This is a genomic window from Bradyrhizobium jicamae (genome assembly GCF_018130695.1).
Classification (GTDB): Bacteria; Pseudomonadota; Alphaproteobacteria; order Rhizobiales; family Xanthobacteraceae; genus Bradyrhizobium; species Bradyrhizobium jicamae_B.
This window is the reverse complement of sequence record NZ_JAFCJX010000029.1, coordinates 1-57671: the sequence shown is the minus strand read 5'-3', so window position 1 is coordinate 57671 and position 57671 is coordinate 1. Positions and strand designations below refer to the sequence as shown.

The following is a 57671-nucleotide window of genomic DNA, read 5'->3' as shown; positions in this document are numbered from 1 at the left end:
GCCGCCAGCGCCACCGAACAGGCTTCGACCAACGTATCGGCGGTGGCGGGAGCGGCCGAGGAATTGTCGGCCTCCGTGCAGGAGATCGGCCGCCAGGTGCGGCAATCCGCCGGCGCCGTCGAGCAGGCCGGCCAGCGCACCGACAAGTCGATCAGCGAGATCGAGGGACTTGCCGCCGCCACCCAGCGGATCGACGGCGTGCTCAACCTGATCCAGGCGATCGCCGAGCAGACCAACCTGCTGGCGCTCAACGCCACCATCGAGGCGGCGCGCGCCGGCGATGCCGGCCGCGGCTTTGCCGTGGTCGCCCATGAGGTCAAGGCGCTGGCCGGACAGACCGCGAAGGCGACCGCCGAGATCAGCGAGAATGTCAGCCTCATTCAGGCCTCGACCCGCACCTCGGTCGACGCGGTGCGCGAGATCGGCAATGCCGTGCGCGAGATCAACGACGTCACCTCCAACATCGCCAGCGCCGTCGGCGAGCAGGATTCCGCAACCCGCGAGATCTCCGTGAATGCGCAGATGGCCGCGCAGGGCAACGAGACGCTGGTCTCGCATATCGGCTCGCTGCGCGACGACATGGGCCAGACCAGCACGGCCGCGGAATCGGTGCTGTCGGCGTCGAACGAGCTGACCGCAACCGCCGAGACGCTGTCGCGCGAGGTCGAGCAGTTCTTCCGCAATCTCCGCGGGGAAGCGGCGTAGAGGCTGCGCTCTCTCCCCGTCGTCCTGGCGAAAGCCAGGACGACGTCGCGTAGCGAGGCGCGCACCGGCGCAATACACACGTTCACAGCTTCGGCTGCAGCGTCGCGTCGGCGGGACGGATCACGCAGCGGAAGCCGAGATCGCTGGTGGAGGCGTCGACCGCGGCGGCCCGGCGCGCGGCCGGGCGATAGCGGCGGCAGTAGTTCGGCGCGGAGAGATGTGAGCCGCCCTTGATGACCTTGCGCGGCATGGCGGGCTCCGGCTGCGCCGGATCGCAACTCGCCTGCTCGCGGCCGCCGCGCGGATTGTGCGGAATGCGGGTCAGCCGCGTTGCATCCGACGGGGGATGGGGCGACCACCAGTCGGAGGTCCATTCCCAGACATTGCCGATCATGTCGTGCACGCCAAAACCGTTCGGCGGGAAGGCACGCACCGGCGAGGTCCGGTCGTAGCCGTCCTCGCAGAGATTCTGCAGCGGGAAATTACCCTGCCAGGTGTTGGCCATGTGGACGCCGCCGGGCGCCAGCGCATTGCCCCAGGCATATTCCTCGTCTTCAAGGCCGCCGCGCGCGGCAAACTCCCACTCGGCCTCGGTCGGCAGATCCTTGCCGGCCCAGCGGGCATAGGCCTGTGCGTCGGACCAGGCGACGTGCACGACCGGATGGCTGCCCAGCACGTTGATGTTGGTGCGCGGTCCCTGCGGATGCCGCCAGTTGGCGCCCGGCACGAAGGTCCACCACTGGCTCTCGTCGCGCAGGCTGCGCAGACGTTGCGGCGGCATGAACAGCTGCGAGCCGGCGTGGCGCATCTGCGGCAACGTGTCCGGAAGCAGTGTCGGATCGGGTGGAACCTCTGCCAGCGTGATGTGGCCGGTGGCCTGGACGAATTCACGAAACTGAACATTGGTGACCGGCGTGCGGTCGATCCAGAAGCCGTCCACCGCCACGCGATGCGCAGGCGCTTCCTCGGCGTGATGGTGATCCGACCCCATCCGGAAAGTGCCGCCGGGAATCCAGACCATGTCCTCGGTCTGCGATTCATCCAGCTTCGGTTCGAGATACTCGCTATCGCGCAACATCGCAGCGCATCCGCTGATGCATCAAACTCCGCGCTGCCAGCCCATGCAGCACCGACTGATCCGCCCCCTGCCTCCCGTACGCACGCATCCATCACCGCAGCCGCTCGCACGGCGCGCAGTCTGTTTTGCCTGACGTGATCGCGAAGTTGAATCCCCTTGGAATGAAACGATAAAGCAACTCGCATTGCCTGTGATGTGCAGAATGTGCCAATCTCTGCGACAATGCGCCGAGGCTTAACGGAGGATGTTGCAAATCCAACAATCCGATACCGTTTGGATGCGCCGCCTTATCGGAAAATCAGTGACAAATCCGCGCATCTTTCTTGCAACATGATCCTGCCATTCGAATCAGGATCACTCTGCTCAAGTTGTCTTGGGCAGTCTCGGGCAACGAATTGCACTGACGTCTCGTTCTCAATGAAATTGACTGGTCGCGTTCCGTTGCGGGTTTAAGTGATGGGTGGACACCTCTTCGTTGGCAGCAGCGAGCTCAACGGTTTCGAAGGGCTGCATCAGGCCGTCAAAGGATCGCATGTCGACGTGATGCAGCTCGGGCGGGGACGGCTGCGCGGCACCCTGTCTCATGTCGGCATCGGCGATTTCTCGCTCAGCATCGGCGCCTTCAATGTCGGGGTGCGCACCCAGCGCATCTCGACCGACGACAAGCTGATCGTCGGCATGCTGCTCAGCGCCGAGGACCGCGTCACGCATTGGGCCTTCGACATGCACCCCGCCGACGTGCTGGTGATCCCGCCGGAAGTCGAGCATGACGGCGTCTTCCACGGACCCTCGTCCTACGCCGCGATCCGCTTCGACCTCTCTGAATTGCCGACCGTGTTCGGCGGCGAGCCGCGGCTGGTCGATCCCGGCAATTGGCGCGAGAAGAACTATTTTCGCGCCGACACCGCGATCGGCATGCTGGCGGCCGAGCGGCTGCCGCAGATCGTCGCGCATCTCGGTCGGCTGCAGGGCGCGCTGTCGGAGGGCGCCGCGGATTTCTGGAAGCGGACGATCGTCGACTGCGTAACGGCGAACATCCTGACCTCGCTGCCGCCGGACGACCTCGGCCATTTGCCTTCGTCGATGAAGCTGGTGCGCGACGTCGAGGAGTATCTCGAAACCGCCGGCAGCCGGCCGGTGCATGTCTCGGAGATCTGCTCCAACTTCCGCCTGTCGCGTCGCACCCTGCACCGCGCCTTCCACGAGGTGTTCGGCATGGGGCCGGTGACGTTCCTGCGCCACAAGCGGCTGTGCGCGATCTATGCGACCTTGCGGGAGAGCGCGCCGGGCGAGACCACCGTCTCCGAGGTCGCGATCCAGCAGGGCTTCATCGAGCTCGGCCGCTTCTCGCATTATTACCGCACGATGTTCGGCGAATACCCGTCGCAGACGCTGGGCTTGCCGGCGAGAGCTTAGGTTAACGATCGCTGAATCCCTCCGCGCAAATTGCCGGCGGTTTGCCGCGGCTTTCTCAATCCGCTTGCGGTACGAGGTTCCTCCAAGGCGCAGGGGGCGCAAGAGATTGGGGGAAGAGGCAATGGACGGGCTGGTGCCACGGCCGAGGGCGGTGCCGACAAAGCGGCTGCTCGCGCTCGGATTCGGCCTCATCCTGTGCTTCTGCTCGATCTGCGCCTCCATCCTGTGGGAGATGGCGCAGAAGGATTTCCAGCACGCCAAGGATGGCGCCACCAACCTCGTGGCCAGCATTTCCAGCGAGATCGAGCGCAATATCGAGCTGTACGATCTGTCGCTGCAGGCCGTCGCCGACGGCGTCAAGCTGCCCGAGATCAACCGCATCAGCCCGGAGCTGCGCCAGGTCGTGCTGTTCGACCGTGCGGCAACCGCCAAGGATCTCGGCTCGATCCTGGTGCTCGACCCCGCCGGCAACGTCACTGAGGACTCCAGGACGCTGATCCCGCGCAGTGCGAATTTCGCCGACCGCGATTTCTTCCAGATCCATCGTGTCAGGCCCGATATCGGACTGTTCATCAGCCCGCCCTGGGTGACGTCGGAGGGCGAATATCTGATCAGCCTCTCCCGGCGTATCAGCAATGACGACGGCTCGTTTGCCGGCGTCGTCGCCGGCAGCATGCGGCTCAGCTATTTCCACAATCTGTTCCGCAAGCTGAATTTCGGTCCGAAGGATTCGATCACACTGTTCAATACCGACGGCACGATGATCATGCGCGCACCGTTCCAGATCGAGCGGATCGGCCAGAGCATCAGGGAGTCGCAGGCGTTCAGGCAGTTCCCGGCGAAGACCGCCGGCTCCTACACCTCACGATCGGTCGTCGACGGGATCACCCGCCTCTACGTCTACCAGCAGATCGGACATCATCCGCTGCTGCTCGCCGAGGGCGTCGCACTGGATGCTATTTATGCCGACTGGTGGCAGCAGCTGTGGTCGATCGGGCTCGTGGTGACGGCGCTGTGTGCCTTCTCGATCGTGCTGATGTTCTATCTGCTCGGGGCCGTGAAACGGCGCGCCGTGGCCGAAGCGCAACTCGCGCGGCTCGCCAGCACCGACGCCCTGACCGGCCTCGCCAATCGTCGCAGGCTCGACGCCACACTCGCCACCGAATGGCGGCGCGGCCGGCGTGCCAAGGCGCCGGTCTCGCTGCTGATGATCGACGTCGATCACTTCAAGGCGTTCAACGATACCCACGGACACCAGGCCGGCGACGAGGTGCTGGCGACGCTGGCGCAATGCATCGCCGCCTGCACCAAGCGCGCCACCGATCTCGGGGCGCGCTATGGCGGCGAGGAATTCTCCGTGCTGCTGCCCGGCATCAACGTGTCAGGTGCAAGCGAGCTGGCGGAGCGGATCCGCGAGCGGCTGACGGCTGCCCGACAAACCCAGCGCGAATTGCCGACCGTCAGCATCGGCCTCGCCTGCATGACGCCCACCGCCGGCCAGACCTCGCGCGATCTCGTCGCCGCCGCCGATCTCGCGCTGTATGAAGCCAAGCGCGCCGGGCGTGATCGCGTCATCGTCAGCTCCGCCGAACAAACCGCGCCGGCCGCGCGCCGCGCGGCCTAGACTAAAGGTCCCTACTCCACCAGCAGGACATCCACGGCCACAGCGAGCTTCTGCTTGCGCGCGCCGACGATGACGCCGTCGACCGGAGAGACGTCGGAGAAGTCGCGGCCCACGGCGAGGATGATGTGGTCGTTGGCGACCACGAGATCATTGGTCGGATCGAAACCGATCCAGCCGAGTTCGGCGCCGCACCACACCGAGACCCAAGCGTGCGTCGCATCCGCGCCCTGCAGCCGCGGCTGGCCCGGCGGCGGAATGGTGCGCAAATAGCCGGAGACATAGGCCGCGGGCAGGCCGAGACCACGCAGCCCCGCGATCATCACATGGGCAAAATCCTGGCACACGCCGTGGCGCTTCTCGAACACTTCCTTCAGCGGCGTCGAGATCACGGTGGCCTTGGGATCGTATTTGAACTCGGTGCGTATCCGCCGCATCAGGTCCGCGGCACCCGCGATGATGCCGCCGCCCGGCGGAAAGCTCGCGGCGGCATACGCCGTCACCGGCCGCAGCACAGGCACCAGCGAAGAGGCGAAGACGTAGCCAACCGGCGAGGTCGGCCCCAAGCTCGTTGCCTCGACCGCGACGTCACGCACGCTCTCCCAGGACGGGCTCACCGCATCGCGCGCCGGCGGATGGCGATCCAGCGAGACGCGGGCCCGAGAATCGATCCGCAAGGTACGATGCGCGGTCTCGATCAGGATGCTCTGCGTCAAGGTGCCGAAGAAATCGCGCCTGGTCGCGCGCTCGGCCGGCTTCGGGCGGATCTCGACATTGTGGGAGATCAGCGTCTGGCCGCCGTCGCTCAGCGGCTCGAGCCGCAGCGAGCAGCGTGCGAAGCTGACCTGGGTTTCGTAGCTGTAGGTCGTGACGTGACGGATGTCGTAGATCACGCGAGGCCTGTCAGCTTCTCCGGCCGGCTGGCATTCGGCCCGTGCGGGAAATAATGCAGCCCGATGGCGTCGGCGAGGTTGAGCAGGTCCTGCTCCAGCGCAAACAGCTTTTTCACATCGAGGGTTGCGGCCTCCGCCGTGGTCAGCATCGCCTCCAGCGCCACCGCCAGCCGCTGCGGCCGCTCGATCAGGCCGTGCTCCTTCAGGCTCGGCAGCGCCGCGATGTGCTCGTTGAGCGCCGCGACCTGGAAGGCGACCGAGCGCGGATTGTAGGGATCGAGAATGGCAAGGTCGCGCACCGGCGCCAGCAGCGGCTGCAGCAGATAGCGCGAGCGGTAGGTGATCTGGCAATCGACCAGCGTGAGCAGCGCGTCGAGATCCTCGTCGCCGGCCTCGTCATAGGCGAACTGGCGGGTGAAGCGCGTGGTGTTGATGGCGCGCTCGGCGCGGCGGCCCATCTCGAGGAAGCGCCAGCCGGCGGCGCGGTTCATGTTCTCTTGCGCGAGGCCCGCGAAGCTCGCGAGCTCCTGCAAAGTGAGTTCGGCGGCACTGACCACGCCGTCATCGTCATGCACCTCAACGGCCAAACGATCCGCCATCTCGGTGATGACCTGCCAGGCATCCGGCGACAGCCGCTCGCGCAGGCCCGTCGCGGTGCGCTGCGCCGAGCGCACCAGCGACAATGCGGAGCCGAATTTCTCCTCGCTCTGCAGCGCCTCGAGCGCGACCTTCTGCGGGTTGGCGCGTGCGGTCTGCGAGGTCGCGCCCCAGGCAACCAGCATGCGCTGGATCCGTTCGGCCGAATGCAGCGCCGGCGTGCTTCCAGTGGAGTTGCCACGGGTCGGATCGCGCTGCGGCGTGCCGAGCGCGCGGATCAGCCGCATCGTGGCCTCGGCGCGCTCCAGATAACGGCCGAGCCAGAACAGATTGTCGGCGGCGCGGCTGGGCAGCACGCCGGCGATGCGGCGGATGCGGACGGTGTCGACCGCCGGCAGCAACGTCGAGGTCGCGACCGCCTTGTCGGAGACGATCCAGACGTCGGCCGAACTGGCGCCGTCGCCCATCGACACCGCGCGCGCGTCGGCTTGCTCGGCGATCCGGCAGAAGCCGCCGGGCAGAATGGTCCAGCCGTTCGGCGTTGCCGCCGCAAACACCCGCAGCACGAAGGGACGCGGCGTGATCCGGCCGTTCTCCCAGGTCGGCGTGGTCGAGAGCCGCACCAGCTCCTGGCCGACATAATCGATGCCGCGGTTGGCGATGGCGTCCTTGAGGCGGTCGCGATCGGCGGCGGACAATTCGCCGGGCAGCACCGGAGCATTGCCGGGAAAGCCCGGCACGCCACGGCCATAGGCGCCTTCAATGGCGAATTCGTCGAGCCGCGACAGCACCTGCTCGCGCGCCGATTTCTGGCCACACCACCAGGTCGCGATGTGCGGCATCATCAGGTCTTCGCTGAGCAACCGCCGGCACAGATTGGGCAGGAAGCCGAGCAGCGCGCGCGCCTCCATCACGCCGGAACCCGGCATGTTGGCGACCACGACGCCGCTCTTGCGCAGGACGTCGACGAGGCCGGGCACGCCGAGATAGGAGGAGGCGTCGAGCTCGAGCGGATCGAGCATGTTGGAATCGACGCGCCGCAGCAGCACGTCGAGCCGCTTCAGCCCGGCGACGGTGCGGATATGGACGCGATCGCCGCTGACGGCGAGGTCGTCGCCCTCGACCAGGAGGAAGCCGAGATAGCGCGCCAGCGTCGCATGCTCGAAATAGGTCTCGTTGAAGGAGCCCGGCGTCAAAAGACCGATACGCGGCTCGTCGCGGTCGGCGCTGGCGCGGAGCGAATCGCGGAACGCCTCGAAGAACGGCGCGACGCGCTCGACATTCATCGACTTGTAGAGATTGGAGAAGGCGCGCGACAGCACCAGGCGGTTCTCCAGCGCGTAGCCCGCGCCCGACGGCGCCTGGGTGCGGTCGCTGAGCACCCACCAGCGGCCATCGGGGCCGCGGCCGATATCGGCGGCGTAGAGATGCAGATGGCGGCCGCCCGGCGGTCTGACGCCGCTGAGCGCGCGCAGATACTCATTGCTGCCGGCGATCGCGGCGGCAGGAATCGCTCCATTCGCAACCAGCTTGCCCTCACCATAGAGATCGGCGAGCACCATCTCGAACAGCTGCGCGCGCTGGGCGATGCCGGCGGAGAGCTGCCGCCAGTCGGCGGCGTCGATGATCAGCGGCAGATGGCTGAGCGGCCAGATTCGATCAGAAGTGTCGCCGGGGGCGCGGTAGGTGACGCCGGCCTCCCGCAAGTGACGGTCGGCGGAGGCGAATCGCCGCTCGATATCGGCGGGCGACAGCGCGGCGAAGGCATCGAAGAAGCGGGTCCAGACCGGGCGCGGCGCGCCGTCCTGCCCGATATATTCGTCGGGACTGCCGGGCAGGCGGGCATAGTCGCGCATCCACTGCGCCATCCGGCGCTGTCCGGGGCGGGCCCTGCTCTCCTGATTGCTGCTTTGGCCACCCTGTTCGGTCATTGCACTTCCCCGCGCGCATTAGTGCAGGAGCGGGGTGCGCAAGTCGAGGGTCAACGGAAACTCAATTGTGCGTTCCTCCGGCGGCGGCGCGATCTTGCCGGGCGTGTGGCCGTGGTCCTGGAAGCGGGCCAGCCGCCGCGCCTCGGCTTCGTAGGAATTGACCGGTTTGGTCTCGTAATTGCGGCCGCCGGGATGGGCGACGTGATAGACGCAGCCGCCGAGCGAGCGGCCGTTCCAGGTGTCGATCAGGTCAAAGGTCAGCGGCGCATGGACCGGAATGGTCGGATGCAGCCCTGAGGCGGGCTGCCAGGCCTTGAACCGGACGCCGGCCACCGCCTCGCCGGAACGCCCGGTCTCGGTCATCGGCATCCGCCGGCCATTGCAGGTGACGACATGGCGCCCCTCGACGAAGCCGGTCGCCTTGACCTGCAGCCGCTCCACCGACGAATCGACATAGCGCACGGTGCCGCCGGCCGAGCCCTCCTCGCCCAGCACATGCCAGGGCTCCAGCGCCTGGCGCAGCTCGAGGCCGACGCCGCCGTGATGGACGCGGCCGAAGGCGGGGAAGCGGAATTCGAGCTGGGCCTGATACCATTCCGGCTCGAAGTCGTAGCCGGACTGCTTCAGCTCGGCGAGCACGCCGAGAAAATCCTCCCAGAGGAAATGCGGCAGCATGAAGCGGTCATGCAGCGCGGTGCCCCAGCGCACGAACTTGCCCTGCTGCGGCTCGCGCCACAGCTTTGCGATCAGCGCGCGGATCAGGAGCTGCTGCGCCAGCGACATCCTGGGATCCGGCGGCATTTCGAGCGCGCGGAATTCGACCAGGCCAAGCCGGCCGGTCGGCCCGTCGGGCGAATAGAGCTTGTCGATGCAGATCTCGGCGCGATGGGTGTTGCCGGTGATGTCGACCAGGATGTGCCGGAACAGCCGGTCCACCAGCCACAGCGGCGCCTCGACATGAGCCGGCGGCACATGCGCGAGCGCGATCTCGAGCTCATAGAGCCCGTCATGCCGGGCTTCATCGATGCGCGGCGCCTGGCTGGTCGGACCGATGAACATGCCGGAGAACAGATAGGACAGCGACGGATGCCGCTGCCAGTACAGCACGAGGCTCTTCAACAGATCAGGCCGGCGCAGGAATGGCGAGTCCTCCGGCGCGCTGCCGCCGACCACGACATGGTTGCCGCCGCCGGTGCCGGTGTGGCGGCCGTCGATCAGGAAGCGGTTGGCGCCGAGCCGTGTCTTCGCCGCGTCCTCGTAAAGTCCAAAGGTGATGTCGACTGCCTCGCGCCAGCTCTGCGCCGGCTGGATATTGATCTCGATCACGCCGGGATCGGGCGTCACCTTGATCACCTCGATGCGCGGATCATACGGCGGCGCGTAGCCTTCGACATGCACGGCGAGCTGCGTTTCCTCGGCGGTCGCTTCGATCGCGGCGATCAGCGCGAGATAATCGTCGACCTTCTCGACCGGCGGCATGAAGGCGCAGAGCACGCCGTCGCGCACCTCGATCGACATCGCGGTGCGCACCGGCAGCGGCTCGGGAATCTCCTTCAGCGCCAGCGCGAGTTCAGTGTCGACGTCGGCGAGCCCTTCGCGCGGTGCCATCGGGTCCTTCTCGACGACGTAAGGAAAATCCTCCGGCGGCACATGTTCGAGCGAGGCAATCGGCAGCCGCAGGCCGAGCGGGGAATCGCCGGGAAACAGGAACAGATGGCTGCGGCGGATCTTCCAGCGCTCGCTGCGCCAGCGCGCAGGAATGCGGTCGCCGAGCGGATTCCAGCGCTGGATCGGCAGCACGAAGCCTTTTGGAGTCGTCAGGCCCTCGTCGAACACCCGCGCCAACCGCGAGCGTTCTTCGGCGTCGGTGAGTTTCGAATTGGCCGGCGTCACGTTCGCCGGCAGGCCCGCCTCGCGCTGGATCCAGAACGCGGGATCCTCGTAAGCCGGCATCACATAGTCGGCGCTGAGGCCGAGCTTCTTCGCCGTGCCGACGGCGAAACGCTCGGCGTCCGCGACTGCAGCCTTGCGCGGATTCTCGACTGACGCGATCAGGTCGGCGTTGTTCCAGATCGGCTTGCCGTCCTTGCGCCAATAGAGCCCGAATGCCCAGCGCGGCAGCGTTTCGCCGGGATACCATTTACCCTGCCCGTAATGCAGCAGGCCGCCCGGCGCGAAGCGCGTGCGCAGCTTGCGGATGAGATCGTCGGCGAGCGCACGCTTGGTCGGACCGACGGCCGCGATATTCCATTCCGGCGCCTCCAGATCGTCGACAGACACGAAGGTCGGCTCACCGCCCATGGTGAGCCGCACGTCGTCGGCCTTCAGATCGGCATCGACCTGCTCGCCGAGCGCATCGAGCCGCGACCAGGACTCGTCGGAGAATGGCCGCGTAATTCGCGGCGCCTCGCGGATCCGCTTGACGCTCATCTCGAAGGCGAAGTCGGTTTTTGCAGAGCCTGCGGTGCCTGTGACGGGTGCTGCGGAGCGATAATGCGGCGTGGCGCAGACCGGGATATGCCCCTCGCCCGTCAGCATGCCCGAGGTGACGTCGAAGCCGATCCACCCCGCGCCGGGCAGATAGACCTCGGCCCAGGCGTGCAGATCGGTGAAATCGCTCTCGACCTCGCGCGGCCCTTCGATCGGATCGATGTCCGGGCGGATCTGGATCAAATAGCCGGAGACGAAACGCGCCGCGAGCCCGAGATGGCGCAGCATCTGGATGAACAGCCACGCCGAGTCACGGCACGAGCCGGAGCCGGCCGCGAGCGTCTCCTCCGGCGTCTGGATGCCGGGCTCCATGCGGATCAGATAGCTGATCCTCTTCTGCAGCGCGGCGTTGAGCTCCACCAGGAAATTGACCGTGCTGTCCGCCTGCCGCGGGATGTCCTTCAGATAGGCCTCGAGCAGCGGGCCCGGCGCGTCCGTCTCCAGATAGGGCGCGAGCTCGGTCTTCAGGTCGTCGGGATACGCGAACGGAAAGCTGTTGGCATAGGGTTCGACGAAGAAATCGAACGGATTGATCACGGTCATCTGCGCCGTGAAATCGACCTCGATCTTCAGCTCGGTCGCCTTCTCCGGGAAGACATAGCGCGCCAGCCAGTTGCCCTGCGGGTCCTGCTGCCAGTTCACGAAGTGATTTGAGGGCGTGACCTTGAGCGAATAGCTCAGGATCGGCGTGCGCGTATGCGGCGCCGGACGCAGCCGAATGGTCTGGGGCCCGAGATCGATCGGTCGGTCGTATTTGTAGTGGGTGACGTGATGCAGTGCGACGAAGATCGACACGGAAAAGGGACTCCAGCAGCTTTTTTGAGCAGAACATTGCTGCCGGATTGGATCAAGCATTAACAACGGGCACGGGATGCCTATGGTGCGGGCGAATGGCGCGTAGGGAATGGCGAATAAACCGCCCTACTCGCCACTCCCTGCTCGCTATTCGCCGATCTCACATCGTCGCCCCAAGCACCCAGGGTGCGAACTCGGCGCCGCCGAAGTCGAAGCTCTCGCTCTTGGTCGGCTGGCCCGACGCGGTCTTGAGGATCAGGTCGAAGATGCGCTGGCCGCATTCCTGCACGGTCTCCTCGCCGTCGAGGATGGTGCCGCAATTGACGTCCATGTCGTCTTCCATCCGCTTGTACATCGGCGAATTGGTCGCGAGCTTGATCGACGGCGCCGGCTTGCAGCCGAACACGCTGCCGCGGCCGGTGGTGAAGCAGACCAGATTGGCGCCGCCCGCCACCTGCCCGGTCGCCGCGACCGGGTCGTAGCCGGGCGTGTCCATGAACACGAAGCCTTTCTTGGTGACGGGCTCGGCGTAGTGCAGGACGTCGACGAGGTTGGTGCTGCCGGCCTTCGCCATCGCGCCCAGCGACTTTTCCAGGATCGTGGTGAGACCACCGGCCTTGTTGCCCGGGCTCGGATTGGCGTTCATCTCGGCGCCTTCGCGCTGGGTGTACTCTTCCCACCAGCGCATCAGGCCGACCAGCTTTTCGCCGACCTCGCGGCTGACCGCGCGGCGCGTCAAGAGATGCTCGGCGCCGTAAGTCTCCGGCGTCTCCGACAGGATCACGGTGCCGCCATGACGCACGAGCAGATCGCTCGCCGCGCCCAGCGCCGGATTGGCCGACACGCCGGAGTAACCGTCGGAGCCGCCGCATTGCAGCGCGACCGTCAATTCGCTCGCCGGCACAGGCTCCCGCTTCACCTTGTTGGCATCGGTCAGCGCTTCCTTCACGAAGGCGACGCCGGCTTCCACGGTCTTGCGGGTGCCGCCGACCTCCTGGATGTCCATCGCGCGCAGCCGTCCCGCGAGCTTCTGCTCGGCCATCAACCCGCCGATCTGGTTCACCTCGCAGCCGAGGCCGAGCACGATCACGTTGGAGAAGTTGACGTGGCGCGCATAGCCGCCGAGCGTGCGGCGAAGCAGCGCCAGCGGCTCGTCCTGCGTCATGCCGCAGCCGGTCTTGTGGGTCAGCGCGACGACGCCGTCGACGTTGGGATAGTCGGCGAGCGGATTGTCGCCGGTGAAGGGATTCTTCTTGAACATGTCGGCGACGATGCCGGCGACATGGGCGCTGCAATTCACCGAGGTGAGGATGCCGATATAGTTGCGCGTCGCGACGCGGCCGTCGGCGCGGCGGATGCCCTCGAAGGTCGCGGGCAGATCGAAGTTCGGCACCGGCTTGACGTCGACGCCATAGGCGTAGTCCTTGGCGAAATCGCCCATGCCGCAGTTCTGCGTATGCACATGCTGGCCCGGCGCGATCGGCGCGGTGGCAAAGCCGATGATCTGCCCGTAGCGGCGGATCGGCTCACCTTGCGCGATCGGCTTGATCGCCACCTTGTGGCCGGCCGGAATGCGGTCGACGGTGGTGACGCCATCGGCCACCACAAGCCCGGGCGGCAAACTCGAACGCGCGATCAGGACGCTGTCGTCGGGATGCAGGCGGATGACGGGTGTCGCTGCGGCCATGGTGAGTCTCCTGGATTCTTGACTTCACCTCTCCCCGCCCTTTGCGGGGAGAGGTCGAATTCTCGCAAAGCGAGAATTCGGGTGAGGGGCGAGGCACAATGCCAACTACAAAGACGGTGCTCACCGGATAGAGGCCCCTCACCCCAACCCTCTCCCCGCGAAGAGCGGGGCGAGGGGGGAGGATAGATTACGCCTTGCCCGCGGAATCCTTCCGCGTCGCGTTGACCTGCATCTTCGCGTAGGTCGACATCAGGCCGACCTCGTTCGACAGCGTCACGAGCTTGAAGCCCATGTTGATCGCACGAACCGCGCCTTCGGCGCCGGAGCAGTGGATGCCAGGGTTGAGGTTGCGCTTGGCGCACTCCTTGATGATCTTCTCGTAGATCTTGAGGATCTCCGGCTCGTCGCGGTCGAGCTTCGGCACCAGGCCGTAGGAGAAGCCGAGATCGGACGGACCGATATAGACGCCGTCGATGCCCTCGACGTCGAGGATCGCTTCCATGTTCTCGACCGCCGTCCTGGTCTCCATCATCGGCAGCAGCACGATCTCGTCGTTGGCGGTCTGCTGATAGGTGCCGGCCGAGCCGTACATGCCGGCGCGGATCGGGCCGTTGGAGCGCACGCCCTTCGGCGGGTACTTCGCGTAGGACACCAGGTTCTTGGCTTCCTGCGGCGTATTCACCATCGGGCAGATCACGCCATAGGCGCCACCATCGAGCACCTTGCCGACGATGCCCGGCTCGTTCCAGGGCACGCGGACCATCGGCGTCACCGGATGGGCGTGCATCGCCTGGAAGCACGTCACCATCGACTGGTAATCCTGCACGCCGTGCTGCATGTCGACGGTGACGCTGTCGAAGCCGCATTGCGCGATCACTTCAGCCGAAAACCCGGAGGGGATGGCGAGCCACCCATTCACGACGGCCTTGCCCGACGCCCAGACCTGTTTGACCTTGTTTGGCATTGATCGCGTTTCCTTTTGCGTTTCTTGGAGGACGAGTTTCTAGCTGGTCGCCCGCTGGATGGAGACTTCACTGACGCCGACTTCGCGTGCGGTGTTCACTATCGCCGCCCAGGTGTCGTCAGGCAAGGGGATGCCGTTTTTGGTGCGCTCGGCGCGGGTTTTCCGCTCGGGATCGCCGGGAATCAGCACTTTTTCGATGCCTGCAATCGGCTTGGTCTCGCGGATGAAGTCCGTGTAGCGCGTGATCTCGCCGTCGAAGAAATGCGCGGGATCGACGACCTTCGGATCGATGTAGAAGGCCAGCATGCCGTTGGCGAAGCGCCGATCGCCCGCGGTCGCGCCGGTGCCGGTCAGCGCGCCGCCGAGCAGCTCGCAGATGAAGGCAAGGCCCGAGCCCTTGTGATCGCCGAAGGCACGGATCGCGCCTGTTCCCTTGGTGTGGTCGCGCGGCCCGTCCGGCGTATACGGCCCGTAGAGCACGTGCGGATCCTGGCTCAGCGTGCCGTCGGCATCGACCAGCGCGCCGGTCGGCAGCTTCTTGCCGCCGCGGCTGGCAACCAGGCACTTGCCTTCGGCGACAACAGACGTTGCGAAGTCGAGCACGATCGGGTCCTGCCCTTCGCGCGGGATGCCGACGCAGTAAGGCGCTGTCGACAGCCGCTTCTCGACGCCACCATAGGGCGCGACCAGCAGCGAGCCCGCGGCATTGACGAAATGCACCGACACCAGCCCCTCGGCGGCCGCCATCTCGGCCCAGTCGCCGACGCGGCCGATGTGGCCGGCGTTGCGCAGCGCGATCGCAGATAATCCCGCCTTCTTGCACTTTTCGATGCCGAGCTTCACCGCAACGGGTGTGACAGTTTGTCCGTAGCCGAACTTGCCATCGACCACCGCCAGCGCCGGCGTGTCGACCACGACCTCAGCCGTCTGGTTCGGCACCACTGAGCCCATCTTCTTCCAGCGGATATACACGGGCACGCGGATCACGCCGTGGCTGTCATGGCCGGTGAGATTCGCGGTCGTCAGGTAAGTCGCAATCCGCTTCGCCTCTTCGGGTGAGGATTCCGAATGCGAAAACACCTCGGCGACGAAATTGATGAGGTTATCGACCTTGATCGTGACCATGGATGGACGGCTCGCTCCCGTTGTCAAAAAATTTGGCGGCACAGTAGCAACGCAAGCCATGCGTGCCGCCCACGGCATCATGCAAATTTGTGATCACTCATTCGCATCCAGCTCGGCATCGTCGCCCGATGCCATGTCGGAGAGATCGCCTTCGAGCGCCGTGAGCATCTCCTGCAGTTCCGCCAGCCGCCGCGCGCCGAAGCGTTTTGTGATCGCGGCATAGATCGCTTCCGAGGTCGGCGCCACCGCCTCGATCAGCTTCAACCCCTTGGCGGAGATCGAGACCACGGCGCGGCGCAGGTCGGTCTCTGCCGCCTTGCGCTCGATCAGCTGCCGCGCCTCGAGATCGCGCAGGATGCGCGACAGGCTCGGGCCGAGCAGAAAGGCGAGCCGCGCCAGTTCCGTGACCTCGATCTCGTCGACCGAGGAGAGCGCACGCAGGATCCGCCATTGCTGCTCGGTCAGCCCGTGATTGCGCAGTGACGGGCGGAACTGGCGCATCACGGCTTCGCGGGCGCGCAGCAGCGACATCGGTAGCGAGCGCGAGAACTCGCGCATCGGCGCGCGGCGGGAAGGCCCCGCTTCCGTTTGGCCTGGACGCGATCCGTCCAAAGATCTTTTGCGCACCATCTTCAGTCCGCAAACTTTCGCACTGCAGCATGCATCGATTCAGTTTGCCGAAAAGAACTTAACATGTTAATCATCTCCCGGCACCCACAATTTCGCTGAGCTCCATGGCCCTCTCCCGCGACGATATCCGCTCCGCCGCCGAACGGCTCGACAATGCGGAAAAGACCCGCAAGCAGATCCGCCAGCTCTCACTGGAATATCCGCACATCACGCTAGAGGATGCCTACGCGATTCAGAAGGCCTGGGTCGAGATGAAGGTGGCGCAGGGCCGCATCATCAAGGGCCACAAGATCGGCCTGACCTCGAAAGCGATGCAGAGCGCGCTCAACATCGACGAGCCGGATTCCGGCATCCTGCTCGACGACATGTTCTTTGCCGACGGCGGGCTGGTGCCGACCGACCGCTTCATCGGCACGCGCGTCGAGGCCGAGCTCGCCTTCGTGATGAAGCACCGCCTGAGCGGCCCCGACTGCACGCTGTTCGACGTGCTGAACGCGACAGACTTCGTGGTGCCGGCGCTGGAAATCCTCGACACGCGGGTGGAACGCGTCGACCCGCAGACCAAGGCGACGCGCAAGATCTTCGACACCATCGCCGACAATGCCGCCAATGCCGGCATCGTGCTGGGCGGCCGTCCCATTCGTCCGCTCGACGCCGATCTGCGCTGGATCGGCGCGCTGTGCTTCCGGAATGGCCAACTGGAAGAGACCGGGCTTGCCGCCGGCGTGCTCAACCATCCCGCGACCGCGGTGGCCTGGCTCGCCAACAAGATCGCACCCAACGGGCTTGCGCTCGAGCCCGGCCAGGTGGTGCTGGCAGGCTCCTTCATCCGCCCGATCGAGACCCGCAAAGGCGACACGATTCAGGCCGACTATGGGCCTTACGGTTCCGTGAGCTGCTACTTCGCCTGACGCTTTTCAAGCAGGAGACCGGCCATGCCGCATTTCACACTCGAATACTCCGCCAATCTCGACGGCCTCGTCGACATCGGCGCAACCTGCGAGCTGGTTCGCAAGGCGGCGGTCGAGACCGGCATCTTCCCGCTCGGCGGCATCCGCGTCCGCGCCATCAAATGCGAGCATTATGCGATCGCCGACGGGCGCAAGATTTACGGCTTCCTCGACATGGTGCTGCGGCTCGGGGAGGGGCGCGATCTCGCCACCCGCAAGACAGCCGGCGAGCACATCTTCAAGGCGCTGTCGGCGCATCTCGATCCCGTGTTCGTCAAATCGAAGTTCGCCCTGTCGTTCGACATGCAGATCAACGACAAGGACACCAGCTGGAAACGCAACAACATCCACGAGGCGCTGAAAGTGGAGACGGTCAATGGATAAATCCACCTCATCATCGGACGTGTTCCAGGCCAACCGCGACCGTGCCGGCCCCCTGCTCGCCAGGGTGAAGGCGGAGGGCATCAGCCACATGATCGGCGGCAAGGCTGTCGCGTCGGCGTCCGGGCAGACGTTCGAGACGAAATCGCCGGTCGATGGATCAGTGCTGGCCACCGTCGCCCGCGGCAATGCCGAGGACATCGATCGTGCGGCCAAGGCGGCGAGCGCGGCGTTCAAGGCCTGGCGCGACATGCCGGCGGCGAAGCGGCGCAAGCTGCTGCACAGCGTGGCCGATGCGATCGAGGATCATGCCGACGACATCGCGGTGCTCGAATGCATTGACACCGGTCAGGCGCATCGCTTCATGGCCAAGGCCGCGATCCGCGCCGCCGAGAATTTTCGCTTCTTCGCCGACAAATGCGCCGAAGCGCGCGACGGCCTCAGCACGCCGAGCGAGGAGCACTGGAACATCTCGACCCGCGTCCCGATCGGCCCGGTCGGCGTGATCACGCCGTGGAACACGCCGTTCATGCTCTCGACCTGGAAGATCGCCCCTGCCCTCGCCGCCGGCTGCACGGTCGTGCACAAGCCGGCCGAATGGTCGCCGGTCACCGCCGACATGCTGGTGAAGCTCGCGAAGCAGGCCGGCCTGCCCGACGGCGTGCTCAACACCGTGCACGGCTTTGGCGAAGAGGCCGGCAAGGCGCTGACCGAGCATCCCCTGATCAAGGCGATCGGCTTCGTCGGCGAAAGCTCGACGGGCTCGGCGATCATGGCGCAGGGCGCGCCGACGCTGAAGCGCGTGCATTTCGAGCTCGGCGGCAAGAACCCGGTGATCGTGTTCGACGACGCCGATCTCGACCGCGCGCTCGATGCGGTCGTATTCATGATCTACTCGCTGAACGGCGAGCGCTGCACGTCGTCGAGCCGGCTGCTGGTGCAACAGAGCATCGCCGACAAGTTTGTTGAAAAACTCACCGCGCGCGTCAGGGCGCTGAAGGTCGGCCATCCCCTCGATCCCGCAACCGAGATCGGGCCGCTGATCCATGAGCGGCATCTCGCAAAAGTCTGCAGCTATTTTGACGTTGCGAAGAAGGACGGCGCGACGATTGCGGTCGGCGGCAAGCCGCATGACGGGCCCGGCGGCGGCCACTACGTGCAGCCGACGCTGGTGACCGGTGCGAGCGCCGAGATGCGCGTGGCGCAGGAAGAGGTGTTCGGCCCGTTCCTGACCGTGATCCCGTTCAAGGACGAGCTGGATGCGATCGAGATCGCCAACGGCGTGCAGTATGGCCTGACCGGCTATGTCTGGACCGGTGACATGGGCCGCGCGCTGCGCGTCGCCGACGCGCTGGAAGCCGGCATGATCTGGCTCAACTCGGAAAACGTCCGCCATCTGCCGACGCCGTTCGGCGGCATGAAATCGTCGGGCATCGGCCGCGACGGCGGCAACTATTCGTTCGACTTCTACATGGAAACCAAGCACGTCTCGCTCGCCCGCGGGACCCACAAGATTCAGAAGCTCGGCCACCCCTCATCCTGAGGAGCGGGCGCCAGCCCGCGTCTCGAAGGACGAGGCCACCGGCCGGGCCTCGTGGTTCGAGACGGCGCTGACGCGCCTGCTCACCATGAGGGTCAACAAACCTTGAGGAAACGTCCATGCCCGTTCCGAAGCACATCTTCGATCCGCCCTTCAACATCATCCGCTGCAGCCATGCGGTGCTCGATGTCACCGATCTGAACAAGAGCGCCGCGTTCTACGAGAACACGGTCGGCCTCCATGTCGAGGACCGCGACGACAAGGCCGTGTATCTCCGCGCCAGCGAGGAGCATCAGCACCACTCGGTGGTGCTGCGCAAGGCGGAGAAGGCCGCCTGCAACCGGCTCGGCTTCAAGGTCGGCAACGACGGCGATCTCGACAAGGCCGCGTCGTTCTTCTCCGAGAACGGCGTCACCTATGCCTTCGTCGACCAGCCGTTCCAGGGCCGCACGCTGCAGTTCACCGATCCCTTCGGCTACCAGATCGAGCTCTACGCGACGATGGAGAAGCGCCCGCATCTGTTGCGTCGCTACGATCTCTACAAGGGTTGTCATCCGCAGCGGCTCGACCATTTCAACGTCTTCGCCGCCGAGGTGCAGGACACCGTCGACTTCTACGCCCGGCTCGGCTTCCGCCTCACCGAATATGCCGAGGAGGACGGCGAGAACGGCCGCATCGCGGCGGCCTGGATGCATCGCAAGGGCAATGTCCACGACTTCGCGATCACCAACGGCCGCGGCCCGCGCCTGCATCACATCGCCTATTGGGTGCCGACCGCGATGAACATCGTGCATCTCTGCGACGTGATGGCCTCGCAGGGCTTCGTCGCCAATATCGAGCGCGGCCCGGGCCGCCATGGCATCTCGAACGCGTTCTTCCTCTACATCCGCGACCCCGATGGCCACCGCATCGAACTCTATACCAGCGATTACTTCACCGGCGATCACGACCACGAGCCGCTGCGCTGGTCGCTACGCGATCCGCGCCGCCAGACCCTGTGGGGCGCGCCCGCCCCGCGCTCCTGGTTCGAGGAGGGCTCGCCCTTTGCAGGCCAGGCCGTGCGCGAGCCGCGCTTCGTCGCCAACGTGCTGGTCGCGGATTAAAGCGTGCCAGCCATGTCAGCACCTCGCCTCGCCACCTACTCCGTGAACGGCACCACGCGCTATGGCGCGGTGACCGACGCCGGCGCCGTCGACCTCTCGTCTCGCTTCGCCAGGGATTATCCGACCCTGCGCGAGGCGATTGCGGCCGGCGCACTCGCAAAACTCGCCGAAGACGCCGCGAAGCGGTCGCCCGATCACGGGCTCGACGCGATCACCTTCCAGCCGCCGATTCCGGCGCCGGAGAAGATCATCTGCATCGGCGTCAACTATCCCGACCGCAATGCCGAATACAAGGACGGCTCCGACGCCCCGAAATATCCGAGCATGTTCCTGCGCGTGCCGCGCTCCTTCACCGGGCACAACACGCCGCTGGTGCGCCCGCGCGCTTCGCCGCAGCTGGACTATGAAGGCGAGCTGACGCTCGTGATCGGCAAGTCCGGCCGGCACATTCCTGAAAGCAGCGCGCTCGATCACATCGCCGCGCTCACGCTGTGCAACGAGGGCACCATCCGCGACTGGGTGCGTCACGCCAAATTCAACGTCACGCAGGGCAAGAATTTCGATTCCACCGGCAGTATCGGGCCCTGGATCGTGCCCTACACCGATGAGGCGCAGATCGCCGATATCCGCCTCACCACGCGCATCAACGGCGAAACGCGGCAGGACGATCGCACCTCGCGATTGATCTTTGGCTTCCGCTACCTCATCAACTACATCTCGACCTTCACGACGCTGGTGCCGGGCGACGTCATCGTCACGGGCACGCCGACCGGTGCCGGCGCGCGGTTCGATCCGCCGCGCTACCTCAAGCCGGGCGATGTGATCGAGGTGGAAGCCGAGGGCGTCGGCGTGTTGTGCAACAGCGTCGTCGACGAAGCCAACTAACCTCTTCAACCGAGTGGACAGTGCCATGACCTCAACATCCGGCGGCGAAGCGATCGTCAACGGCCTCGTCGCGCACGGCGTCGACACCGTGTTCGGCCTGCCCGGCGCGCAGATCTACGGCTTGTTCGATGCCTTCCACCAGGCGCAGCTCAAGGTGATCGGTGCGCGGCACGAGCAGGCCTGCGGCTATATGGCGTTCGGCTATGCCCGCTCCTCGGGCAAGCCCGGCGTGTTCAGCGTGGTGCCCGGCCCCGGCGTACTCAACGCCTCCGCTGCGATGCTGACTGCATTCGGCTGCAACGAGCCGGTGCTGTGCCTGACCGGCCAGGTGCCGACGCAATTTCTCGGCAGGGGCCGCGGCCATCTGCACGAGATGCCGGACCAGCTCGCCACCCTGCGCACCTTCCTGAAATGGGCGGAGCGGATCGAGTACCCTGATGTCGCGCCCGCGATGGTGTCGCGCGCGTTCCAGGAGATGCTGTCGGGCCGCCGCGGCCCGGTCTCGCTGGAGATGCCCTGGGACATCTTCACCCAGCGCGCGCAGGTCGCCGCCGCAAAGCCGTTCGAGCTGCTGCCGTCGCCGCTGCCCGATCCTGATCGGATCAAGGCCGCCGCCGACCTGATCAAGGCCAGCAAGGCGCCAATGATCTTCGTCGGTAGCGGCGCGATCGAGGCGCGCGACGAGATTCTCGAGCTCGCCGAGATGATCGATGCGCCCGTGGTCGCGTTCCGCAGCGGCCGCGGCATCGTCTCCAACGCGCATGAGCTCGGCCTGACCATGGCGGCCGCCTACAAGCTATGGCCGAAGACGGACCTGATGATCGGCATCGGCACGCGGCTCGAGCTGCCGACGATGTCGCGCTGGCCCTATCGGCCCGACGGCCTGAAATGCGTGCGCATCGATATCGATCCCGTCGAGATGCGCCGCTGGCCAGCCGATGCCGCCGTGATCGCGGACTCAAAGACTGGCACCGCCGACCTCGCCGCCGCCGTGCGCAAAGCCGGCTACACCAAAACCAGCGGCCGACGCGCTGCGATCCGCGAGGCGACGGCGGCGGCCGAGCACGAGATCCAGCGCATCCAGCCGCAGATGGCTTACCTGAAGATCCTGCGCGAGATTCTGCCGGCGAACGCGATCGTCACCGACGAGCTGTCGCAGGTCGGCTTCGCCTCCTGGTACGGGTTTCCGATCTACGAGCCGCGAACCTTCATCACTTCGGGCTATCAGGGCACGCTCGGCTCTGGCTTTCCGACCGCGCTCGGCGCCAAGGTCGCCAACCCCAACACACCGGTGGTCGCGATCACCGGCGACGGCGGATTCATGTTCGGCGTGCAGGAGCTCGCAACCGCCGTGCAGTTCCGGATCGGCGTGGTGACGCTGGTGTTCAACAACAATGCCTACGGCAACGTCCGCCGCGACCAGCGCGAACGCTTCGACGGCCGCGTGGTGGCGTCCGATCTCGTCAATCCGGACTTCGTCAAGCTCGCAGAATCCTTCGGCGCCGGCGCGGCGCGCGTCACCTCGCCCGATCACTTCCGCCTCGCGCTGGAGAAGGCCCTGGCCGACGGCGGCCCTTACGTGATCTCAGTGGAAGTGCCGACGGATTCCGAAGTCTCGCCCTGGGCGTTCATCCATCCCGCGAAGAACAACTAGACCACCTTCACGCCGCGCTGCAGCCGGTTCGCCGCGATTACCAGCAGCCCGGCGCCGGCGACCGACCAGCAGGCGACTGGCGCCCAGTGCAACAGCGGCGCGTAGTCCGGCATCTTCTGCAGGCCGCCGGCAACCGCGGCCATCCGCGCGAAGGTGGCGAGCGCCAGCGCGGAGAACACGAGACCGGTAACCTTGCCTTCGGCGCCGGTCTCGCCGATTGCCAGCGCCGCCGACACCGCGCTCATCAGCATGCAGCCCCAGGCCGCGCCGGCCAGGAATTGCGCCGCGATCAGGATGTTGAGGCTGCCGGCCATCTCCGCGGCGACGACGGCGATCGCGCCGAGCAGGCCCGCCGCGCCCATCACGATCAGCCCGCCGCGATGCTTGACGATCAGGCTCGCCGGAAACATCGCGATGTTGAAGCCGATCCAGAACACCGGCATCAGCCATTGCAGGCCGTCAGGCTTGACGAAGCGCAGATAGAACGGCCCGCTGTTGATGCTGAAATGCAGCTGGTACCCCAGCGACAGGATCACCATCGCGGCGATGAAGATCATCGGCACGACGCCGAGCGCTTTCGGCGGTGCGTGCTGCTTCGGCTGCGGCTCCTCCTGCACCAATCCGCGCTCGACGCTGGAGAGCGCCAGCGTCGTCAGCAGCAGCACCACGCCCGACAGCAGGAAGGGAATCCGTGCATCATGATCGCGCAGCACGACGCCGAGATAGGGCGCGGCCGCGCCGGCCAGGCCGTAGCCTAGCATCGCCAGCGCGGCGAGGAACGGCACCTGCGGCCGTGCGCGATGTTTTGCCAGCAGCGTCAGCGGTGGCGCGCGCAATGCCGACGACGTCACCGCCCAGACCACGATCAGGACGATGAACCAGACCTGCGCGCCCGGCCCCGTGCCGGCGACATAAGGCAGCGCGATGAAGGCAGCGCAGGAGATCGCGGTGAGGCAGCCGACGAAGATACCGAGCCGGCCGACGATGGGCGCAATCTTGTCCGCGGCAATCCCCATCACGGTATCAGTGATGGTGAAGATGGCCTGATCCAGCATCAGAATCAGGATCACCGTCGCCGGCGCGATCCCGACCTCTGCGCACAGCTTTGGCAGATAGATCACGTAGGTGGTCCAGCCCAGCGTGAACACGAGCTGCAGCACGGCGAGATAGACGCCGGTGCGGTTGGCGGCGGGGCTGGCCTCGGACTTAAGCGCAGTCGCGGTCATGGCGGCGAGCTTAAACCAGTCGCGCCCATTGCGGGAGTGGCCTCAAGCCATCAGCACCCGGCGAAACGTCAGGTTGATGCGCTGGCGGCCGAGCAGGCCGTGCTCGCCCTCCGCCAGCGGCGCGACACCATGGTAGAACAGCCGCGACGGCCCGCCCCACACCGCGACATCGCCATGCGCGAGGCGATAGCGGCGGGTCGGATCATTGCGTTTCAAGCCACCGAACAGGAAGATCGCTGATAGCCCGAGCGAGACCGAGACAATGGGGGCTGCGAAATCCAGCTCGTCCTTGTCCTGGTGCAGCGACAGCTTGGCGCCAGGCACGTAGCGGTTGATCAGGCAGGCCTCCGGCGCGAAGTTGCTGAAGCCGGCTTCAGCCGCCGCATCGGCGGCAAGCTGGCGCAGCACGGGCGGCATCTCCGGCCAGGGTTGGCCGGACTCGGGATCGACGGCGTCGTAGCGATAGCCGCTCGGATCAGACACCCAGCCGACGCGGCCGCAATTGGTCATCGCCACCGACATCCGGTGACCGCCCGGCGTGATCAGATGGCGGAATGGCGCCCGCTTGACGATCGCGCGCAGCGCCGGGATCAGCTCCGCTTCGAACGGCCGCGCAAAGCTGCGCAGCAGCACCGCGCCCTCCGCCATCGTCTCGCGCGACGGGCCGATATCGCCGACGGTCTCGAACAGATCAGAGGTCACGCCAGTCCGCACTCACTTCGCGTCATGAAAGATCACACCGACGGTGTGGCGATGGCCAGAGCGGATCCGGCTGACGCCATGGCGCAGATTAACCCGATAGACGCCGCGCGTCCCCTGCACGGGCCGGTGATGCACAGCAAACGCCACCGCATCGCCCTGCTCAAGCGGCACCACCTCCGGCCGCGACTGCATGCGCGGCCGCTGCTCGGTCAGCACGAACTCGCCGCCGGAAAAATCGCGCCCCGGCTGCGACAGCAGGATCGCGACCTGCAGCGGAAACACATGCTCGCCATAGAGATCCTGATGCAGGCAATTGTAGTCGCCCTCGCCATACTGCAAGAGCAAGGGCGTCGGGCGCATCTGCCCGGCGTCGTGGCAGCGCTTCAGGAACGCGGCATGCGAGGCGGGATAGAGGATGTCGATTCCCATCGCCTGATTCCAGCGATTGGCAACGCCGGTCAGCCGTGCATACAGCGCCGGCCGCAGCTCCGCGATCAGGTCCGGCAGCGGATAGGAGAAGTACTTGTACTCGCCGCGGCCAAAACCGTGGCGGCCCATCACGACCTTGCTGCGGAAGCGGCTGTCGTCGGGATAGAGCGATGCAAGCACGTCGCATTCCGCGGGCGAGAGAAGTCCTTTCAGGACGGCGCAGCCCTGCGCATCGAGATCGGCGGTGATGTGGTCCCAGTCGAGCGCGTCGACGCGGGAAGCGGTGTCGGGGGTTGCCGCGCGGGCGGCGGATTTGGCTGTTGCTGTCATGGGCGAATTCTTGCTCCGGAGCGCGTCCGGCGCCACCCGATTTCCGAGTTGCGTCGCTGCCATTTCTGGCGGAAACGGACCAAATTCCGACTTGTTCCGACCTCAGCCTGCTCTCGGACTGCAGGTCACCTGATCGTTAATGCGAAAGTTTGCCATCATTGCCGCCAAGTCGGTCCTGGCCGTCGTGTCATTGGCAGGCGTTGCCCTGCTTGCCTTTTCGGCCTGGCTGATCTGGCACTACGAGCATGGCATTGGACTTCCGACCGAAGCTCAGATCGCCGCGATTTCACCGGCCGGCCCTGCGTGCACAGCCGATCCGAAGCGCAACTATGTTGCCCTAACCGAGATTCCACCCCTGCTTCGCAACGCCGCGATCGCCTCCGAGCAACCCGACTTCTACGACGCCTGGTCGTTGAATCCGATGGTTGAGATTGTACTCGCCATAGGCACCGGCCGCAGACCCCGACCGGGCGGCATAACGCAATCTGTCGGACACTGCCTGCAGTTTCTCTCTCCGGAGGGGCGCCGGCAGATCGACCCTATCGCTTCTCTCCTATTCATGCAGCGTGTCACCCGCAGCCTATCTCGCGACAGAATCCTTGAGGTCTACCTCAATGAGAACTATTTCGGCCGCGGGGCCTACGGAGTTGCGGCCGGGGCGGAGGTCTACTTCGGGAAGCGACTGGCGGAGCTGGATATCGACGAGGTCGCGTACATCACGGCACGCGCGCGGCAGCCCTTTCGCAGCCGAACGTTCGACACACGCCCCCGGGACGTCGTCATCGATCGCATGCTGACAGCCGGATTGATCAGCGAGGCGGAGGCGACGCCGGCCAAGAGTCGGCCGCTACGGCTCAAAGACGAACCAGGCGACCAAGCCAAGCCGGTCAATCAATGATCGCGGCGCCTTACCCCCTCACTGGCAGCGTGATCACATCATAGCCGTGGCTGATCTTGCGCTTCAGCACGGGGTCTTCCAGCTCGAAGTCGAAGCGATCGGCCGGACGGATGCCGCCCTTGGCCGCAAATGTGCCGCCGAACATGGCGCAGCCGTCGGGCAGGCTTTTTCCCTCGAAGCCGCGCGCAATCAGTTCCCTCACCGGCAGCATGTGATCGAGCGTGCCTTCCTGGTAGAGCACGCGCTCGCCGCCGATGGTGGCCCAGGAGCGCAGGATCAACTGGTCCCAATGGTCGATGACGTCCTCGAGCTCCCACAGCTCCGAGGCGATCGGCTTGTCGCACATCTGTTTCGAGACGGTGACGCTGTAGGCTTCGACCTTGCGGTCGGTGTGATCGGAGCCGCAGCCGACGAAGATACGGCCCTGCCAGCCGATCAGCACGAACTCGACCTCGCCGCTGGACTCCTCGCCGCAGGCTTCGATCACGTCGGCAAAGGTGATGCGCCGCGCCGAGCAGCGGTAGTAGATCGGCGTCGACGCCGGGCGCGCGATGCCGATCGCTTCCAGCTCGGCGATGTGCTTGTCGCGCGCGACGGGATCGCGGCCGGTCCAGCCGGCGATCACGGCCTCTCTGATTTCGAGCGTGAGCGGGGTCGCCATCCCCTTATCGTCGACGGTGAAGGTGAGGTCAAACACGGATGATGTCCTCCATTCCGGCGGCCAGATCGAAGATGCGGCGGTCCGAGCCGCCTGCAGCGGCCAGCATCAGGCCAACGGGCACTTCGCCCTCGCGATGCGCCGGCAGCGAGATCGCGCAGCCGTCGAGCACGTTGATCAGCGTCGGGTTGCGCAGCGCGCGCAGGTTCTCAACGGCAAACGCCTTGTCGTCGGCGAGCGACGCGATCGTCGGCGGCGTGTTGGCCGTGGTCGGCATCACCAGCGCGTCAAAGAGCGAGATGCGCTGTTCGGTGCGCGCGATGAAGGAGCGGCGCGCATTGAATAGATCGATGTAATCGGCCGCCAAAAAGCGCTCGCCGCGCTGGATGCGGACGGAGACGCGGGGATCGTAGACGTCGCCTTTGCTGGCGAGCAGGAAACGATGCCAGGCGTAACTCTCGGCAGCCGCGAAGCCGCCCTTGGCGTTCATCACGCCGATGTCGAGAAATTCAGGGACCTCGATCCGTTCGATCGCCGCACCGGCGCGCGACAGTGCCGTGAGCGCGCGCTCGAAGGTTTTTGCGACGGCATCGTCGAGATCGTCCAGCGCAATGGTGGTCGGCACGGCGAGCCGCATGCCCTTCACCGGGCGCGGCGTCAGAGGCCTGATCGGCTCGTCCGCGAGCACCGCATCGAGCACAGCGCAGCACGCGACCGAATTGGCGAGCGGGCCATAGCTGTCGAGCGTGAACGACAGCGGCACGCCGCCGTCGAGCGGGATGCGACGCTGCGTCGGCTTGTAGCCGACGATGCCGTTGAACGCGGCAGGAATCCGGCAGGAGCCGCCGGTGTCGGTGCCGAGCGCACCGAAGGCCATGCCATCGGCGATCGACACGGCAGCGCCGGACGACGAGCCGCCGGGCACGTGGCCGACGCTGCGGTTCCAGGCGCTCTTCGGCGTGCCGTAATGCGGATTGATGCCGATGCCGGAATAGGCGAACTCGGTCATGTTGGTGCGGCCGATCACGATGAAGCCGGCGCGCTTCAGCCGCGCCACGACAGGCGCATCGGCCTCTGCGGCTGCAGAATCGTCCAGCGCGCGCGAGCCGGCGCGCGACACCTGACCCTTGATGTCGAAGAGATCCTTGATCGACACGGGGATGCCGGCATAGGGCGACGGCGCCGCGTTTGCCTTGCGCAGCCTGTCCATCGCATCGGCGGCCGCGAGCGCGGCATCCTTGTCGACATGGATGAAGGTGCGCTGCCCCTCGCCCGCGGGATCTGCGATTTTGGCAAGGCACTGCTCGACCAGCTTGCGAGCAGAGGTTGCGCCGCTGGCGAGATCGGTGGCGAGAGCAGCGAGAGTTGGATTATCAGGCATGGACTTCACTTCATGGCTTGATTGATTTGTCGTCCGGCGTGAGCTCGATGTCGAGATCGAGCAGCGCCGAGCTCAGCGACTTGCCGTGTGCATCGAGCGCCAGCGAGCGCGTCACGCCGCCGCCGAGCGCCCCGGTCATCACGAAATTCAGCGCCGCGATGCCAGGTAGCTCATAGCGAACCACGTCGCCTTCGACAATTCCGGCGAAATGCGCTTTCACGCGCTCGCTGGTGATTTGCGCGCGCAGCAGCGGATAGTGCCTCGAATCATAGGCGATGACGGAGATGTTTGACGTGTTGCCCTTGTCGCCGGTGCGGGAATGGGCGATGGCGCGCAGCTTCACCTCACGCCTCCACGAAACGGATGTGCGGCTTGGCGAGCTCGCGCGGCAGAAGCACGGAGGCGACGGCCACAACGTCGCGCGCCGATTTCCAGGCGCCGCCGCCCGCGGCCGGGCCGTTGGTGTAGAGCGTCTCGACCTCGTTGCCGATCCGGATAGCTTCGCGCAGCGTCTCGGTGCGGCCGGCGACACGCACGCGCACCTCATAGGGATCGGCAGCGTGGGCTGAGACCTCCGCGCCGTGCAGCGAGTTGACACCGACGAGCTCGAAGCGCAGCTCGCTCGCAGCGACGCCGGTCAGCTTCAAGCGTTCACGGACGATATCCAGCGCCAATTGTCCGCGGGCGCGGGCACCGGGGCCGGCATAGGAAATCTGGCCTTCGCCGATATAGCTATCGACGTAGCCGACCGAGACTTTCAGCGTGTCGGTCCGCTTCGTGCCACGCCCGCCGCTGACGCGCACGCGATCGGGACCGATCTCCTCGATCGTCACGGCGGAGAAATCCGCGACCACATCGGGCTGAAAGTATTTTGTCGGATCGTGCACCTCGTAGAGCAACTGCTCCTTGCAGGTCTGCGCCGTCACCGCGCCGCCGCTGCCCGCAACCTTGGTCACGACCAGCGAGCCGTCCTCACCGACCTCGCCGATTGGAAAGCCGAGCCGTGCGAGATCGGCGACATCCTTGTAGCCGGGATCGGCGAAATAGCCGCCGGTGATCTGGCCGGCGCATTCCAGGAGATGCCCGGCGACGGTTCCCTGCCCCAGCAGATTCCAGTCATCCATCTTCCAGCCGAAGGCATGGATCATCGGGGCGAGGAACAGCGCGGGGTCCGAGGCGCGGCCGGTGATCACGACATCGGCGCCGGTGCTCAGCGCCTCCGCCATCGGCTCGGCGCCGAGATAGGCATTGGCCGACAACAACCGGTTACCGAGCTGCTTGATACTGCCTTCGAATTCCATGATGGGGAAATCGCCAGCCTTGCAGGCGTCGAGCACATCGTCGCCGACCACGGCCGCGATCTTCAACGAAGCGACCCCGAGCGATTTGGCGATCTCGGCGGTCTTGCGCGCCGCGGCTTCCGGATTGGCCGCGCCCATATTGGTGACGATCTTGATGCCCCTGGCGGCACAGAGCGGCAGCACCGCGCGCATGCGCTCCTCCAGCAGCGGATCATAGCCGCTGTCCGGATTTTTCATCCGCGCCTGCTGCGCCAGCGCCACCGTGCGCTCGCCGAGGCATTCGAACACGAGATAGTCGATCGCGCCCTTCTCGGCGAGCTCGACCGCGGGCTCGACGCGATCGCCCGAATAGCCGGCGCCGGATCCTATTCTGATGGTTCGCACGTCGCTCACATTCCCTGTGGTGGCAAATACCCTAGCGCGGGAAATCGATGGCATACAAGCCGCCCTCGCGCGCGCACATGGCGCCATGCGGCGGCGCCGGTGGACCGTTGACGGGGAATGGTCAATTGTCGCATCAAGATTGCAAAACAGACCTGTTCGTAAAGATTTCTGGGAGGACTTGCCGACATGGCCGAGCCAGCGCGCGCCAAACCGAAACCGACGCCGGAAACCCAGCATTTCTGGGACGGCACGAAGGCGGGCGAACTGCGCCTGCAGCGCTGCGATGCCTGTGCCAATGTCTACTTCCCGCCGCGTCCGTTCTGCCCGTCCTGCGCCTCGCGCAAGGTCTCTGTGTTCAAGGCGAGCGGCAAGGCCACGCTCTACAGCTACGTCATCAACCATCGCCCCGCCGCCCCCGGCTTCACGCCGCCTTACGCGATTGCCGTGGTCGAGCTCGACGAAGGCCCGCGCATGATGAGCAACATCATCGATTGCCCGCAGACGCCGGAGGCGCTCGAACTCGACATGAAGCTCGAGGTCGCCTTCGAGAAACTCGACGACAAGATCACCCTTCCCTTGTTCCGTCCGGCGAAGGGGTAAGATCATGCGCAGGAACCAGGTTGCCGTCGTTGGCGCGGCAGAGACCACCGAGCTCGGTGTCATCCCGAACATGTCGCAGATCCAGCTGCATGCGGATGCGGCGCTGAATGCGATCGCCGATGCCGGATTGAAACTGTCTGACATCGACGGCTTTGCCACCGCGGTCGAGACGCCGCAGCAGATGGCACATTATCTCGGCATCACGCCGACCTGGGTCGACGGCACCTCGGTCGGCGGTTGCTCCTTCATGCTGCATGTCCGCCACGCTGCGGCCGCGATCGAGGCGGGTCTGTGCAAGACCGTGCTGATCACCCATGCCGAGAGCGGCAAGTCGATGATCGGCAAGCTGCCGCGCTCCACGGCGCCCGACAGCCTCAACGGCCAGTTCGAGGCGCCGTTCGGCGTCTACGGCCCGCCCAGCATGTTCCCGATTCCCGTGCTGCGCTTCATGAAGACCCACGGCATCACGCATGAGCAGCTTGCGATGGTCGCGGTGATGCAGCGCGAATGGGCGGCGAAGAATCCACGCGCCACGATGAAGGACCCGATCACGGTCGCTGACGTGCTGAACTCGCGGATGATCGCCTATCCGTTCCGCCTGCTGCAATGCTGCCTCGTCACCGACGGCGGCGGTGCGCTGATCCTGACCTCGGCCGACCGCGCCAGGGATTTTCCGCGCAAGCCGGTCTACATCCTCGGCACCGGTGAGAGCGTGGAAACGCCGATGGTCAGCCAGATGAAGACGTTCGACTCATCGCGCGCGTTCAAGGTGGCGGGGCCGTTGGCGTTCAAGGAGGCCGGCATCACCCACGGGGATGTCGACCATCTCATGATCTACGACGCCTTCGCGCATCTGCCGCTCTACGGCCTCGGCGATCTCGGCTTCATGCCCTATGAGGAGACCGGCAAGTTCATCGCCGACGGTCACACGCGGCCGGGCGGCAAGCTGCCGCTCAACACCAACGGCGGCGGCTTGAGCTACATGCACTCCGGCATGTACGGCATGTACGCGCTGCAGGAGAGCGTGCGCCAGATGCGCGGCATCGCGCCGGCGCAGGTGCCGAATGCGAAGATTTCGGTCTGTCACGGCGTCGGCGGCATGTTCGCAGCGTCAGGCACGATCATCTTTACGAACGAAAGGTAATCCACATGGCAAAATCACTGCAGGATAAAGTCGTCATCGTCACCGGCGCGGGCCGCGGCATTGGGCGCGAGATCGCGCTGCTCTGCGCAGCCGAGGGTGCGAAAGTCGTGGTCAACGATCCCGGTGGTGCCGCCGACGGTGCCGGATCGAGCGCGACCCCCGCCGAGGAGGTCGTCGAGGAGATCAAGAAGCGCGGCGGCACAGCGGTTGCGAATTTCGAGTCGGTGGCGGAAGCCATCCCCGCCAGCAAGATCGTCAAGACCGCGACCGATCATTTCGGCCGGCTCGACGGCGTCGTGAACAACGCAGGCATTTTGCGCGACATGATCTTCCACAAGATGAGCGTGGAAGCCTTCGAGGCCGTCATCAAGGTGCATCTGATGGGCTCGTTCTATGTCAGCCACGCTGCGGCGCGCATCTACCGCGAGCAGGAGTCGGGCTCCTTCGTGCACTTCACCTCGACCTCGGGGCTGATCGGCAATTACGGCCAGGCCAATTATGCTGCGGCAAAGCTCGGCATCGTCGGCCTGTCGAAGTCGATCGCGCTCGACATGGGCCGCTTCAACGTGCGCTCCAACTGCGTCTCGCCGTTCGCCTGGACCCGCATGATCGGCACCATCCCGACCGGCACCGACGCCGAGAAAGCCCGCGTCGAGAAGATCAAGCAAATGGGTCCCGAGAAGATCGCGCCGGTCTGCGGCTATCTGCTGAGCGATGCCGCCAAGGACGTCACCGGCCAGATCTTCGGTGTGCGCATGAACGAGATCTTCCTGTTCGGCCAGCATCGCCCGGTGCGCTCGGTCCACCGCGGCGAAGGCTGGACGCCGCAGACCATTGCCGAGCACGGCATGCCGGCGCTGAAGGGATCGTTCTCTCCCCTTGATCGCTCGGCGGACGTTTTCACCTGGGATCCGATCTGACAGTTTCATGAAAAGTCGTCCCGGCAATATTTCCGGGACGACGCACTCTTCAGTTGTTCCATCGGAACTTGCCCGCTTTATGCCTGAATGCGGGCGCATGAACCGCCTCCCCCATAACAAGAAAATCGGGAGGACCTCATGACAAATCCAGACAACAATCGGAACCATCCCAACGACGGCGCGAAGGCGTTCGACCGTCGCACTCTCTTGCGCGGCGCAACCGCGCTTGCTGCAACTGCGATGGCTGCATCGGACGCGGCCGCGCGCGACTTCGGTCCGAATGCGGAACCGCAGCGCTATCCCGACCCCGACATCCTCGTGCTCGACGAGAAGCGCTTCAAGGCCAAGGTCGGCAACACCGCGATCAAGCGCCTCTACACCGGCTGCCTTTGGGCCGAAGGACCCGCGTGGAACGCGCAGGGGCAATATCTCGTGTGGAGCGATATCCCCGCCAACCGGCAGTTGCGCTATCTCGACGATGACGGCCACATCTCCGAGCAGTTCCACAAACCGTCGAACGAGGCCAACGGCTCGACCTTCGATTTCGAAGGCCGACAGATCACCGCCGAGCGCACCCGGCTGGTGCGCTACGAGCACGATGGCAGCGTCAAAACGTTGGCGGAGCAGGCCGGCGGCAAGCCGTTGAACGGGCCGAACGACATGGTCGTGCATCCCAACGACAAGTCGATCTGGTTCACCGATCCCGGCTACGGCGCGATCTCGATCTATGAGGGCCAGCTCGCCAACACCGGTTCGCTGCAGCCGTATCAGAAGGAAGCGGTCTACCGACTCGATGCGCAGTCAGGACAGGTGACGAAGGTCGCCGACGAACCGTTCAAGCCGAACGGCATCGCCTTCAGCCACGACTACAAGAAGGTCTATGTCTGCGACACCGGCATTACCCACTATCCGAACGCCAAGAACATCGTTTGGCAGTACGACCTCAACGGCGACAAGCTCTCCAACCCGCGCACGCTGATCGACATGACCCTGAACGGCAAGTCGGGCTTCCCCGACGGCCTGCGTGTCGACGTCGACGGCAATATCTGGGTCGGCGCCGGCTGGGTCGGGCCAGGCTATGACGGCGTGCAGATCTTCGCGCAGGATGGCGCGCGGATCGGGCAGATCCTGCTGCCGGAGACCTGCGCCAACCTCACCTTCGGCGGCAAGAAGCGCAACCGCCTGTTCATGACCGCGAGCCAGTCACTGTATGCGGTCTATGTGGAGACCAAGGGCGCACACAATTGTTGAAGTCAGCGAGTAGTGAGTGGCGAATGGCGAATAGGATCTATTCGCTACTCGCCATTCGCTATTCACCAATCATCACCCGCTATTCCGCAAGCCCGCCGAAATGCCGTTGATCGTGATCTGGATCCCGCGCAGCACCTGCTCGTCCGGGTTCTGCGCGCGGTGCTCCTTGAGCAGTTCGACCTGCACGTGGTTGAGCGGATCGAGATAGGGGAAGCGGTTGCGGATCGAACGTTCCAGCAGCGGGTTGCCTTGCAGCAACCGATCAGTGCCCATGATGTCGAGCAGCGTCTCGATCGACAGGTGCCATTCGCGGCGGATGCGGCCAAAAATCTTCTCGCGCAAGTCCACGTCGGGCACGAGATCCGCGTAGCGCGAGGCGATCGCGATCGAGCTCTTGGCCAGCACCATGTCCATGTTCGACAGCAGTGTGCGGAAGAACGGCCACTCCTTGTAGAGTTCCTGCAGGAACGGCATGCCCTGCTCCGGATGCTCTGATATCCAGGTCTCGACCGCCGCGCCAAAACCGTACCAGCCCGGCAGCATCAGGCGGCACTGCGCCCAGGAGAATACCCAGGGGATCGCGCGCAGATCCTCGATCTCGCGGGTCTTCTTGCGCGAAGCCGGACGGCTGCCGATGTTCAAGGTCGCGATCTCGTTGATGACGGTCGAGCCCCAGAAGTAATCGGCAAAGCCCTCGGTCTCGTAGACCAGCCCGCGGTAGGCCTTGAAGGCGAGCGCGGAGATCTCCTCCATCGCCTTGAGATATTCCGGGCGGGGCGCGCTCTGCCGCGGCTGCAGCAGGCTGGTCTCCAGCGTCGCGGCCGCCAGGATCTCCAGATTGCTGCGGCCGACCTCCGCGTTGGAATATTTTGACGAAATGATCTCGCCCTGCTCGGTGATGCGGATCTGGCCGTTCACCGCGCCGCCGGGCTGCGCGATGATCGCATCATAGCTCGGCCCGCCGCCGCGGCCGACCGAGCCGCCGCGGCCGTGGAACAGGCGCAGCCGCACGTGGTGGCGCTCGAACACTTCGACGAGGCCGATCTCGGCCTTGTAGAGCTCCCAGCCCGAGGTGACGAAGCCACCATCCTTGTTGCTGTCGGAATAGCCGAGCATCACCTCCTGCACGCTGCCGAGACTGTCGACCAGCTTGCGATAGTCGTGCAGCGACAGCATGCGGTCCATGATGGCGCTGGAAGCCTGCAGATCCTCGATGGTCTCGAACAGCGGCACGATGTTGACCGCGCTGCGGCCGGACGGGTTGATCAGCCCGACCTCCTTCAGGAGCACCGCGACCTCGAGCATGTCGGACATGCCCTTGCACATCGAGATGATGCATTGGCAGATCACGTCGGGCCCGAACTTGGCGTGGGCCTCAGCCGCGGCGCGGAACAGCGCGAGCTCGCCCTGCGTCTCCTCGGTGTATTTGATGAAGGGCGAGGACAGCGGCCGGGCGCTGCGCAGCTCCGACATCAGCAGGTTGACGCGCGCATCCTCAGAGAGCGCCATGTAGGACATGCCGGGATTGGTGGCGTCGAACAGCTCGGCAACGGTGCGCTCGTGCACCGCGGAGTTCTGGCGGATGTCGAGCCGGGCCAGATGGAAACCGAAGCAATCCACCGCGCGGCGCAAGTGCCGCAGCCGGCCGCGCGCGATCACGCCGGAGTTGTTTGATATCAGCGAACGATCGAGCACGTCGAGATCGGCCTTGAATTCGCTCACGGTCGTATAGGGCTCGGCCTTGCCGACCGGCGGCCGCGTGGTCTCGACATTGAGCTTTGCGGCCGTCGCGGTTAGCCGCGCATAGATGCCCGACACCGCGAGACGATACGGCTCGCCGCTCCGATGGGGCGAGGTGTCGGGCGAACGCTCGGCCAGTGTGCGCAATTCCTCGGAGACGTCAGCGAGGTGGGCGGCGAGCGACAGCTCAGCGCCGAGCAGATGCAGCTCTTCGAGATAGTAGCTCAGCACCCGGCTCGACTGCAGCCGCAAGGTGCCGCGCATCACGTCGGCGGTGACGAACGGATTGCCGTCACGGTCGCCGCCGATCCAGCTGCCCATGGTCAGGAAGGAGGCGAGCGCGCCCGCCTCGCCGCCCTCCTTGTTGAGACGGTCCTCCAGCGCGCAATGCAGCCGCGGCACCTCGCGCAGGAAGGTGTAGTCGTAGAACGACAGGCCGTTGGCGACCTCGTCGAGCACGGTGAGCTTGGTCCGGCGCAACAGGTTGGTCTGCCACAGCGTCACCACCGCGCGGCGGAGCTGCTCGTCGCTGGCCTCGGCCTCGTCGGCGGTCAGTTGCACCCGCTCGCGGCGGTCGAGCAGGGCTGCGATCTCCATCTCGCGGTCCATCGTGCTCTTGCGGCGGACCTCGGTCGGATGCGCGGTCAGGACGGGACTGACCTGGGCGCTCTTGAAGAAGGTCCGCAGATCGGCCGGGCTGATGCCGGCCTGCCGGGCATGGCCCAGCGTCTGCTCCAGCGTCGAGGCGCGCGGCGCGCCGCCGGGACCGCGGCTGCGCATCTGGCGGATGTTGTTCTGGTCCTCGGCGATGTTGGCGAGGTGGGAGAAATAGCTGAAGGCGCGGACGATCCGCACCGTCTCGGCGATCGACATGCCGTCGAGGATGGCTTCCAGCTCCTGCCGCGCCAGCCGGTCCTCGTCGCGGTGGAACCGGACCGAGGTCTGGCGGATGCGTTCGACCAGGTCGAACACGTCGGCCCCCTCCTGGTCGCGGACGGTGTCGCCGAGGATGCGGCCGAGCAGGCGGATGTCATTGCGGAGCCGCGCGTCCTCCTCCAGCGCTTGCGCCTCCTCGGCGCGTCTGGCACGGACCTCGGTCTCGGACGGCATGGTCTGGGGAGACAACATCTGGGAAGACATGGCTTGGCTACTCCAGAAGCTTTGCCCGGCATTTCCCGCAGTGTGCAATTTTTTTGCCGCAGCGCAAGATGAACTTGGAAGCGCTGCACACTTGCCCCGCCAGCGAGGCCTAAATCCGCCGCCCCGCCCGCTCCCAATAGGGGTCGCGCAGCCGGCGCTTGAAGATCTTGCCGGAATCCTCGCGCGGCAGATTGGTCTGGATCTCGATCTGCTTGGGCACCTTGTAATCGGCCAGCGAGCCCTTCAGCTGGGCCCGGATGCCGGCCAGATCGAGGGTGACGCCGGGCTGCGGCTCGACCACCGCCATCAGCGCCTCGCCGAACTCTGCGTCGGGGATGCCGAACACCGCGCAGTCATGCACGCCGGAAATGGCGTGCAGCACCGCCTCAATCTCGGCCGGATAGATGTTGACGCCGCCGGAGATCACCATGTCGCGCTTGCGGTCGCAGATGAAGACGTAGCCGTCGGCATCGATGTAGCCGACGTCGCCTGACGTGATGAACCCCTGACGGTCGATCTCGGCGCGCTTCTCCGGCTTGTTGTGATAGGTGAAATCAGGATTATCAGCGATCCGCGAATAGATTTCGCCGATCTCGCCCTGCGGCACCTCGCGGCCGTCATCGCCGATGAAGCGCAGTTCGGCGCCGGGAGAGATCTTGCCGACGGTCCCGGGCTTCTTCAGCGCATCCTCCGACGTCGCAAACGTCACCGCGCCGGACTCGGTCGAGCCATAGAATTCGTAGATCACCGGCCCCCACCAGTCGATCATCGCGCGCTTGACGTCGGCCGGGCATGGCGCCGCGGCGTGGATGATGTGGCGCAACGAGGACATGTCGTATTTCTTGCGAACGTCCTCCGGCAGCTTCATCAGGCGGATGAACATGGTCGGCACCATGAAGATGGTGTCGATCTTCTCGCGTTCGATCAGCGCCAGAAACTCCTCGGCATCGAAGCGCGGCATCAGCACCAGCACGCCGCCGAGCTTGCCCGAACGCAGGCCGAAGGAGTTCGGTGCGGAGTGATAGAGCGGTCCCGGCAGGATTGCGCGCGCGCCGGGCTTCAAGCCATAAATCATCGCGCGCATCGCCTCGGCATTGGCGGTCTGTGCCGGCGTCGGCGCGGAGCGGCGGACGCCCTTGGGATGGCCCGTGGTGCCCGACGTGTAGATCATGTTCTGCGGCTGCGGCACCACGGGGCCGTCGTAGCGCGGATGCTGCGCGAGCCAGCTTTCGAAATCGATCGCGAAGTCCGGCGTCGCCAGATGATCCGGATTGATCTTGTAGTTCGCAAGGATTTCCGGCGGCGTCGGCACGCTGAGCACGGTGACACCGGCCGGAATGGCATCACGCAGCGGATGCAGCATGTCGGCATGACCGATCAGGACGCGGCTGCCGGAGTCGGTCAGCACGTAGTTGATCTCCTCCGGCTTGAAGTGCCAGTTGACCGGCACACCATAAGCACCCAACCGCATCGCGGCATAGGCGGCCTCGATGAAGGCGATGTCGTTGCGCATCAGCATGCAGACGCTGTCGCCCGGCTTGACGCCGAGCTTGTGCAATCCGCCGGCGATGCGGTCGGCACGCTCCGTGACCGCGGCATGATCGCGCCGCCGCGCGCCGCTGACGATGCCGCAGAACAGTTGGGACGTTTCGCTCATTTGTTCTTCTTTGTTATTGGTGGTCCTTATCCCTCATGGTGAGGAGCGCGGTTTCGCGCGTCTCGAACCATGAGGCCCGCGGCCCATCCCTTGAGACGCCGCTTGCGCGGCTCCTCGGGATGAGGGCGGAAGTTCGCTCATCCCTCTGCAAATCGCGGCGCGCGCTTCTCCATGTTGGCGCGGACGGCCTCGGTCTGGTTCGGGCTGCCGATCAGCTTCTGCTGCTCGACGGACTCCGCGAGCAGCGCCGGGCCGGGATCGACGGAGAGATTGTTCAGCATGCGCTTGGCGGCGCGGATCGCATCCGGGCTCTTGCCCGCGATTTCGCGCGCCACCTCGAACGCGGCTGCGCGCGGATCGTCGCAGATCCGGGTGGCGAGGCCGTAGCTCTGGGCTTCCTGCGCCGAGAAAATGCGGCCGGTGTAGGTGAGCTCGCGCAGGATGTCGTCACGCACCAGGCTCGCCAGGATCGGCGTGCCCGCCATGTCGGGCACCAGGCCCCATTTGATCTCCATGATCGACATCCGCGTATCCGGCGCGACGAAACGCATGTCGGCGCCGAGCGCGAGCTGGAAGCCGCCGCCGAAGGCAACGCCATGAACCGCGGCAATCACGGGTACGGGAAGCTGGCGCCAGCCCCACACCGCCTGCTGCGCAGCGTTCGCCTGACCATGCGTGCGCGCCGTCAGATCACGGTTCTCGCCGCCCGGCACTCCATTACCGCCTTTCTCCTTCATGGCGGCGAAGCGTCCCATATCGAGACCGGCGCAGAACGCCCTGCCCTCGCCCGACAGCACCACTACGCGCACGGATTTTTCCTTGGCGAGACGGTCGGTTGCGGCAACCAGGGCCGAAAACATCGCGGCGTCGAGCGCGTTCATCTTGTCCGCCCGCACCAGGCGGACATCGGCGATCCCGTCCGCAATCGATATCGAAACGCGATCTTCCATGGTGTCCTCCGCTTATTCCTTGAGTTGGCGCTTTACAGAAAGGCCTTCATTCGGTTTTAGTCAATCGACCAATTAACTCAATCCCGGGATGGAAACCATGTTCAGCGATCAGCTTCTCGCAGGGCGACGCATTCTCGTGACCGGAGGCGGCACCGGCCTCGGCAAATCCATGGCCGCCCGTTTCCTGCAGCTTGGCGCCGAGGTGCATATTTGCGGCAGGCGGAAAATCGTCTGCGACGAGACCGCGACCGAATTGATGGACGAGTTCGGCGGCCGCGTCGTCAGCCATGGCGTCGACATCCGCAACGCGATGGCCGTCGACGAGATGATCGAGCAGATCTGGAGCGACGGCCCGCTGACCGATCTGATCAACAACGCCGCCGGCAATTTCATCTCGCGCTCCGAGGAGCTTTCCGCGCGAGGTTTTGACGCCGTGGCGAATATCGTGATGCACGGCACCTTCTATGTCACGCATGCGGTCGGCCGGCGCTGGATCGCGGGCGGCCATCGCGGCAACGTGGTGTCGATCACCGTGACCTGGGTGCGCAACGGCTCGCCCTATGTGGTGCCGTCGGCGATGAGCAAGTCGGCGATCCATGCCATGACGATGTCGCTCGCGGTCGAATGGGGCCGTCACGGCATCCGCCTCAATACCATCGCGCCCGGCGAAATCCCGACCGAGGGCATGAGCAAGCGGATCAAGCCCGGTGACGAGGCCGGCGCGCGCACGAAAGCGATGAACCCGATGGGCCGCGTCGGCTCCATGGAGGAGCTGCAGAACCTCGCGGTGTTCCTGATCTCCGGCGGCTGCGACTGGATCAACGGCGAGACCATCGCGATGGACGGCGCCCAGGCGCTGGCGATGGGCGGCAATTTCTATCAGCTGCGCGACTGGAGCGACGAGGACTGGACCAAGGCCCGCGACTCCATCAAGGCGCAGAACGAGAAGGACCGCGCGTCGCGGGGGTGACCTCTTGCCCCGGACGCAGCGCAGCGCGCCGCGCTTGCGGCGTGGTGCGCTGCTGAGCCGGGGCCCATCTCGCCGCATCACCGCTGGGTCCCGGCTCTGCGCAGCAGCGCAAGAGCGCTGCAGCGCGTCCGGGACACGAAACCGTATAGCTCCCTCCCCATATTGTCTTTGCCGCCCGATCCCGTCACACTCGGCGCCATAAAAACAAAACGCCACGGGAGAGACATGTCCACAGCAGCGCCGCTGAGCAACCTTGCCGACATGGTGCGCGATCGCGCCAAACATCGCGGCAATGCGATTGCCTATGAATTCGAGGGCCGTCACACCAGCTTCGCCGAGTTCGACGTCAAGACCAACAAGGTCGCACGTGCGCTGATCGCGATGGGCGTGAAGCATGGCGAGCGCATCGCCTATCTCGGCAAGAACAGCGATTTCTATTTCGAGCTGCTGATGGGCGCGATGAAGGCCGGCGCGGTGATGGCGCCGGTGAACTGGCGACTGGCCGGACCCGAGGTCGCCTTCATCGTCGAGGACTGCAAGGCGCCGGTGCTGTTCGTCGGGCCTGAGTTCGTTACGCAGGCCAAAAATATCCGCGACAAGCTGCCGAGCGTGCGCACGATCATCACGACCGAGGGCGGCGCGCCTGAATGGCCGGACTTCGTGGCCTGGCGCGACGCGCAGAGCGGCGACGATCCGAACGTGCCGATCGCACCGAAGGACATCGCGATCCAGCTCTACACGTCCGGCACCACAGGCAAGCCCAAGGGCGCGATGCTGTCGCACGCCAACTTCCTCAACCTGGTGCAGACCGGCAACGAGGCCGAGAAACCGGAATGGAACCGCTGGACCACCGACGACGTCTCGCTGGTGGCGATGCCGATCTTTCATATCGGCGGCTCCGGCTGGGGCGTGATGGGCCTCTATCACGGCGCCCGCGGCGTGATCGCGCGCGAATTCGATCCGACCAGGGTGCTCGATTTCTTCGAGCAGTCCGGCATCACCAAGCTGTTCATTGTGCCAGCCGCGATGCAGTTCGTGGTACGGCAGCCGCGCGCCCGGCAGGTCGACTTCTCCCGCCTGAAATACATGCTGTACGGCGCTTCCCCAATCCCGGCGGCGCTCCTGAAGGAGTGCATCGAGGTCTTCAAATGCGGCTTCGTGCAAATGTACGGCATGACCGAGACGACGGGCACGATCGTCGCGCTGCCGCCCGAGGACCACGTCGAGGGCCTCGACCGCATGCGCTCGGCCGGCAAGGCGCTGCCGGGCATCGAGCTTGCGATCCTCGACCACGACGGCAAGCGACTGCCGCCCGGCGAGGTCGGCGAGATCGCGACGCGCTCGGGCTCCAACATGGCGGGCTACTGGAATCTGCCGGAGGCGACGGCGCGGACGATCGACAGTGACGGCTGGCTGCGCACGGGCGACGCCGGCTACATGGACAAGGACGGCTACCTCTACATCCACGATCGCATCAAGGACATGATCATCTCCGGCGGCGAGAACATCTATCCCGCCGAAGTGGAGAGCGCGATCTGTGATCATCCTGATGTTGCCGAAGCCGCCGTGATCGGCATCCCCGACGACAAATGGGGCGAGGCGGTGAAGGCGGTGGTGGTGATGAAGCCGGGCAAGAGCGCTGATGCGACCGACATCATCAACTTCGCGCGCGAACGCATCGCGGGCTTCAAGACACCGAAGTCGGTCGACTTTATTCCCGCGCTGCCGCGCAATCCGTCGGGCAAGATCTTGCGGCGGACTTTGCGTGATCCGTATTGGGCGGGGAAAGATCGACAGGTGAATTAAGCCCTCCCCCGTCATTGCGAGCGAAGCGAAGCAATCCATCTCTCAGCTTGAAACATGGATTGCTTCGTCGCTTCGCTCCCTTGCACAAACGCTTTGCGTTTGTTGCAGGCAATGACGATGTTGAGAATTGAAGTGCTCAAGCCTTCCCCGCCTTCTCCCGCATGATCCGGCGGCGCTCCTTGGCGTCGTCGGACCAGACTTCGTCGAGTTCATAGAACTCCGCATACGCCTTCGCGCCCGGCGGCAACGTTACCCAAGGCTGCTTGCTCGATGTGAAGATGTGCACGTCGGGCGGATATTGATGCGGATCGTCCATGGTGCCGACGCGGACGAAGCGCACGGCGGGGCCGGCGCCGGGATAGTTGCTCCAGACGGCGACCTTGCAGACCGGGCAGCGCGCGATCTTCTGGCCGCGGCCGCTGGCGGACGGCGTGTCCACGATCTCCGGCTCGGCTGCGATGTGCACGACGCGGTCGGCCTCGTAGAGCGCGTTCAGCGCATGCACGGTGCCGGTCTCGCGCTGGCACCAGCTGCAGTGGCAGGCATGGACGATCATCGGCTTGCCGGTCAGGCGATAGCGGACATGCCCGCAGGTACAGCCGCCTTCCATGCCGCTCTCCATCGTCAGACTCTTTGTTTGCGCATGATCTGATCGGAAAACCGCTGCACACTTTGCGCTAACGCGGCCCTTCGGGTCCGGATCATCCGCTAGTGTTTCCCCGCCCCCATATAGCCGAACAGGAATCCCGCCACCTTGCGCTTCTGGATCTCCTCGCTGCCTTCGGTAATGCGGTAGCGGCGGTGGTGGCGGTAGATGTGCTCGAACGGCTTGTGGCGCGAATAGCCCATGCCGCCATGCACCTGCATGGCGCGGTCGGCGGCCTCGCAGCACAGCCGGTTCGCCCAATAATTACACATCGACACCCGGTCGGACAGCGTATGCTCGACCTGCGCCTGCGTCAGTTGGTCCATCTCCCAGGCGGTCTTGCGGATCAAGAGTCGCAGCATCTCGGCTTGCGTCGCAAGTTCCACCAGCGGCCACTGGATCGCCTGGTTCTCCGCCAGCGCCTTGCCGAACGGCTTTCGCTCGCGCGCGTATTTGACGCTTTCATTGATGCAGTAGACCGCGGCGCCCAGCGAGCTCGCCGCTTGCCGGATGCGGTTCTCATGGACGAAGCACTGCGCGAGCGATAGCCCCCGCCCGACCTCGCCGAACTGCGCATCGTCAGGCACGAACACATCCGTGAACGACACGCGCGGATGGTCGGTCGGCATGTTGAAGGTCCACATATACTGCTCGACCTTCACGCCCGGCGACTTCGCCGGCACCAGGAAGCAGGTGATGCCGCGCGCATCGCCGTCATTGCCGCTGGTCCGCGCGAACAGCGCGCAATGCGTGGCGACATGCATGCCGGTGGTCCACATCTTCTCGCCGTTGATGATCCAGCCCTTGACGTTGTCGCGGGTGGCCGGCGCGGCCTTGGTCTCCATATGCGTCGCGTCCGAACCGTGCTCGGGCTCGGTCAGGCCAAAGGTGATGCGGTACTTGCCGGTGATCGACCCGTCGATCATCGCCTTCTGCTCGTCGGTTCCGTAGCGGTCGAGCATGGTGACGAGCGGCAGATTGCCGACGATCGAATGCTCGTTCTGCAGATCGTTGTGCAGGCCGAGTCCCTTCGCGGCAAAATGCTCGCGGATCACAGCCATCCAGAGGTTGGAGCCGTCCTTACCGCCATAGCGCTTCGGGATTGCGAAGCGGAGATGGCCGGCGGCGTCGGCCAGATTCTTGGCCTTGCGCAGCAGTGCCTCCCATTCGTGCCGCGGCAGACCGCCATTCTCGAAATCGGTGCGCGCCCATTCGCGGCGATGGTCGAAGAAGCGGATGTTGTCGTCGCGCTCCTCGAGCGGCTTGATCTCGCGGGCGATGAAGGCGTCGAGCTCGGCGAGATAGGCGACTAGGTCGGCCGGCAGATTGAAATCCAAGGCAGTCTCTCCCCGAAAGAACGTTGATTTCTGTTTTGTGTTTAGGCGCTATTCGTGGCGCATGTTCGGATCGATTTAGCTGAGATGCGCGTGCGCAAGTCAAGCAGCAGCGGTGACGCTTGCGCGCGCATGCGCGTTGCGGAATTGGATGGCAGGACAGCACGCGCACGCGCTAGGATATCGGCCATATTCTTCGCCACAGAAAAACGACGGGAGCAGACACGATGGGAGCGAATATGGACCTCAAATTCTCCAAGGTGACGCGCAAGGGCCCCATCACCATCGTCACGCTGTCGCGCCCGGAGGTCTACAACGCGCTGCATACCGACGCGCATTTCGAGCTCGACAAGGTGTTCGACGACTTCGCCGCCGATCCCGAACAGTGGGTGGCGATCGTCACCGGCGCCGGTGACAAGGCGTTCTGCGCCGGCAATGATCTGAAGTGGCAGGCCGCAGGGGGAAAACGCGGCTGGGACAAGAGCGGCTTCGCCGGCCTGACCTCGCGCTTCGACTGCGACAAGCCGATCATCGCCGCCGTTAACGGCGTCGCTATGGGCGGCGGCTTCGAGATCGCGCTCGCCTGCGACCTGATCATCGCCGCGGAGAACGCCACCTTCGCTCTGCCCGAGCCGCGCGTCGGCCTCGCCGCGCTCGCCGGCGGCCTGCACCGGCTGCCGCGGCAGATCGGGCTGAAACGCGCGATGGGCATGATCCTGACCGCGCGCCACGTCAGCGCAAAGGAGGGTCTTGAGCTCGGCTTCGTCAACGAGGTGGTGCCGCAGGGCGAGGCGCTGGCCGCAGCCGAGCGCTGGGCCGAGACGATCGCCAAAAACTCGCCGATGTCGATCCGCGCCTCGAAGCAGGCGATCCAGAAGGGCCTCGAGGTCTCGCTGGAGCAGGCGCTGGCCGAGCAGCGGGAATATCCGGCGGTGAAGGCGATGGCGGCCTCGCAGGATTACATCGAGGGACCGAAGGCATTTTCGGAGAAGCGCCCGCCGAAGTGGCTGGGGCGGTAAGGAGGTCTCGTGTCCCGGACGCGGTGCAGCGTGAAACGCTGCTCCGCAGAGCCGGGACCCATTTCGGATGGACCCCGGATCAGCAGCGCACCACCATAGTGCGTCAAAGACGCGCGTAAACGCGCTTTCGGTGCTGCGCAGCATCCGGGGAACGTACCCATAATTATTTCGCACCCAGCTCCCTCTTGTACGACGCATAGTTCGGCTGATCGACGGCGAGCTTGTCCATCGTGGTTTGCCAGAGATGGTCGGCGAGGCCCGGCGTCTGCAGATCGACCTCGCCTGCCGCGATCTTCTCCGACAGCGCGCGGTTGAGCTCCATCAATGAACCGTCCGCGCCGAGCAACTGCTTTAGCCGCGCGGCCTCGGCAGTGTCACCCGCTTCCGCCAGCGCGAGCTGCCGCGTCACCAGGTCGAGCGCGTTGATGCCAACGCGGAGCTTGAACGCGTTGTGGCCCTTGATCGCGGGCGTGATCTCGTTGCGGAGGAAATCGGCGACCGCCTTGATCAGCTCGGTGGGTGTCGGTTCGTCCTGCATGTCATCCTCCTTTTTCTGCGCATGATCTATTCCGAAAACCGGCCTCCACTTTTCGGGATCATGCGCGCGGAGCAAGTAGCCGGAGCAGATCGATCTCGGTCTCGGACGACCGCCGCCCGATCATCGCGCGCTCCATCGAATGATCCGGCCCCTGTCGAAATCGCTGCATCATGCCGCAGCACATCACGCCCCAGCGTAGCGTGCCCATCACTTCCCAGAACATCACACGATCAGGATCAGCCTTGCGGCCGGCTTCCTCGTAGCCTGCGAACAGATCCTCGCGGCTGCCGAAGCCACCGACCGGCTTGTCGATCTCGCCGAAGCGCCAGGAGTTGACGCAGATCCACCCAAGGTCCTCCATGGGGTCGCCGAAATGCGCGAGCTCCCAGTCGAGCACGGCGCGGACGCCGTCGGGACCGATGATGAGATTGCCATTGCGGAAATCGCCGTGGACCAGCGTCACCTCCGACGATGGCCCGGGATCGTGATCCCGGAGCCAGCGCAGCGCCAGTTCGAACACCGGGCGCGGCCAGTCAAAACTGCGGTACTCGCGCTCGAGATCGGCGATCTCCTTGGTCGCCGACATGCTGCGCAGCTGCGGCAACTTGGCCCGCGGCAGGCTGTGGATGCCGGCGATGACGCGGCCGAGCTGGCGCGCCAGGTTCGGACGCGCGCTGGCGAACTGCTCATCGCGCAAAATCTTGCGCGCGATGGTCTCGCCCTCGACGCGCGCCATGATGAAGCCGCGGCCGAGACCGTCCTCGGGGCGCAGCACATGCATCACCTTCGGCGACGGCAGGCCGGCGTCATGCGCAAGCTGCATCAGCACGGCCTCGGCATCGAGGCCTGCCGCGCGGCCGGGTGCGGCACCATAGCCCGGCGGCGCGCGGCGCAGGATCGCGCCGATGTTGCCATCGGGGTGCACGATATCGAACGTCCAGGTCTCCTGACTGGCGCCGCCGGAGAGCTTTGCGGCGCCAGTGACGCCGGTCGCGCCCGCACAAAAAGCGGCGACGCAGCGTCCGAGTTCGGTCTCGATCATTTGCCCTTGAACTTCGCGGGACGCTTTTCGAGGAACGCGGTGACGCCTTCCTTGAAGTCCTCGGCGCGGCCCGCGATCCGCTGCGACTCGAATTCGAGGTTGAGCTGCTCCTCAAAGGAATTTTCCGGACTATCCCAATAGAGCTTTCTGATCAGCGACAGCGCCACCGTCGGGCCGTTCGCCAGATCATGCGCGAGCTTCATCGCCTCCTCCATCAGCACACCGTCGTCATGGACGCGATTGACGAGACCCCACTCCAGCGCCTTCTCGGCCGGCAGCCGCTCGCCGAGCAACGACAGCTCGATCGAGCGCGCCTTGCCGATCAGCCGCGGCATCAGCCAGGTCGAGCCGCAATCCGGCACCAGGCCGATGCGACGGAACGCCTGCAGGAAATAGGACGAACGCGCGCACAGGATCATGTCGCCCATCAGCGCGAAGCTCATGCCGGCGCCCGCGGCCGGACCGTTCACCGCGGTGACGATCGGGCAATGCAGGTTGCGCAGCCGGCGCAGGAACGGATGGAACGCGGTCTCCAGCGCCGCACCCGCGTTGCTGCGGCCGGGCTTCTGCTGGCTGGTGTTGCGGCCCTGCAGATTCGCTCCGGTGCAGAAGGCACGGCCTGCGCCGGTGAGGACGAGGCAGCGCACCTGCTCGCGCTTGTCCTCGATCTCGTCCAGCGCTTCGGCGAGGCCGCCGAGCATGTCGATCGAGACCGCGTTCATCACCTCCTGATGATCGAGCTTGAGGATCGCGACCGATCCGTCGAAGTCGAGTGTCACGTGCTTGAACTGCATGGTTTCCTCTTCGGTTGTTTTCGGCGGCAGGTCGCCGCGATCGGTCGAATGCTGCTTCGACCCATATTTGATTTTTGCGCCGGGCTTGTCCATGGTTAGCCCATACATGATGCGCACGATTAACGCGCGCCAAACCAAATGGAAACCCCAATGAGTGGCATCTTCGACCTCACCGGCCGCGTCGCCGTCATCACCGGCGGCAATGGCGGTATCGGCCTCGGCATCGCGCAGGCCTTGAATTCCGCAGGATGCAATGTCTCGATCTGGGGCCGCAATGCCGACAAGAATGCGAGCGCCGCGGCCTCGATGGCTGATGGCCCCGGCAAGGTGGCAAGTGTGGTTTGCGACGTCACCGATCCCGGCTCCGTGAAGGCGGCGATGGCCGCCACGCTCGACACCTTCGGCCGCGTCGACGGCTGCTTTGCCAACGCCGGCATCGGCGGCGGCGGACGGCGCGCCTTCATCGACCGCACCGAGGAGGAATGGCGCAAGATGTTCGCGACCAATCTCGACGGCGTGTTCCATGTCTTCCAGGCTGCGGCGCGTCACATGACCGAGCGAGCGGAGGCCGGCGACAAGTTCGGCCGGCTGGTTGCAACGTCGAGCCTCGCCTCGCTGTTCGGCACCGCGCGCAACGAACATTATGCCGGCACCAAGGCCGCACTGAACGCGCTGTGCCGCGCGCTCGGCGTCGAGCTGGCGCGCCACGGTGTCACCGCCAATGCGATCCTGCCCGGCTGGATCAAGAGCGACATGACGGCCGGCATCATGGCCAACGACAAGTTCGTCGCCAACGTCATGCCGCGCATTCCGGTGCGGCGGTTCGGCGAGCCCTCCGATTTCGGCGGGATCGCCGTGTACATCATGAGCAAGGCGTCGTCGTATCATACGGCGGATTGTTTTGTGATCGACGGCGGGTATACGGCGTTTTGAGCCTGGCACGGAATTTATCCATCACCGTCGTCCTGGCGAAAGCCAGGACCCATAACCACAGAAATCGGTTGTGAACGGGATCGTGGCCCCAGCATCGCACAACAATTTGCATTTGTGGTAATGGGTCCTGGCTTTCGCCAGGACGACGGTGGGTATGTTGCGCGGTCAAACCACAAACACACCTCCGCAATCTCGCGGCGCAAATGCACCCGAGTCTTGCGTTAACTTGCCGCCCTCTTTGAACGGAGGGCGCAGGGAAAGCCGGGTGCACGCTTGCACCCGCGGTCCCGTGCGCAATGGTAGGTAGTGGCGCGCACGAGCATACAGGTGAAGCGGAGGCTCCCGGCTTCCCCTGCGCGATGGTTTACGGCTTATACGTGCTCTCCGCGGCGAGACCATGCTTGGTTGTCACCGTCATCCATGATCGGCTTTCGCCTCTCACGGGCTTGCCACCTGCATCGGGGCGGCCAGACCACACGACTTCGCCGTACGCTTCCTGCGCACTCGCCTTTTGCACAGTCCGCGTCCACCGCATCTCGACCCACGTTTGCGGCGATGGCGAAACGCCCCTCGTGTCGGGTGAGACAGCGTATTGATAGCACACCCCTTTACTTCCGTCAATACAAATTTTCGATATTACGAACATCGGCGCGTGCGCCGGCAGGCTGGGACGGAAAAACGGGAGCATTGCTGACGTATCCGCTTCCGTCGCGACCCAACTGCTGTTAGCGTTTGCCCACAATCAAGAAGCAACCGAGAGGACCGCAATGTTTTCGCACGTGATGATCGGCACCAACGACCTCGACAAGGCCAAGGCGTTCTACGACAGCCTGCTTGGCACGCTCGACGTCCGGCCCGCCCGGGTCGACGGCCATCGCATTTTCTACATCACCAAGACCGGCGTGTTCGGCGTCACCAAGCCGATCGACGGCAAGACGGCGACCCACGCCAACGGCGGCACCATCGGCTTTGCCTGCAGCTCGCCCGAGCAGGTCGACAAATGGCACGCGGCCGGCGTCGCGGCGGGCGGCACGCCGATCGAAAATCCGCCAGGCATCCGTGAGGGTTCGGGCGCCAAGCTGTACCTCGCCTATCTGCGCGATCTCGACGGCAACAAGATCTGCGCGATGCACCGCGTGGCCTGAGGATTGACACGACAGCGCTTCAAACAATGTTTGAAGCGCCCTCGTCATATTCCGCAATGCGGCACAGATAACATCGCAAAAGCGTGCTCGCACTTCGCGGCGCCCATGTTTATTGTCCGCCGCAGCGCGCTTGCCGCCGATGGGAGAACCAAGAATGAAACACGCCTATGTCCCGCGAACGACGACCTACAATCTCAATCCGGGCGAAGAGCTCAACGACTTGCGGATGTCCGACGAGGTCCGCCCGCTCTACGAGCACGTCAAGAAATTTATCCGCGAGACCGTCGACCCGATGTCGGTCGAGTTCATGCGGCTTGGCGAGGCCAAGAAGGATCGCTGGACGTTCACGCCCGAGCAGCTCGCGGTGCTGCAGAAGGCCAAGGACAAGGCCAAGGAGGAAGGCCTGTGGAATTTCTTCCTGCCCGATGACGAGACCGGTCAGGGCCTGAAGAACCTCGACTATGCCTATATCGCGGTTGAGCTGGCGAAGAATCCGCTGGCGTCGGAGACGATGAATTGCTCGGCGCCCGACACCGGCAACATGGAGGTGCTGGAGCGCGTCGGAACGAAAGCGCAGAAGGAGAAGTGGCTGAAGCCGCTGCTCGCCGGCGAGATCCGCTCGGCCTATGCGATGACCGAGCCGAACGTCGCCTCCTCCGACGCCAAGAACATCTCGACCACCGCAAAACTGGTCGGCGACGAGTGGGTGATCAACGGCGAGAAGTATTACATCTCCGGCGCCGGCGATCCGCGCTGCAAGATCATGATCGTGATGGTGAAGACCAATCCCGACGCGCCGCCGAGCAAGCAGCAGTCGCAGATCCTGGTGCCAACAGACACGCCCGGCGTCGAGATCCTCGGGCCCATGCATGTGTTCGGCCACGACCACGCGCCGCGCGGCCATATGCATCTGCGCTTCAACAATTGCCGGGTGCCGAAGGAGAACATGCTGCTCGGTGAAGGCCGCGGCTTCGAGATCTCGCAGGTCCGCCTCGGACCGGGCCGCATCCATCACTGCATGCGCACCATCGGCAAGGCCGAGAAGGCGCTCGACCTGATGGTGTCGCGCGGCCTGACCCGCGAGGCGTTCGGCAAGAAGATCGCCCATCTCGGCGGCAATTTGCAGATCATCGCGCAGGCGCGCTGCGAGATCGAGGCGATGCGGCTGATGGTGCTGAAGGCCGCCAAGGCGATGGATGTGCTCGGCAACAAGGAGGCGCGGATCTGGGTCAGCATGGTGAAGGCCATGGTGCCGGAGCGCACTTGCAAGATCATCGACCAGGCGATCCAGATGCACGGCGCCACCGGCATCTCGCAATGGAGCCCGCTCGGCGAAATGTACCAGGACGTCCGCCACCTCCGCTTCGCCGACGGTCCGGACGAGGTGCACTGGATGGTGGTCGGAAGGCATGAGCTGAGCATGCCGTAAGTCTTTCTTCCCCTTCTCCCCGCGTGCGGGGAGAAGGTCGGGATGAGGGGGGGGGTCTCCGCGAATCTGGTGGAAGACTGACTCGCGGAGAGTCCCCCTCACCCGAATCGCATCTGACGATGCGATCCGGCCTCTCCCCGCAGGCGGGGAGAGGCGAAGGCTCCACCAACCCAGAAGCATCCCCATGGAATACGCCCCGAGCGATCTCAGCCAGCGCGAGCGCTACAAGGTGCTCACCTCCTTCGTGCTGCCGCGGCCGATCGCGTGGGTGACGAGTCTGGGGCCGAACGGCGTGGTCAATGCGGCGCCGTTCTCGTTCTTCAACGTGTTCTGCGAGGATCCGCCGCTCTGCATGTTCGCGGTGAACCGCCGCCCGGGCGGGCAGGAAAAGGACACGCTCGCCAACATCCGGCGCACAAGCGAATTCGTGGTCAACCTCGCCGATGAGCCGCTGACGCGGGCGATGCATGAGAGCAGCGGCGACTTCCCGCCCGAGATCGGCGAGCCCGATCATCTCGGCCTCAAGCTTGCGCCATCCAGCAAGATCGCGGTGCCCAGGCTTGCGGACACGCCCTGGGCGATGGAGTGCAAGACCTGGAAGACCATGGAGGTCAACGGCGATCGCGTGCTGATCATGGGCGAAGGCGTGAACTTCTACATCCGCGACGAGTTATGGGACCGTGACGCCATGCGCGTCCACATGGACCGCTATCATCCGATGGGCCGCATGTTCGCCGACCGCTACTGCCGCACCGACGACCGCGTGGTGTTTCCGGCCGCCGAGGGCGTCAAGACCATATAGGAGCCGACCATGGCCGAGCCATTTCATGACAACGAGGCGCAAGAGCGCTTCGAACTCGACGTCGACGGCGTGATCGCCTTCGTCACCTATCGCAAATCGCCAGGCGCGATCACGCTGGTCCATACCGAGGTGCCCTCGGCGCTCGGCGGCCGCGGCATCGGCTCAAAACTCGGCCGCGCCACGCTTGAAGCGGTGCGTGCTCAGGGGCGCAAGCTCACCGTGGAGTGCGACTTCATTCGCAACTTCATGAAGAAGAATCCGGAGTACAACGATCTGCTGGCGGAAGGCGCCGATGCGCAGGACGAGCCGGCAGCGAGCTACAAGGCCAGTTGCTTCTGCGGCGCCGTCGAGGTCGAGGTGACCGGCAAGCCGGTGTTCGCAGGCTTCTGCCATTGTGCCGACTGCCAGGCCTGGTCGGCCGCGCCGGTGAATGCGTTCAGCCTGTGGAAGTCGGACAGCGTGCGGGTGACGAAGGGTGACGGCGAGATCGGAACCTTCAACAAGACCGAGCATTCGTACCGAAAATTCTGCAAGACCTGCGGCGGGCATGTGATGACCGATCATCCGCGGATGCGGCTGGTCGACGTCTATGCCAATCTCTTGAAAGGCTACGAACACACGCCGACGCTGCACGTGAATTACGAAAGCAAGACGCTGTCGGTGAAGGACGGCCTGCCGAAATATCGCGATCTGCCGTCGGAGCTCGGCGGCTCCGGCGAGAAGCTGCCGGATTGATGCGCCTAGCCCTCTCGCGTCACACTCGTACTAAACCCTCATCCTGAGGAGCCCGCAAAGCGGGCGTCTCGAAGGACGAGGCCACAGTCGGGCCTCGTGGTTCGAGACGCGCTGCGCGCTCCTCACCATGAGGGTGAGGCAGACAGGCTAGCCCGCCGGCCGGTGTGCGCGCAGGAAAGACCTGATCTGCCGCACCGCGAGCGGAACGCGCTCCTTCGGCTCCTTCCATGGAAACAGGCTGACCTCCGCCTTCGGCGCCAGCATCGCGGCTTCCATCGCGACCGCGTAAGGGTGTGCCGGGATGTCGTCGGGCAGGATCAGCACCGGCGTCTGGCAACCCTTCACGAAATCGCGGCTCACCGTGAAGACGAAGTCGGGATCGGTGCGGTACATCCGCGTCAGGAATGTCTCGGCCATCTCCAGGCTGATATCAGGCCGTTGCTTGATCAGCTCCGGCGCCCAGCCCTTCATGTTGTTGTCGTAGAAGAGATCGCGCATCTCCGGCCGCGAGCCCGAGGGCATCGCCAGCACGCCGGCGACGACGCGGTCCGGCGCGCGCTTGATGAGACTCCAGATCAAGGGGCCGCCGATGCAGAAGCCGAGCACCATGAACTTGTCGACGCCGAGATGATCCATCAGCGCGAGCTGGTCGTCGGTGTGGGAATCCCAGGGACGGTCGATCTCGAGCGGCCCCGTCGACTGACCGGGCGGTGCGTTGCGGAGATCGAAGGCGACGCAGCGATACTCATCGGAAAACTCTTTGATCGCGTTGAACGGCGGATAATCGCCGGTGATGCGCGTGATGTTGGAGTTCAGGCCGCCGCCGGCGATCAAGAGCAGCGGGAAGCCGGAGCCGGCTTCTTCGTAGTGGATGCGGACGGCGCCTTTCTCGAAGAAGCTCATGCGATGTCTCCCCTGCTTTTGTTTTTTATCAGGATGACCCTTTATCCGCGGGCTGGTTTCGCCTCTCCCGCTTGCGGGGGAGGCCGACGCGCTCGAAGAGCGCGGCGGGTGGGGGCTCTCTCCACACAGGGAATCCCAGCGCGGAAGCACCCCACCCCAGCCCTCCCCCGCAAGCGGGAGAGGGAGTAAGCACTACACCTTCTCCGGTTCTGCGATCTTGTCCTGCGTCTTGGTTTCGAAATCGCCGGCGTCGTGGCGCTCGTGGAGCTGGCTCGACGGCTCGCCCCAGGTGCGGTTGACCATGCGGCCGCGCTTCACCGCGGGCCGTTTCGCGATCGCGTCGGTCCAGCGCTGCACGTTCTTGTAGTCCTGCACCGAGAGGAATTCGCCGCTGGCGCCATAGAGCAGGCCCTTGGCGAGCGAGCCGTACCACGGCCACACCGCGATATCGGCGATGGTGTACTCCTTGCCGGCGAGATATTCATTGTCGGCGAGCCGGCGGTCGAGCACGTCGAGCTGGCGCTTCACCTCCATGGCAAAGCGGTCGATGGCGTATTCGATCTTGGTTGGGGCGTAGGCGTAGAAGTGGCCGAAGCCGCCGCCGAGATAGGGCGCCGCGCCCATCTGCCAGAACAGCCAAGAGAAGGTCTCGGCGCGCGTCTTGATGTCGGTCGGCAGGAAGGCGCCGAATTTCTCGGCGAGATAGGTCAGGATCGAGGCCGACTCGAACACCCGGATCGGCACCTCGCCGCTGCGGTCCATCAGCGCCGGGATTTTCGAGTTCGGATTGACTTCGACAAAACCGCTGCCGAACTGGTTGCCGTCGATCTTGATCAGCCAGGCATCGTATTCGGCGCCCTTGTGGCCGAGCGCCAACAGCTCCTCCAGCATCACGGTGACCTTCACGCCGTTCGGCGTCGCCAGGGAATATAATTGCAGGGGATGGCGGCCGATCGGCAATTCCTTGTCGTGGGTCGGGCCCGCGACAGGACGATTGATGCTGGCGAAGCGCCCGCCGCTCTCCTTGTTCCAGGTCCAGACTTTCGGCGGCTCGTAGGTATCGGTCACTGAAGTGCTCCTGATTGCGTTTCTTGTAGGGTGGGCAAAGGCGCACTTGCGCCGTGCCCACCGTCCGCGGTTTGCCGTATATGGTGGGCACGCTGCGCTTTGCCCACCCTACAAGCGCTCAGGACATGGCCACCTTCCGCTTCTGCTCGGCTCCCGCCATCACAAAGCCCTCATAGCCCTTGGCCGCGACCTCGTTGCAGATCTGCCGGTAGGGTCCGACACCGCCGATATAGGGCATGAAGATGCGCGGCTTGCCGGGAATGTTGGCGCCCATGTACCACGAGTCCGCCTGCGGATAGAGCGTGGCGGAGGCGACCTCGTTGACATGGGCGACCCATTTGTCCTCGGCGGCGCGCTCGGCTTCCATCATCTCCAGCGCGTTGGCGCGCATATAGGCGAGGCAATCGCTGATCCAGTCGACATGCTGCTCGATCGACACGATCATGTTCGACAGCACCGACGGGCTGCCGGGGCCGGTGATGACGAACAGGTTCGGGAAGCCCGATGTCATCAGGCCGAGATAGGTGCGCGGGCCCTCGGCCCATTTCTGGTTCAGGGTCTGCCCGCCCCGCCCGCTGATATCGATTTTTGCTACCGAGCCGGTCATCGCATCGAAGCCGGTCGCGAGCACCAAAGCGTCGAGCTCGTAATCCTCGCCGCCGCTGCGCACGGCGGTCTCCGTGATCTCCTCGATCGGATTGGTCTTGATGTCGACCAGCGTGACGTTCGGCCGGTTGAAGGTCGCGAAATAATCGGTGTCGATGCAGATGCGCTTGGTGCCGATCGGATAGCTGATCGGTGTCAGCAGCTTTGCGGTCGCGGAGTCCTTGACGATCTCGGCGATCTTGCCGCGCACGAAATTCGCCGCGGTGTCGTTGGCCGCCTTGTCGAGCGCGAGGTTGTTATAAGCGGACATGAAGGTGAGCCCGCCGCGCTGCCAGCGCGCCTCGAATTTCGCGCGCCGCTCGTTGTCGCCGTCATCGAGCGCGCCGCGATCGGGGATCTCGGTGTAGATGCCGTTCTTCGCCTCCTCGCGGGCGAAGCGCCGCACCTCGGGGTAATTGGCGCGGAACCAGTTGCGCTCCTCGTCGGTCAGCTCAGCGTTTCGCGCCGGGATCGAGAACTGCGCGGTGCGCTGAAACACCGTGACGTGCCTGGCCTGCTCGGCGATCACGGGCACCGACTGGATGCCCGACGAGCCCGTGCCGATCACACCGACGCGCTGGCCGGTGAAGTCGACCGGCTCATGCGGCCAATGGCCGGTGTGATAGATCTTTCCCGTGAAGCGATCGAGACCCTTGATATCGGGTTTGCGTGCATTGGAGAGACAGCCGGTCGCGAGCACGACGAAGCGCGCGGTCACGGTCTTGCCGTCAGACGTCGTCACCGACCAGATGTTGCCGCGCTCGTCGAAGACGGCGCGCGCGACGCGCGTGTCGAACTGGATGTCACGGCGCAGATCGAAGCGATCGGCAACGTGGTTGGCGTATTGCAAAATCTCCGGCTGCGGCGCGTAGCGCTCGGTCCAGGTCCACTGCTGCTGCAGCTCCTCGGAGAACGAGTAGGAATACTGCATGCTCTCGACGTCGCAGCGCGCGCCGGGATAGCGGTTCCAGTACCAGGTGCCGCCGACGCCGCTGCCCTGCTCGTAGACCCGCGCGGTGAAGCCGAGGCCGCGCAACCGGTGCAGCATGTACATGCCGGCAAAGCCGGCGCCGACTACGACGACGTCGTAATGGTCAGGCGTTGTGCTGGCGGCGGCGGATTGAGCGGACATGCGCGAAAACTCCCAAAGGATTCTTGTCGATTTGTCTGCGAGCATTCTCTGCGAATGGCGAAAGCGCAAGGGGCGAATGCGCGGGATCAGATGTGCATATTTTGCCGCGCGGAATGGTTGATACAAGACAGCGCCTGCACGCAACTTGGCCCGACCGAAAGCCGCTTGGCTTGGCCGGGCATGATGGGCTAGCGTCAACACATCAAACCAAGAAAAGCAGCGAGCGAAGCTGCCGCCGGGAGAGAACCGATCCATGAAATCACCGATTTGCGACATGCTGGGAATTGAATTCCCGCTGCTCGCCTTCAGCCATTGCCGCGACGTGGTGGCGGCCGTCAGCCGTGCCGGCGGCTTCGGCGTGCTCGGCGCGACCGCGCACTCGCCGGAGACGCTTGAACGGGAATTGAAATGGATCGACGATCACGTCGACGGCAAGCCCTATGGCGTCGACGTGCTGATCCCCGAGAACATCTCGACCGCGGGCGAGAAGGACGTCACCTGGAAGAGCCTGGAGAAGCGCGTCTCGCAGGAGCATCGCGACTTCACGCGCAACCTGCTGAAGAAGTACGACATCGAGCTGACGACGACCAGCGTCGCCGACAACCAGCCGCAGCCGTTCGATGCGGAGAATGCACTCGAATTGCTCGACATCTCGTTCCGTCATCCGATCAAACTGATCGCCAACGCGCTCGGCGTGCCGCCGAAGGCGATGATCGAGATGGGGCGCAAGCACGGCGTGCCGGTGGCGGCGCTGGTCGGCTCCAAGGAGCATGCGCTGCGCCAGGTCGCGGCCGGCGTCGACATCCTGGTCGCGCAGGGCACCGAGGCCGGCGGCCATTGCGGCGAGGTCTCGACCATGGTGCTGGTGCCGGAGGTGATCAAGGCGGTCAGGAAGATCCGCGACGTGCCGGTGCTCGCCGCCGGCGGCATCATGACCGGCGCGCAGATGGCCGCCTGCATGGCGATGGGCGCCGCCGGCGCCTGGACCGGCTCGGTGTGGCTCGCGACGGTGGAATCGGAGACGTCGGAGATCTTCCGCGAGAAGATGATCGCGGCGTCCTCGCGCGACGCGGTGCGGTCCAAGGGCCGCACGGGAAAACCGGCGCGCCAGCTGCGCTCGGTGTGGACCGATGCGTGGGACCGCGGGCCGGACAGCCCCGGCGCGCTGCCGATGCCGCTGCAGAGCATCATCAGCCGCGACGCCTTCAACTCGATCGACCGCGCCGCGGCGGCCGGCAACACCAAGGCGCGCGATCTCGTCAGCTATTTCGTCGGCCAGGGCGTCGGCCTGATCGACAGCGTGAAATCGGCTGGTGCCGTGGTGCAGGAGTTCAAGGAAGATTTCGTCGAGGCCGTCGAGCACATGAATGCGCTGGTGGCGGAGTAACGATTTGTAGGGTTGGCAAAGCGACTTGTCCGCCGTAGCTCGAAGAGCGAAGGCGGAAGCGTGCCCACCATCACGAGCACGCCGAGAATGGTGGGCACGGCGCAAGCGCGCCTTTGCCCACCCTCATATGGGGATTTGTGAGTCAAGGCCCTTCGATTGGCTTGAGTGAGGTTGGTACGGTGCGAGG

At 65.1% G+C, this 57671-nt stretch carries 49 protein-coding genes (1 of these 49 running past the window's edge); 23 read left to right on the top strand and 26 right to left on the bottom strand.

The features are described from left to right. Positions 1 to 705, top strand: the 3' end of a protein-coding gene (locus tag JQ604_RS32575; RefSeq protein WP_249158985.1) for a methyl-accepting chemotaxis protein. The gene continues 1023 nt to the left of window position 1, outside the view; only the last 705 of its 1728 coding nucleotides appear in the window; its start codon lies beyond the left edge, outside the window; it ends in the stop codon at positions 703 to 705. 82 nt (positions 706 to 787) lie between these two features. Here JQ604_RS32575 and JQ604_RS32570 read toward each other — a convergent pair whose 3' ends face one another. Next, positions 788 to 1783 (bottom strand): formylglycine-generating enzyme family protein, encoded by a 996-nt coding sequence (locus tag JQ604_RS32570; protein ID WP_212364811.1) that lies wholly within the window; start codon positions 1781 to 1783, stop codon positions 788 to 790. Between the two features lie 456 nt (positions 1784 to 2239). Here JQ604_RS32570 and JQ604_RS32565 point away from each other — a divergent pair, with 456 nt between their 5' ends. Together JQ604_RS32565 and JQ604_RS32560 are read left to right on the top strand one after the other, a co-directional pair. Continuing rightward, positions 2240 to 3199: a helix-turn-helix domain-containing protein gene (locus JQ604_RS32565; protein ID WP_212364810.1), complete on the top strand. Its 960-nt coding sequence runs from the start codon at positions 2240 to 2242 to the stop codon at positions 3197 to 3199. Positions 3200 to 3320: 121 nt separating this feature from the next. After that, a complete protein-coding gene (locus JQ604_RS32560; protein ID WP_212364809.1) occupies positions 3321 to 4823 on the top strand; it encodes a sensor domain-containing diguanylate cyclase in 1503 nt (500 codons plus the stop codon). Between the two features lie 11 nt (positions 4824 to 4834). On the opposite strand, the gene JQ604_RS32555 is transcribed toward JQ604_RS32560, so the two are convergent. The 7 genes from JQ604_RS32555 to hpaR form a co-directional block, all read right to left on the bottom strand. After that, positions 4835 to 5713: a transglutaminase family protein gene (locus JQ604_RS32555; protein WP_212364808.1), complete on the bottom strand. Its 879-nt coding sequence runs from the start codon at positions 5711 to 5713 to the stop codon at positions 4835 to 4837. Then, on the bottom strand, positions 5710 to 8241 hold the full coding sequence (locus tag JQ604_RS32550) for a circularly permuted type 2 ATP-grasp protein (RefSeq protein ID WP_212364807.1): 2532 nt from the start codon (positions 8239 to 8241) through the stop codon (positions 5710 to 5712). Before JQ604_RS32550 ends, JQ604_RS32555 begins: the two co-directional genes overlap by 4 nt. Before the next feature lie 18 nt (positions 8242 to 8259). Further along, positions 8260 to 11526, bottom strand: a complete 3267-nt coding sequence (locus JQ604_RS32545; protein ID WP_212364806.1) for a DUF2126 domain-containing protein — start codon at positions 11524 to 11526, stop codon at positions 8260 to 8262. Positions 11527 to 11686: 160 nt separating this feature from the next. Then, entirely contained in the window at positions 11687 to 13213 is a 1527-nt protein-coding gene (locus tag JQ604_RS32540) for a UxaA family hydrolase (RefSeq protein WP_212364805.1), read from the bottom strand. 187 nt (positions 13214 to 13400) lie between these two features. Next, complete coding sequence (locus JQ604_RS32535) at positions 13401 to 14177, bottom strand: HpcH/HpaI aldolase family protein (protein WP_212364804.1); 777 nt, start codon at positions 14175 to 14177, stop codon at positions 13401 to 13403. 39 nt (positions 14178 to 14216) lie between these two features. Continuing rightward, positions 14217 to 15302, bottom strand: coding sequence for a malate/lactate/ureidoglycolate dehydrogenase (locus JQ604_RS32530; protein WP_212364803.1), 1086 nt, complete (start codon positions 15300 to 15302; stop codon positions 14217 to 14219). Positions 15303 to 15395: 93 nt separating this feature from the next. Then, complete coding sequence (gene hpaR, locus JQ604_RS32525; RefSeq protein WP_433996305.1) at positions 15396 to 15932, bottom strand: homoprotocatechuate degradation operon regulator HpaR; 537 nt, start codon at positions 15930 to 15932, stop codon at positions 15396 to 15398. 104 nt (positions 15933 to 16036) lie between these two features. Here hpaR and hpaH point away from each other — a divergent pair, with 104 nt between their 5' ends. From hpaH to JQ604_RS32495, 6 genes are all read left to right on the top strand, one after another. Next, positions 16037 to 16843, top strand: a complete 807-nt coding sequence (hpaH, locus tag JQ604_RS32520) for a 2-oxo-hept-4-ene-1,7-dioate hydratase (RefSeq protein WP_212364801.1) — start codon at positions 16037 to 16039, stop codon at positions 16841 to 16843. Between the two features lie 24 nt (positions 16844 to 16867). Further along, positions 16868 to 17266, top strand: a complete 399-nt coding sequence (locus tag JQ604_RS32515) for a 5-carboxymethyl-2-hydroxymuconate Delta-isomerase (RefSeq protein ID WP_212364800.1) — start codon at positions 16868 to 16870, stop codon at positions 17264 to 17266. Further along, on the top strand, positions 17259 to 18806 hold the full coding sequence (hpaE, locus tag JQ604_RS32510; RefSeq protein ID WP_212364799.1) for a 5-carboxymethyl-2-hydroxymuconate semialdehyde dehydrogenase: 1548 nt from the start codon (positions 17259 to 17261) through the stop codon (positions 18804 to 18806). The genes JQ604_RS32515 and hpaE overlap by 8 nt, the downstream gene beginning before the upstream one ends. Before the next feature lie 116 nt (positions 18807 to 18922). Then, a complete protein-coding gene (gene hpaD, locus JQ604_RS32505; RefSeq protein ID WP_212364798.1) occupies positions 18923 to 19906 on the top strand; it encodes a 3,4-dihydroxyphenylacetate 2,3-dioxygenase in 984 nt (327 codons plus the stop codon). 12 nt (positions 19907 to 19918) lie between these two features. Beyond that, positions 19919 to 20791, top strand: a complete 873-nt coding sequence (locus JQ604_RS32500) for a fumarylacetoacetate hydrolase family protein (protein WP_212364797.1) — start codon at positions 19919 to 19921, stop codon at positions 20789 to 20791. Between the two features lie 25 nt (positions 20792 to 20816). Then, positions 20817 to 22445, top strand: a complete 1629-nt coding sequence (locus JQ604_RS32495) for a thiamine pyrophosphate-dependent enzyme (protein ID WP_212364796.1) — start codon at positions 20817 to 20819, stop codon at positions 22443 to 22445. Here JQ604_RS32495 and JQ604_RS32490 read toward each other — a convergent pair. From JQ604_RS32490 to JQ604_RS32480, 3 genes are read right to left on the bottom strand one after another with little or no spacing between them, the layout of a single operon-like run. Continuing rightward, positions 22442 to 23671 (bottom strand): MFS transporter, encoded by a 1230-nt coding sequence (locus tag JQ604_RS32490; RefSeq protein ID WP_212364795.1) that lies wholly within the window; start codon positions 23669 to 23671, stop codon positions 22442 to 22444. The two genes, JQ604_RS32495 and JQ604_RS32490, sit on opposite strands and share 4 nt — an antisense overlap. 42 nt (positions 23672 to 23713) lie before the next feature. Further along, positions 23714 to 24373 (bottom strand): DNA oxidative demethylase AlkB, encoded by a 660-nt coding sequence (gene alkB, locus JQ604_RS32485; protein WP_212364794.1) that lies wholly within the window; start codon positions 24371 to 24373, stop codon positions 23714 to 23716. 12 nt (positions 24374 to 24385) lie between these two features. Beyond that, complete coding sequence (locus JQ604_RS32480) at positions 24386 to 25132, bottom strand: 2OG-Fe(II) oxygenase (RefSeq protein WP_212364793.1); 747 nt, start codon at positions 25130 to 25132, stop codon at positions 24386 to 24388. A 139-nt stretch (positions 25133 to 25271) separates the two neighbouring features. Between JQ604_RS32480 and JQ604_RS32475 the strand changes: the two genes are divergently transcribed. Further along, positions 25272 to 26030 carry a transglycosylase domain-containing protein gene (locus JQ604_RS32475; protein ID WP_212364792.1) on the top strand — a complete coding sequence of 253 codons (759 nt, stop codon included), beginning with the start codon at positions 25272 to 25274 and terminating at the stop codon, positions 26028 to 26030. 10 nt (positions 26031 to 26040) lie between these two features. On the opposite strand, the gene JQ604_RS32470 is transcribed toward JQ604_RS32475, so the two are convergent. Genes JQ604_RS32470 through JQ604_RS32455 form a run of 4 tightly spaced genes read right to left on the bottom strand, consistent with a single transcriptional unit; the run spans position 26041 to position 29754 of the window. Continuing rightward, entirely contained in the window at positions 26041 to 26727 is a 687-nt protein-coding gene (locus JQ604_RS32470; protein ID WP_212364791.1) for a DUF2848 domain-containing protein, read from the bottom strand. Further along, positions 26720 to 28069, bottom strand: coding sequence for an amidase (locus JQ604_RS32465; RefSeq protein ID WP_212364790.1), 1350 nt, complete (start codon positions 28067 to 28069; stop codon positions 26720 to 26722). The genes JQ604_RS32470 and JQ604_RS32465 overlap by 8 nt, the downstream gene beginning before the upstream one ends. Positions 28070 to 28079: 10 nt before the next feature. After that, entirely contained in the window at positions 28080 to 28412 is a 333-nt protein-coding gene (locus JQ604_RS32460; RefSeq protein WP_212364789.1) for an AtuA-related protein, read from the bottom strand. 1 nt (position 28413) lies between these two features. Continuing rightward, positions 28414 to 29754 (bottom strand): acyclic terpene utilization AtuA family protein, encoded by a 1341-nt coding sequence (locus JQ604_RS32455; RefSeq protein WP_212364788.1) that lies wholly within the window; start codon positions 29752 to 29754, stop codon positions 28414 to 28416. A gap of 186 nt (positions 29755 to 29940) precedes the next feature. Here JQ604_RS32455 and JQ604_RS32450 point away from each other — a divergent pair, with 186 nt between their 5' ends. The 4 genes from JQ604_RS32450 (at position 29941) to JQ604_RS32435 (ending at position 33669) form a co-directional block, all read left to right on the top strand. Beyond that, positions 29941 to 30354 carry a Zn-ribbon domain-containing OB-fold protein gene (locus tag JQ604_RS32450; protein ID WP_212364787.1) on the top strand — a complete coding sequence of 138 codons (414 nt, stop codon included), beginning with the start codon at positions 29941 to 29943 and terminating at the stop codon, positions 30352 to 30354. Between the two features lie 4 nt (positions 30355 to 30358). Next, positions 30359 to 31498 carry a thiolase C-terminal domain-containing protein gene (locus JQ604_RS32445; protein WP_212364786.1) on the top strand — a complete coding sequence of 380 codons (1140 nt, stop codon included), beginning with the start codon at positions 30359 to 30361 and terminating at the stop codon, positions 31496 to 31498. 5 nt (positions 31499 to 31503) lie between these two features. After that, positions 31504 to 32418: an SDR family oxidoreductase gene (locus tag JQ604_RS32440; RefSeq protein WP_212364785.1), complete on the top strand. Its 915-nt coding sequence runs from the start codon at positions 31504 to 31506 to the stop codon at positions 32416 to 32418. A gap of 138 nt (positions 32419 to 32556) precedes the next feature. After that, a complete protein-coding gene (locus JQ604_RS32435; RefSeq protein WP_212364784.1) occupies positions 32557 to 33669 on the top strand; it encodes an SMP-30/gluconolactonase/LRE family protein in 1113 nt (370 codons plus the stop codon). Positions 33670 to 33741: 72 nt separating this feature from the next. Here JQ604_RS32435 and ppc read toward each other — a convergent pair whose 3' ends face one another. The 3 genes from ppc to JQ604_RS32420 form a co-directional block, all read right to left on the bottom strand. Beyond that, positions 33742 to 36534 carry a phosphoenolpyruvate carboxylase gene (gene ppc / locus JQ604_RS32430; RefSeq protein WP_212364856.1) on the bottom strand — a complete coding sequence of 931 codons (2793 nt, stop codon included), beginning with the start codon at positions 36532 to 36534 and terminating at the stop codon, positions 33742 to 33744. 124 nt (positions 36535 to 36658) lie between these two features. After that, positions 36659 to 38206: an acyl-CoA synthetase gene (locus tag JQ604_RS32425; RefSeq protein WP_212364783.1), complete on the bottom strand. Its 1548-nt coding sequence runs from the start codon at positions 38204 to 38206 to the stop codon at positions 36659 to 36661. Between the two features lie 137 nt (positions 38207 to 38343). After that, positions 38344 to 39156 carry a crotonase/enoyl-CoA hydratase family protein gene (locus tag JQ604_RS32420; RefSeq protein ID WP_212364782.1) on the bottom strand — a complete coding sequence of 271 codons (813 nt, stop codon included), beginning with the start codon at positions 39154 to 39156 and terminating at the stop codon, positions 38344 to 38346. A gap of 97 nt (positions 39157 to 39253) precedes the next feature. Here JQ604_RS32420 and JQ604_RS32415 point away from each other — a divergent pair, with 97 nt between their 5' ends. Together JQ604_RS32415 and JQ604_RS32410 are read left to right on the top strand one after the other, a co-directional pair. After that, positions 39254 to 40126 (top strand): SDR family oxidoreductase, encoded by an 873-nt coding sequence (locus JQ604_RS32415; RefSeq protein ID WP_212364781.1) that lies wholly within the window; start codon positions 39254 to 39256, stop codon positions 40124 to 40126. 225 nt (positions 40127 to 40351) lie between these two features. Beyond that, positions 40352 to 41932, top strand: a complete 1581-nt coding sequence (locus JQ604_RS32410) for a fatty acid--CoA ligase (RefSeq protein WP_212364780.1) — start codon at positions 40352 to 40354, stop codon at positions 41930 to 41932. A gap of 136 nt (positions 41933 to 42068) precedes the next feature. On the opposite strand, the gene JQ604_RS32405 is transcribed toward JQ604_RS32410, so the two are convergent. After that, positions 42069 to 42542, bottom strand: a complete 474-nt coding sequence (locus JQ604_RS32405; RefSeq protein ID WP_212364779.1) for a GFA family protein — start codon at positions 42540 to 42542, stop codon at positions 42069 to 42071. A gap of 98 nt (positions 42543 to 42640) precedes the next feature. After that, positions 42641 to 43915 carry an acyl-CoA dehydrogenase family protein gene (locus tag JQ604_RS32400; RefSeq protein WP_212364778.1) on the bottom strand — a complete coding sequence of 425 codons (1275 nt, stop codon included), beginning with the start codon at positions 43913 to 43915 and terminating at the stop codon, positions 42641 to 42643. 236 nt (positions 43916 to 44151) lie between these two features. Here JQ604_RS32400 and JQ604_RS32395 point away from each other — a divergent pair, with 236 nt between their 5' ends. Continuing rightward, positions 44152 to 44931: an enoyl-CoA hydratase-related protein gene (locus JQ604_RS32395; RefSeq protein ID WP_212364777.1), complete on the top strand. Its 780-nt coding sequence runs from the start codon at positions 44152 to 44154 to the stop codon at positions 44929 to 44931. A 163-nt stretch (positions 44932 to 45094) separates the two neighbouring features. Here JQ604_RS32395 and JQ604_RS32390 read toward each other — a convergent pair whose 3' ends face one another. The 3 genes from JQ604_RS32390 to JQ604_RS32380 are packed head-to-tail and all read right to left on the bottom strand — an operon-like array spanning position 45095 to position 47305. Then, the gene (locus JQ604_RS32390) at positions 45095 to 45469 is read right to left on the bottom strand and encodes a DUF6285 domain-containing protein (RefSeq protein WP_212364776.1); all 375 of its coding nucleotides are present in this window, start codon (positions 45467 to 45469) and stop codon (positions 45095 to 45097) included. Between the two features lie 58 nt (positions 45470 to 45527). After that, positions 45528 to 46511 carry a phosphotransferase family protein gene (locus tag JQ604_RS32385; RefSeq protein ID WP_212364775.1) on the bottom strand — a complete coding sequence of 328 codons (984 nt, stop codon included), beginning with the start codon at positions 46509 to 46511 and terminating at the stop codon, positions 45528 to 45530. Further along, positions 46508 to 47305, bottom strand: coding sequence for an enoyl-CoA hydratase/isomerase (locus tag JQ604_RS32380; protein WP_212364855.1), 798 nt, complete (start codon positions 47303 to 47305; stop codon positions 46508 to 46510). The genes JQ604_RS32385 and JQ604_RS32380 overlap by 4 nt, the downstream gene beginning before the upstream one ends. A gap of 150 nt (positions 47306 to 47455) precedes the next feature. Between JQ604_RS32380 and JQ604_RS32375 the strand changes: the two genes are divergently transcribed. The 5 genes from JQ604_RS32375 (at position 47456) to JQ604_RS42070 (ending at position 52349) form a co-directional block, all read left to right on the top strand. Further along, positions 47456 to 48238: an SDR family NAD(P)-dependent oxidoreductase gene (locus tag JQ604_RS32375; protein WP_212364774.1), complete on the top strand. Its 783-nt coding sequence runs from the start codon at positions 47456 to 47458 to the stop codon at positions 48236 to 48238. A 767-nt stretch (positions 48239 to 49005) separates the two neighbouring features. Continuing rightward, the gene (locus JQ604_RS32370) at positions 49006 to 49383 is read left to right on the top strand and encodes a VOC family protein (protein WP_212364773.1); all 378 of its coding nucleotides are present in this window, start codon (positions 49006 to 49008) and stop codon (positions 49381 to 49383) included. 154 nt (positions 49384 to 49537) lie between these two features. Continuing rightward, positions 49538 to 50812, top strand: coding sequence for an acyl-CoA dehydrogenase family protein (locus JQ604_RS32365; protein WP_212364772.1), 1275 nt, complete (start codon positions 49538 to 49540; stop codon positions 50810 to 50812). Between the two features lie 184 nt (positions 50813 to 50996). After that, a complete protein-coding gene (locus tag JQ604_RS32360) occupies positions 50997 to 51614 on the top strand; it encodes a flavin reductase family protein (protein ID WP_212364771.1) in 618 nt (205 codons plus the stop codon). A 9-nt stretch (positions 51615 to 51623) separates the two neighbouring features. Then, positions 51624 to 52349, top strand: a complete 726-nt coding sequence (locus JQ604_RS42070) for an N-acetyltransferase (RefSeq protein WP_349631167.1) — start codon at positions 51624 to 51626, stop codon at positions 52347 to 52349. Between the two features lie 147 nt (positions 52350 to 52496). On the opposite strand, the gene JQ604_RS32350 is transcribed toward JQ604_RS42070, so the two are convergent. The 3 genes from JQ604_RS32350 to JQ604_RS32340 all read right to left on the bottom strand — a co-directional run bounded on the left by JQ604_RS32350 (position 52497) and on the right by JQ604_RS32340 (position 56097). Continuing rightward, positions 52497 to 53252 (bottom strand): alpha/beta fold hydrolase, encoded by a 756-nt coding sequence (locus tag JQ604_RS32350; protein ID WP_212364770.1) that lies wholly within the window; start codon positions 53250 to 53252, stop codon positions 52497 to 52499. A gap of 192 nt (positions 53253 to 53444) precedes the next feature. Further along, the gene (gene yghU, locus JQ604_RS32345; RefSeq protein ID WP_212364769.1) at positions 53445 to 54320 is read right to left on the bottom strand and encodes a glutathione-dependent disulfide-bond oxidoreductase; all 876 of its coding nucleotides are present in this window, start codon (positions 54318 to 54320) and stop codon (positions 53445 to 53447) included. A gap of 118 nt (positions 54321 to 54438) precedes the next feature. Next, positions 54439 to 56097, bottom strand: a complete 1659-nt coding sequence (locus tag JQ604_RS32340; RefSeq protein WP_212364768.1) for a flavin-containing monooxygenase — start codon at positions 56095 to 56097, stop codon at positions 54439 to 54441. 253 nt (positions 56098 to 56350) lie between these two features. Here JQ604_RS32340 and JQ604_RS32335 point away from each other — a divergent pair, with 253 nt between their 5' ends. Further along, positions 56351 to 57484, top strand: coding sequence for a nitronate monooxygenase (locus tag JQ604_RS32335; protein WP_212364767.1), 1134 nt, complete (start codon positions 56351 to 56353; stop codon positions 57482 to 57484). Positions 57485 to 57671: the final 187 nt, after the last annotated feature.

Excerpts from the sequence above, each read along its gene's own strand:
- JQ604_RS32570 (WP_212364811.1), bottom strand. The coding sequence starts at position 1,783 with ATGTTGCGCGATAGCGAGTATCTCGAACCGAAGCTGGATGAATCGCAG.
- JQ604_RS32565 (WP_212364810.1), top strand. The coding sequence starts at position 2,240 with ATGGGTGGACACCTCTTCGTTGGCAGCAGCGAGCTCAACGGTTTCGAA.
- JQ604_RS32560 (WP_212364809.1), top strand. The coding sequence starts at position 3,321 with ATGGACGGGCTGGTGCCACGGCCGAGGGCGGTGCCGACAAAGCGGCTG.
- JQ604_RS32550 (WP_212364807.1), bottom strand. The coding sequence starts at position 8,241 with ATGACCGAACAGGGTGGCCAAAGCAGCAATCAGGAGAGCAGGGCCCGC.
- JQ604_RS32540 (WP_212364805.1), bottom strand. The coding sequence starts at position 13,213 with ATGGCCGCAGCGACACCCGTCATCCGCCTGCATCCCGACGACAGCGTC.
- JQ604_RS32535 (WP_212364804.1), bottom strand. The coding sequence starts at position 14,177 with ATGCCAAACAAGGTCAAACAGGTCTGGGCGTCGGGCAAGGCCGTCGTG.
- JQ604_RS32530 (WP_212364803.1), bottom strand. The coding sequence starts at position 15,302 with ATGGTCACGATCAAGGTCGATAACCTCATCAATTTCGTCGCCGAGGTG.
- hpaR (WP_433996305.1), bottom strand. The coding sequence starts at position 15,932 with ATGGTGCGCAAAAGATCTTTGGACGGATCGCGTCCAGGCCAAACGGAA.
- hpaH (WP_212364801.1), top strand. The coding sequence starts at position 16,037 with ATGGCCCTCTCCCGCGACGATATCCGCTCCGCCGCCGAACGGCTCGAC.
- JQ604_RS32515 (WP_212364800.1), top strand. The coding sequence starts at position 16,868 with ATGCCGCATTTCACACTCGAATACTCCGCCAATCTCGACGGCCTCGTC.
- hpaE (WP_212364799.1), top strand. The coding sequence starts at position 17,259 with ATGGATAAATCCACCTCATCATCGGACGTGTTCCAGGCCAACCGCGAC.
- hpaD (WP_212364798.1), top strand. The coding sequence starts at position 18,923 with ATGCCCGTTCCGAAGCACATCTTCGATCCGCCCTTCAACATCATCCGC.
- JQ604_RS32500 (WP_212364797.1), top strand. The coding sequence starts at position 19,919 with ATGTCAGCACCTCGCCTCGCCACCTACTCCGTGAACGGCACCACGCGC.
- JQ604_RS32495 (WP_212364796.1), top strand. The coding sequence starts at position 20,817 with ATGACCTCAACATCCGGCGGCGAAGCGATCGTCAACGGCCTCGTCGCG.
- JQ604_RS32490 (WP_212364795.1), bottom strand. The coding sequence starts at position 23,671 with ATGACCGCGACTGCGCTTAAGTCCGAGGCCAGCCCCGCCGCCAACCGC.
- JQ604_RS32480 (WP_212364793.1), bottom strand. The coding sequence starts at position 25,132 with ATGACAGCAACAGCCAAATCCGCCGCCCGCGCGGCAACCCCCGACACC.
- JQ604_RS32475 (WP_212364792.1), top strand. The coding sequence starts at position 25,272 with ATGCGAAAGTTTGCCATCATTGCCGCCAAGTCGGTCCTGGCCGTCGTG.
- JQ604_RS32465 (WP_212364790.1), bottom strand. The coding sequence starts at position 28,069 with ATGCCTGATAATCCAACTCTCGCTGCTCTCGCCACCGATCTCGCCAGC.
- JQ604_RS32450 (WP_212364787.1), top strand. The coding sequence starts at position 29,941 with ATGGCCGAGCCAGCGCGCGCCAAACCGAAACCGACGCCGGAAACCCAG.
- JQ604_RS32445 (WP_212364786.1), top strand. The coding sequence starts at position 30,359 with ATGCGCAGGAACCAGGTTGCCGTCGTTGGCGCGGCAGAGACCACCGAG.
- JQ604_RS32440 (WP_212364785.1), top strand. The coding sequence starts at position 31,504 with ATGGCAAAATCACTGCAGGATAAAGTCGTCATCGTCACCGGCGCGGGC.
- JQ604_RS32435 (WP_212364784.1), top strand. The coding sequence starts at position 32,557 with ATGACAAATCCAGACAACAATCGGAACCATCCCAACGACGGCGCGAAG.
- JQ604_RS32425 (WP_212364783.1), bottom strand. The coding sequence starts at position 38,206 with ATGAGCGAAACGTCCCAACTGTTCTGCGGCATCGTCAGCGGCGCGCGG.
- JQ604_RS32420 (WP_212364782.1), bottom strand. The coding sequence starts at position 39,156 with ATGGAAGATCGCGTTTCGATATCGATTGCGGACGGGATCGCCGATGTC.
- JQ604_RS32415 (WP_212364781.1), top strand. The coding sequence starts at position 39,254 with ATGTTCAGCGATCAGCTTCTCGCAGGGCGACGCATTCTCGTGACCGGA.
- JQ604_RS32410 (WP_212364780.1), top strand. The coding sequence starts at position 40,352 with ATGTCCACAGCAGCGCCGCTGAGCAACCTTGCCGACATGGTGCGCGAT.
- JQ604_RS32405 (WP_212364779.1), bottom strand. The coding sequence starts at position 42,542 with ATGGAAGGCGGCTGTACCTGCGGGCATGTCCGCTATCGCCTGACCGGC.
- JQ604_RS32395 (WP_212364777.1), top strand. The coding sequence starts at position 44,152 with ATGGACCTCAAATTCTCCAAGGTGACGCGCAAGGGCCCCATCACCATC.
- JQ604_RS32390 (WP_212364776.1), bottom strand. The coding sequence starts at position 45,469 with ATGCAGGACGAACCGACACCCACCGAGCTGATCAAGGCGGTCGCCGAT.
- JQ604_RS32385 (WP_212364775.1), bottom strand. The coding sequence starts at position 46,511 with ATGATCGAGACCGAACTCGGACGCTGCGTCGCCGCTTTTTGTGCGGGC.
- JQ604_RS32380 (WP_212364855.1), bottom strand. The coding sequence starts at position 47,305 with ATGCAGTTCAAGCACGTGACACTCGACTTCGACGGATCGGTCGCGATC.
- JQ604_RS32375 (WP_212364774.1), top strand. The coding sequence starts at position 47,456 with ATGAGTGGCATCTTCGACCTCACCGGCCGCGTCGCCGTCATCACCGGC.
- JQ604_RS32370 (WP_212364773.1), top strand. The coding sequence starts at position 49,006 with ATGTTTTCGCACGTGATGATCGGCACCAACGACCTCGACAAGGCCAAG.
- JQ604_RS32365 (WP_212364772.1), top strand. The coding sequence starts at position 49,538 with ATGAAACACGCCTATGTCCCGCGAACGACGACCTACAATCTCAATCCG.
- JQ604_RS32360 (WP_212364771.1), top strand. The coding sequence starts at position 50,997 with ATGGAATACGCCCCGAGCGATCTCAGCCAGCGCGAGCGCTACAAGGTG.
- JQ604_RS42070 (WP_349631167.1), top strand. The coding sequence starts at position 51,624 with ATGGCCGAGCCATTTCATGACAACGAGGCGCAAGAGCGCTTCGAACTC.
- JQ604_RS32350 (WP_212364770.1), bottom strand. The coding sequence starts at position 53,252 with ATGAGCTTCTTCGAGAAAGGCGCCGTCCGCATCCACTACGAAGAAGCC.
- JQ604_RS32340 (WP_212364768.1), bottom strand. The coding sequence starts at position 56,097 with ATGTCCGCTCAATCCGCCGCCGCCAGCACAACGCCTGACCATTACGAC.
- JQ604_RS32335 (WP_212364767.1), top strand. The coding sequence starts at position 56,351 with ATGAAATCACCGATTTGCGACATGCTGGGAATTGAATTCCCGCTGCTC.